Below are 45,612 nucleotides of genomic sequence, written 5' to 3'. Positions count from 1 at the left end.
GTGCGGGTGCCGGCGCCGATGGCGATGTCCACGCCGGTGCCGATGCCGACGCCGAAGGTGGCCGGGGCGAGCGGTGGCGAACCTCGCACGCCGACGAGCGGGGCACCCCCGCTCGCCCCGCCGCAGCCGCCCCCGCGACGGCCGGCGTCACCAACTCCCGTACACCACAACGCCGTTCCGGAGTCGACCCCGTCAAGGTCCTGATGCACCGGCACCGCGAACTGTGCGAGCGCGCGGTCGACCCGCTGGAGATCGCCGCCGGCCTCGAGGCCCACGGAGTGACCGACCGGACCGCCGCCCGCTTCCGCCACAAGGACGTGTTCTCGCTCGCCGAGGAGATGTACGCCCGCGTGCCCCGGGACGGCGACCCCGGCCGGGAGCCCACCGCGCCACCGGCGGAGACCACGGGCGTGCGCGGCGCCTGGGCCGGACTCGCCCTGCTCCCGGGCGCCGTCTGCACCCTCGCCCTGCTCGCGCTGAACGCCACGACGGGCGCCACCCGCCTGGCCGTCGGCATCGGCGGAGCCCTCGCCGTCGCCGCCGCCCTGCGCACGACCCTGCGGCACGGACCGCTGCGCGCCGGTGAGGGCCCGCCCGCCCCCGCGACCCGCCTCTGGGTCTGGTGGCTGCTGGTCTACGCCCTGCTGGGCGATGGCCTGCTGAACACCGCGCTGGCCGGCGGCCCCGACGCGGGACTGCCCCTCGCCACCGCTCCGCTCGTCGCGCTCGCCGTCGCCGTGGCGCCCGCCACCTGGTGCGCCCGGCTCTTCGTCGCCGGGGCCCGCCGACGCCTCACCACCAGCCGTGGCCTCGCCGAATTCGCCTCCTCCGTCCGGCCGCTCCTCCTCGGCTCCGTCGTCCTGTTCGCCCTCGCCCTGGCCGTGCTGCTCGGTCTGTCCGGGGCCGTGCTCGACCAGGACGTGGACTTCGCGGGCGCGGGTGCCCTGGGCGTCCTGCTGCTGCTCGCCCGGCTCCTGACCGCGCACGGCCGGACACACGCGCCCGCCGTGGTGCTCGGTACGGCCGCCGCCGCCGAGGCCCTGGCCGTCGCCACGGTCTTCGCCGCGCGGCTGCCCGGCTGCGCCTTCCTGGGCACCCCCGTCGAGAGCGCCGTCGACGCCGCCGGCGTGGGCGTCGTGCCCGGGGCGACCTGCGCCGTCGCCGCCCTGGCGCTGCTGATCCACGCCATCCGGACGCTGATCCGCGCCTCCGCCCACGCCGTCGCCGACTGCCCGACGGGCGGCGCGCCATGACCGCGGAGAGCGCATCCGCCGGGCACTCCACGCCACCGCGCGCACCGCGCGCCGCATGACCAGCACCACCTCTCTCCCGCGGGGCCGACACCGCGGACCCACCTCACGATCCACGGCAACACCCCTAAGGAGAACGCCAGATGACCACCCCTCCTCCCGGAGGCACCGGATACGCCGGATACTCCGGGCCTCACGGGCAGTGTGGAACCCACGGGCAGCGCGGGACCCACGACCGGTGCGCCCGGCGCGCGGCGTGCGCAGTCCTCGGCGCGCGGACCCCCGGAGGCGTCCGATGAGGGTCCTGCTGATCGGAGCCAACGGGTACCTCGGCCGCTTCGTCGCCGACCGTCTCCTGGCCGACCCCGCCGTGCAGCTCACCGCGCTCGGCCGGGGCGACGACGCCGACGTCCGCTTCGACCTCGCCACCGGCAGCCCCGGCGCGCTCACCCGCTTCCTGGACGCCGTCCACCCCGGGGTCGTCATCAACTGTGCCGGTGCCACCCGCGGTGGCGCACGCGAACTCACCCGGCACAACACCGTCGCCGTCGCCACCGTCTGCGAGGCCCTGCGCCGCAGCGGCTGCGGCGCCCGCCTCGTGCAGATCGGCTGCGGTGCCGAGTACGGACCCTCGCAACCCGGGTCGTCCACCGCCGAGGACGCGGTCCCCAGGCCCGGCGGCCCGTACGGCGTCAGCAAGCTCGCCGCCACCGAGCTCGTCCTGGGCTCCGGCCTCGACGCCGTCGTCCTGCGCGTCTTCTCGCCCGCGGGGCCCGGCACCCCGGCCGGCTCGCCGCTCGGCCGGCTCGCCGAAGCCATGCGCCGGGCGATGCAGGCGGGCGACGGCGAACTGAAGCTCGGCGGTCTCGGCGCGCAGCGCGACTTCATCGACGTACGGGACGTGGCCCGTGCCGTGCACGCCGCGTCGCTGTCCGCCGCACAGGGCGTCATCAACATCGGCTCCGGCCGTGCCGTGCGGCTGCGCGACGCCGCCGCCGTGCTCGCCCGGGTCGCCGGATTCGGCGGCGCCCTCCACGAACTCGACGGGCCGCCCGTCGCCCTGCGGCAATCCGTCGCCCACCCGCGCACCGAATCCGACCACGGGATGCACAGCCCGCCGGCCGCGTACCCGTACCCCGACGGCTGCGGCAGCTGGCAGCAGGCCGACGTGCGCACGGCCCGCGACCGGCTCGGCTGGCGTCCCCGGATCAACCTCGAAGAGTCCCTCGCCGACATCTGGATGGAGGCGGCATGCCGTATCTGACCCCGACCGCGACCGGCCTGTCGAGCACCGACGTACGCCTCGGCGTAGGCATCCCGGGCTTCGCCCACCCCCTCGTCGCCCCCACCGAGTGGGCCGAACTCACCCGCCCGGCCACCCCTCTGCACTGGGTCGTCCTGAACATCGCCAACGGTCCGGGCGCCCGCCCCGACCCGCACTGTCTGGAAGCGGCGGGCCGGCTGCGGAACGCGGGCGTGCGTGTCCTTGGTCACCTGGACATGACCTACGGAGCCCGCTCCTTCGGCGAACTCGTCTCCGACGCCCACCGGTTCCTCGACTGGTACCAGGTCGACGGCTTCTCCCTCGACCGCTGTGCCACCGAGCGAGCCGCACTGCCCGAGGTGCGGCGCACGGTCACCACGCTGCGCGCCCTCGTCGACGACGCGTACATCGTGCTCGGCCACGGCACCCACCCGTACCCCGGATTCGCCGAGACCGCCGACCAGTTGGTGACCTTCTCCGGGCCCTGGAGCGACTACCGCTGGTCCCAGGTCGCGGAGTGGACCGCCGAGTACTCGCCCGAGAAGTTCTGCCACTTCGTCCACGGGATGCCGCGCGGCCACCTGGAGGAGGCGCTGCGCATCGCGCGCTGGCAGGGCGCGGGCACGATCTACTTCACCGACCGCACGGACCGGGGCGGCGCGAGCGCCCCCTGGGAGGCGATGCCCGGGTACTGGGACGAAATCGTCTCGCGTATCGGAACAGGTGTCTCGGAATGAAGGAGGGCGTGGCAGTGTTACAGACGGAACAACCGTACGTAGATACCGACCAGCTGCATTAATGAGGTCTCCGTGTCGCTGCCACCCCTGGTCGAGCCAGCTGCTGAGCTCACCGTCGACGAGGTCCGCAGGTACTCCCGCCACCTGATCATCCCGGATGTCGGGATGGACGGGCAGAAGCGGCTGAAGAACGCCAAGGTGCTCTGTGTGGGCGCCGGTGGCCTCGGGTCGCCGGCCCTGATGTACCTGGCCGCCGCGGGCGTGGGCACGCTCGGCATCGTGGAGTTCGACGAGGTCGACGAGTCGAACCTGCAGCGCCAGATCATCCACAGCCAGGCCGACATCGGCCGCTCGAAGGCCGAGTCCGCGAAGGACTCCGTCCTCGGCATCAACCCGTACGTGAACGTGATCCTCCACGAAGAGCGGCTTGAGGCCGAGAACGTGATGGACATCTTCAGCCAGTACGACCTGATCGTCGACGGCACCGACAACTTCGCGACGCGCTACCTCGTCAACGACGCGTGTGTGCTGCTCAACAAGCCGTACGTGTGGGGTTCCATCTACCGCTTCGACGGCCAGGCCTCGGTCTTCTGGTCCGAGCACGGGCCGTGCTACCGCTGCCTGTACCCGGAGCCCCCGCCGCCGGGCATGGTCCCGTCCTGCGCCGAGGGCGGCGTCCTCGGTGTGCTCTGCGCGTCGATCGGCTCCATCCAGGTCACCGAGGCGATCAAGGTCCTGGCCGGTGTCGGCGACCCGCTGGTCGGCCGCCTGATGATCTACGACGCCCTGGAGATGCAGTACCGCCAGGTCAAGGTCCGCAAGGACCCCAACTGCGCGGTCTGCGGCGAGAACCCGACCGTCACCGAGCTCATCGACTACGAGGCCTTCTGCGGCGTCGTGTCCGAGGAGGCCCAGGAGGCGGCCGCCGGCTCGACGATCACTCCCAAGCAGCTCAAGGAGTGGATCGACGACGGCGAGAACATCGAGATCATCGATGTCCGCGAGCAGAACGAGTACGAGATCGTCTCGATCCCGGGCGCCAAGCTGATCCCCAAGAACGAGTTCCTCATGGGCACCGCCCTGGAGGCGCTGCCGCAGGACAAGAAGATCGTCTTGCACTGCAAGACGGGTGTCCGCAGTGCGGAAGTCCTCGCCGTGCTCAAGTCCGCGGGCTTCGCGGACGCCGTGCACGTCGGCGGCGGCGTCATCGGCTGGGTCAACCAGATCGAGCCGGAGAAGCCGGTCTACTGAGCCCCGGCTCGGAACCGACCTTTCCCGACGGGCCCCGCGCACTGCGCGCGGGGCCCGTCCGGCATGTCGGCGGCCTGAGGATCGCCGGGATCGCCCCTGGTCAGGAGCACACCTTGCCGTCGCGCGGTATTCGGCCCTCCAGCAGATACGCGTTCACCGTGGAGTCCACGCAGGAGCTGCCCGAGCCGTACGCCCCGTGCCCCTCGCCCTTCCACGTCAGCTCGACACCGACGCCCTTGCCGAGCTCGTCGGCCATCCGGCGCGCGCCCTCGTAGGGAGTCGCCGGGTCGCCGGTGTTGCCCACGACGAGGACCGGCGCCGCGCTCGGCGCGCTCACGTCGGGGTCGTCCCACTGCCCCGGCACCGGCCAGTCGTGGCACCAGCCCGCCGTGTCCCAGCCCATGTACTGCCCGAAGACCGGCGAGATCTCGCGGAACTTCGCCAGCCGCGCCTTCGTCTGCGCCACCGTCGGCCGCACCTTGTCGTCCAGGCAGGAGATCGCGCGCTGTGAGTGGCTCGCGGTGCCGTAGTGCCCGCTCGGGTCACGGTCGTTGTACGAGTCGGCGAGCGCGAGGAGCGCCGTGCCGTCGCCCTTCTCGGCGCCCTGCAGGCCCCGGGTGAGGGCGGGCCAGCTGTTCTGGCTGTACAGGGTGACCGCGATGCCGGTGGTCGCGAGCGACTCGTTCAGCTCCCGGCCGCCCGAGGTCGGCAGCGGCTTCTCGTCGAGCTTCTTCAGGAGCGCCGCGATCTCCTTCGACCCTTCCGCCGGGTCCTTGCCGCGGGACTTCAGATAGTTGTCGAGCGCCCGCTGGAAGCCGCGTGCCTGGTTCTCGGCCTGCCCCACGCGCCCGGCCGTCGGGTCGACGACCGCGTCCAGGACGAGCCGGCCGACCTTGCCGGGGAACAAGTGGGCGTAGATCCCGCCGAGTTCCGTCCCGTACGAGACGCCCATGTAGTGCAGCTCGTCGTCGCCCAGGACCTCGCGCATCAGGTCCATGTCGCGCGCGGCCTCCACGGTCGACACGTGTCCGAGCAGGTCACCGGCCTTCCGGCAGCCCTTGCCGAAGTCGGTCGCGTCCTTCAGGTACGCCTTCTCCTCCGCCGCCGTGTCCGGCGTGAGGTCGACGGACTCGGCGGCCTGCGTCTCCTTGTCGCTGCGGCAGCGCATCCCGTGGCTGGCCGCGACCCCGCGCGGATCGAAGCCCACCAGGTCGTAGCGCTCGCGCAGCTTCGCGTACTGCGGAGCGAAGGCCGGCAGCAGGTCGACGCCGGAGCCGCCCGGCCCGCCGAAGTTGAAGAGGAGGGAGCCGATGCGCTCCGTTCCGCCGCCTCTGGACTTCGTGCGGATGAGGGCGAGCCCGATCGTCGGGCCGCCCGGCTTCGCGTAGTCCAGCGGTGCCTTGAGCGTCGCGCACTGCCAGTCGGAGCCGGGCGCGGGCGTGCTCGCGGACCCTTTGCAGCGGCCCCAGTCCAGGCGCTGACCGGTGAGCGAGGAGGGCAGTGGCGGCAGCGCGGCGTCCCGCGGTGTCGCGGTGGCGGACCGCGTCGCGCCGCCGCTCGACGACGGCGGCTTCGGATCGTCCCGGCCTTCGCCGCCGCTCGACCCGCTGCAGCCGGTGACCAGGCCGGCCGTCAGCACGGCCGCCGCCGTCAGAGCGAGCGCGCGGATGCCTTGTCCTGTGCGTGTGCGCTGCTCTGCGCGGGCACGCGGTTCCTGCGGCGCCATGGGCACCTCCCCCCTCAACTGCCCCCGTTCGAAAGACAGTCAGGCCATCGTAGGAGGTCACGCCGACCTGCGCTCCGGCCTGTGGACAACTCCGGGATCACGAGCAGACCGTTCCCTCTTTCGGGACGGTCCCGTCGAGGAGATAGCCGTTCACGGCGCCCAGGACGCACTTGTTGCCGCTGTCGTACGCGCCGTGCCCCTGCCCCTTGTACGTCAGCTCGACGCCCACCCCGTCGCCCAGCGCGTCGACCATCTTCCGCGCGCCCTCGTACGGGGTGGCCGGGTCGCCGGTGTTGCCGACGACGAGGATCGGGGCGGAGCCCGCCGCGCTCACGTCCGGGTGGTCGGCCGCGCCGTCGACGGCCCAGTCGGTGCAGCCGAGCATGCCCCAGGCCAGGTAGTCGCCGAACAGTGGAGAGGCCGAGCGGAACTCCGGCAGCTTCGCCTCGACGTCCTGCGTCGTGTAACGCGGTTTGTCGTCCGCGCAGTTGATGGCGACGTTGGCGGCCTGGATGTTGCTGTACTTGCCGTCCTCGTTCCGCCCGTTCATCGAGTCGGACAGCAGCATGAGGACCTTGCCGTCACCGTCGTACGCCTGCTGGAGGCCTTCGGTGAGGTACTCCCAGAAGTCCTTCGAGTACAGGGACTGCGCGATGCCGTTCGTCGCGGCGGTCTGGGTCAGATCGCGCGGGAAGATCCCCGGGATCGGCTTCTCCTCCAGCTCGTCGAGCAGCTTGGCGATCTTCTCCTTCACCTCGTCCGGGGTGTCGCCGACGGGGCAGTCCTCGACCTGTGACGTGCAGTCCTTCGCGTAGTTGTCGAGGGCGCGCTGGAAGCCCTTGGCCTGTCCGAGAGAGCCCTCCTCGGGGCTCTGCGTGGGGTCGACGACGCCGTCGAACACGGCGCGGCCCACGTTCTTGGGGAACAAGTGGGCGTAGACACCGCCCAGTTCGGTGCCGTAGGAGATGCCGAAGTAGTGCAGCTTGTCGTCGCCGAGCACCTGGCGCATCAGGTCCATGTCGCGGGCCGCGTCGGTGGTCCTGACGTGCGGGAGGACCTTGCCGGAGTTCTTGTCGCAGGCGTTGTTGAAGCCCGTGATGTTGCTGACGAGCTTCTTCTGCTCCGCCGCGTCGTCCGGCGTCGAGTCCTGCTGGAAGTACTCGTCGAGCTGCTCGTCGTCCTCGCACGCGATGCCGGCGCTGCGGCCCACTCCGCGCGGGTCGAAGCTCACCAGGTCGTAGCGGGTCCGCAGCTTCGCGTAGTCCGTGCCGAAGGCCGGCAGGGTGGTGATGCCGGAGCCGCCGGGGCCGCCGAAGTTGAAGACCAGCGAGCCGATGCGCCGGTCCTCGTCGCCGCTGGACCGCGCACGGATCAGTGCGATGCCGATGGTGTCGCCCTCGGGGGCCGCCCAGTCGAGCGGCGCCTTCATGGTGGCGCACTGCCACTCGGCGCCACCGGGCAGCGGGGAGGGCGCGTCGCCGCCGCCCTCGGACTCCGACGGTGCGGGGCAGTCCTTCCAGCTCAGCTTCTGGGACGGCAGGTCCACGTCGTCCTGCGAGTCGTTGCTGCACGCCGCGAGGGACGCTGACAGCAGGGCGGCGGTGACGGCCAGGGCTGCGGCACGGGGCCGGGACGGATTGGGCATGCGTCCATCCTGCGGCGGCCGGGTGCGGGGCGCTCGGGCTGCGGGCTGTGCGGGTGAGGCCCTTCAAGTGCCCTGTCGCGTGCGCTCCACCGAAGGCGGGGCGCCGGTCAGAGCGCGCCCTTCCGCGTCAGGTGGTTGAAGAACAACCAGCCGGGAAGGACGGGCAGCCACAGTGTGAGCAGTCGGTACAGGAGCACCGCGGGAGCGGCCACCTCCTTGGGCAGACCGACCGCGATCAGACCCACCGTCAGCGTCGCCTCGACCGCGCCCACACCACCGGGGGTCGGTGCCGCGGAGCCGAGCGCGTTGCCGGCGAGGAAGACGACCGCGACGCTGGCCAGGCTCAGGCTCGTCGTGTTGTCCCCGAAGGCGCGGATCGAGGCGTCGAGGCACATCACGAAACAGGCGGTCAGCAGCAGCATGCCGCCGATGCCGGTGAGCAGCTTCCGGGGCCGCTGGAGGACGTCGAGCATGCGCGGCACGACACCCGCGAAGAGCGAGCGCACGCGCGTGACGACGAACTTCCTCAGGAAGGGGATGGACGTCACCACGAGGACGAGCACGGCGACCGTCAGCAGACCCGCGATGACCGTCCGGGACGGCGACAAGGAGGGCGTCTTCTCGGTGCCCGTCAGGTAGCCGAAGGTCAGCAGCAGCAGGATGTGGCTGCACATGCCGAACAGCTGGGAGGCGCCCACACTGGCGACCGCGAGCCCGGGGCGCACCCCCGCACGCTGCAGGAACCGGGTGTTGAGCGCGACACCGCCGACCGCGGCGGGAGCCACGATCTTCACGAACGACCCGGCGACCTGGGCGGCGACGGTCCGCATGAAGGGCACCCGTTCGGGCACGAAGCCGAGCAGGCTCATCGCCGCGGCCACGTAGCTGAGCGCGGAGAACACCACCGCGAGGCCGACCCAGCCCCATTCGGCCTCGCCGACGATCGTGCCGAAGTCGATGTGTGTGAGCTGCGACAGCAGGAAGTACGCGCCGATCGCACCGGCGATGAAACTGATCAGCGTGCGCGGCCTGATGCGCTCCAGGCGGGCCGGTTCGACGGGGGCCTGCGGCCGGATGCGCAGCACCTGGTGGCGGATCTGGGTGAGCAGGTCCTCCTCGCGGGCCTCGTCGAGCGCCTCGTCGAGGGCGCGCTTCTCGGCCTGCCGCTCGGCCTTCTCGGACTTCTTCTCGGCCCGTACGGACTTCTTGTCGTCCTTCTTGTCGTCGGCGCCGGCCGGGGCCTCGGCGTCCTCCAGGCGGGCCTGCTTGGCCTTGCTGGACGCCTCCAGGACGGCCTCGCGCTCCCGTTGGGCGCGCTCCCGTCCGAGCTTGCGCAGCGTCGCCCTGGTGGTGCGGGTGAGCGCGATCGGCTGCAGCAGCGGCAGACAGTCGGCGACGGCGTCGGGGCCGAGCACGCCGACCGCCGACGCGACGGCCCGCTCGGCCCCCACCCGCAGGCCCATCGTCGTGACCAACTGCGCGATGTCCATGCGCAGCACCAGGTCGCCCGCCGCGATCTCACCGCCGCGCAGATCCGTGAGGATCACCGTGCCGGAACGATCCACCAGAATCGCGTCGCCCGCGAGCCGCCGATGCGCGATCCGCCGCGACTGGAGCGCCTGCACCTGGTGCCAGGTGTCGCGCAGCAGCTGGTCGGTGATCTCCTCGTCAGGCATCGCGTCCAGGGACCTGCCGCCGATGTGCTCGTACACGAGCATCACGGCGTCGGGGCCCAGCTCGGACGTGGCGATCAGCTTCGGCGCGTTCGCCCCCGCCGCGATCGCCGCGTAGGCGAGGAGCGCCTCCTGCTCCAGGGCCTGGCGCAGCGACTGGAGGCTGCGGCCCGTGGTGATGCCGCGCAGCGTCAGCCGCCGCCACACCCGGTAGAAGAAGCCCTGCGCCTGCTGTTCCCGGTCGACGACCGTGACGTCGAGCGGCGGGCCGTCCTCCAGGGTGACGAAGTAGCGCCGCCCCCGGTCGCCGTTCTCCGTGGCGCCCTCGTGGGCCTCCTCGCGGGACGCCTTCACGGGGTGGAAGCCGACGTGCCGCAGTCCGGCCAGCAGCGTCTGTCCCGTAGGACGCACATTGGGGGAGCCGACCGCGTACAGCGTCCCGTAGGCGACGGTCCAGCCGATGAGGATCGTCAGGATGATCGAGAACGGTGTCGTGTATCCGGTGACCAGCATGGCGAACGCGTCGAGCAGCAGCACCACCCACAGCACCACGCGCCATCGTGGTCGCCGGGACATCCCGACGGCCGTCATATAGGCGATGACGGGCGCCAAGTAGCCGTGCACCGGATCGGTCAGCGCATGGATGTCGCCGGGCGACACCTTCGTGAGCGCGTCCTGGATGGACTGCGGGGCGGCCTTGGCGACCCAGAGGTCGGTCGCGAGCGTCACGCCGTGCGCGAGGACCGCCGCGAGCACCCCGTCGGCGATCCGCAGCCCGTCGCGCTTGATGAGCCGCTCGATGGCGAAGGCGACCGGTACGAGGAGGATGGCGATGCTCGACGCGAGACCCGCGAACTTGGTCAGCAGGTCCGGCGCCTGGCCGGTGCCCTTGTTGATGTCCTGGGCGAAGCCCGAGGTCGTGGCGTGCGCGAACGCGGCGATGGCGAGCAGCACGGCGATCGCGAGCAGGCCCACGAGGAGACGCATCAGGTCGGAAGGGCGGTGCACGCGCGCGGGGAGCAGCGGTTCGTCGCCGTCGACCTGCTCCGCGTGCGCGTCGGCGTCGACGCAGTCCGGGTCGTGCAGCGGCTGTTCCTGCTTCGTCCCGGCGGCCTCCTCGGCCGTGTCCTCAGGGCGCGCCGGTGTCACAGAGGTGCCCTCCGCCTTGTCGGGGTGCACGCTCTGCTGCTCCGTCGTCTCTTCTTGATCTCGTATCACCAGTCACCGCCCGCACGATGGTGGCATGTCCCATCGCGATAGGGGGGTATCAGGGTGCATTCGAGGAGCTTGACGTCGTCGGCAAGCGCCTTCTTGTGCGTCTCTCCAGACGGCTGCCCCGATGTCCCTCCGTGTTGTCGGTGCCGTGCGGCAGGATGGGCCGGATGAGCGAGGAGAGCGAGTCGGCGGGAGAACTTCCCGAGTACGCGGAGCGGGTCCTGGAGGTCGCCGAGCTGATCCCGCCCGGGCGGGTCATGACGTACGGGGACGTCGCCGAGTGGCTGGAGGAGGGCGGCCCGCGCCAGGTGGGCCGGGTGATGTCCCTCTACGGAGGCGCGGTTCCGTGGTGGCGTGTCGTGCGCGCGGACGGGGCGATGCTCCCGGGGCACGAACTGGGCGCGCTCGACCACTACAGGGAAGAGAACACGCCGCTGCGTGAGGCATCCAGGGCCGCCGGGAGCCACCTGCCGCGCCTGGACATGAAGCGCGCGCGATGGGACGGCAGGACGCCTGCGGAAGCTCACGATTGACAGCTTCGGCCATCCCGCGCGCGGGCGTGGTGCCTGTGGTCCGTACGGGGGAAACGCGGCGCGCGGGGCACTCCGCCGCAGCCCCGTCCGTTCGTGAGACAGGGCACACCTGGGCCGAAAGGGACGCGAGGGACGCGCCGGAAGCCCGGCTTCCGCCACACTCGACGGCGTAGCGTCGACGGCACCGTCGATGGCAGACACCTCCCTCACCCCGCGGCCACCGCCCTGCACGGACGGCGCTTCGACCACCAGCACACCCACCAGGACCAGCGATCCACGTGAGCTCCTCTTCGTCCACCCGGCACCTGTCGCACCACCAGGTTCGACAGGGGATCCCCGGCGCGTACCGACTGGTGCGTACCCCGCCGGCTCCGGTGGACCCCCCTCGTCTGGACGCACATCAGCGTGCGGTGGTTGACCACGCCCACGGGCCCCTCCTCGTCCTGGCCGGTCCCGGCACGGGAAAGACGACGACCCTCGTGGAGGCGGTCGCCGCGCGCATCGCGCAGGGGACCGAACCCTCGCGCATCCTCGTGCTCACGTTCAGCCGCAAGGCCGCCGTCGAACTGCGCGACCGGATGGCACTGCGCATAGGAGCGGCGCGCGCCCCGCAGGCGACGACGTTCCACTCCTTCTGTTACGCCCTCGTCCGCGCCCACCAGGACGCGGACCTCTTCGTGGAGCCGCTGCGCCTGCTGTCCGGTCCCGAGCAGGACGTCGCCGTACGTGAGCTGCTCGCCGGCCAGATCGACCTGGAGCGGGCCGGGCTCGCGCACGTGCGCTGGCCGGACGAACTGCGCGCCTGCCTCACCACGCGCGGCTTCGCGGACGAAGTGCGCGCGGTTCTCGCGCGCAGCCGTGAGCTGGGCCTGGGGCCCGCCGCCCTGGACGCCTTCGCGCGCCGCATCGGCCGGCCCGACTGGCGCGCGGCCGCCACGTTCCTGGCCGAGTACCTGGACGTCCTCGACATGCAGGGGGTGCTCGACTACTCCGAGCTGGTGCACCGCGCCGTCCTGCTGGCCCGCCGCCAGGAGGTCGCCGACCAGATCGGCGTGCGGTACGACGCGGTGTTCGTCGACGAGTACCAGGACACCGACCCGGCCCAGGTGCGGCTCCTGCACGCGCTCGCGGGCGGCGGCCGCACACTCGTCGCGTTCGGCGACCCGGACCAGTCGATCTACGCGTTCCGGGGCGCCGACGTGAACGGCATCCTGGACTTCCCCGACGACTTCCCGCGCGCGGACGGCACCCCCGCCCCCGTCGAGGTCCTCACCACGTCCCGGCGTTCCGGCGCCCGCCTCCTGGAAGCGACCCGCCGCCTCACCCGACGGATGCCGCTGACCCGGCTCCCCGCGGACAAGGTGCGCGCCCACCGCGAGCTCGCGCCCGTGCGCGACGGCGGCGGAGCCGAGGTCTACACGTACCCGACGTCCGGCACGGAGCTGGACAACGTCGCGGACATCCTGCGCCGTGCCCACCTGGAGGACGGCATCGCGTGGAGCGACATGGCCGTCCTCGTGCGCGCGGGCGCCCGCAGCATCCCCGCCGTGCGGCGCGCGCTCACGGTGGCGGGCGTGCCCCTGGACATCGACGGCGACGACCTGCCGCTGCGCCACGAACCGGCGGTCACGCCGCTGCTGACGGCGCTGAAGGCGGTGGCACACCCGTCTCACGACCCCTCCGCGGCGGACGACGACGCCCCGGACGAACCGGGCGAACCGGACGACGACGCCCCGGGAGCCGTCTGCTGGCTCGACACCGAGACGGCGCTCACCCTCCTGGCCTCGCCCCTGGCCGGCATGGACGCCGCCGACCTGCGCCGCCTCGGGCGCGCCCTGCGCGAGGAGGAGCGCGCCGCCGGCAACCACCTGCCGCCGCCCTCGGACGACCTGCTCGCCCGCGCCCTCGCGGAACCCGAGCGACTCGCCCTGCACGACCCCGCCTACGCGCGCGGTGCACAGCGCCTCGGTGACCTGCTCGCCCGCGCCCGCCAGAAGCTGACCGACGGCGGTACCGCCGAAGAGGCCCTCTGGGAGCTGTGGAACGGAACGCCCTGGCCCCACCGCCTGGAGCGGGCCGCACGCCGCGGAGGCGCGGCGGGCCGCAACGCCGACCGTGATCTGGACGCCGTGTGCGCCCTGTTCGCCGTCGCCTCGCGCGCGGAGGAGCGCACCGGCGGCCGCGGCGCCCGCAACTTCCTGGAGGAGCTGGAGGCCCAGGACATCGCCGCCGACACCCTCGCAGGGCGGGCCGTGCGGCCGGACGCCGTACGCCTCATGACCGCTCACCGCTCCAAGGGACTGGAGTGGCGCCTCGTGGTCGTCGCGGGTGTCCAGGAGGGACTGTGGCCCGATCTGCGCCGCCGCGGCTCCCTCCTGGAGGCCGACCGCATCGGCCGTGACGGTCTCGCCGAACCCCTCACCCCCGGGGCTCTGCTGGCCGAGGAGCGGCGCCTGTTCTACGTGGCCGCCACGCGCGCGCGGGAGCGCCTCGTCGTCACCGCGGTGAAGGCGCCCGCCGACGACGGCGACCAGCCCTCCCGGTTCCTGACCGAACTCGGCATCGAGCCCAAGGACGTCACGGGCCGTCCGCGCCGCCCGCTGTCCGTGTCCGCCCTCGTCGCCGACCTGCGCGCCACGACCGTGGACCCGCGCGTCTCGGAGGCGCTGCGGGAGGCCGCGGCCCGCCGGCTCGCCCGCCTCGCCGCGCTCAGCGACGACGACGGCAGACCCCTCGTGCCGTCCGCCCACCCGTACCGCTGGTGGGGCATGTACGAACCGACCGAGAGCAAGGTGCCGCTGCGGGACCGCGACAAGCCCGTGGTGCTCTCCGGAAGCGCCCTCGACCAGCTCGCCAACACCTGCGCCCTGCAATGGTTCCTGGGCCGTGAGGTCAAGGCCGACGCCCCCGCCACCGCCGCCCAGGGCTTCGGCAACGTCGTGCACGTCCTGGCCGACGAGGTCGCTTCCGGGCGCACCCCCGCCGACCTCGCCGTCCTCATGGAGCGCCTCGACTCCGTGTGGGACGCGCTCGCCTTCGACGCGCCCTGGAAGTCGGCGCAGGAGAAGGAGCACGCGCGCGTGGCGCTCGAACGCTTCCTCCAGTGGCACGTCATGGATCGCGGCGGCCGTACCCCCGTCGCCAGTGAGCACGACTTCGACGTCACGCTGGAGGCCGGCTCCTACGAGGTCCGTATCCGCGGCTCCATGGACCGCGTCGAGCGCGACGCCGACGGCCGCGCCTACGTGGTCGACTTCAAGACCGGCAAGCAGGCGCCCAGCGCCGCCGACGTCGAGCACCACCCGCAGCTCGCCGTGTACCAGCTCGCCGTGCGCGAGGGAGCCGTCGACGAACCCTTCGACGGCGCGCGCCCGCACCCCGGGGGCGCCGAACTGGTGCAGCTGCGCCAGGGCGCGGCGAAGAAGGACGGCGGCGAGACCCTGCCGAAGGTCCAGGGACAGGAGCCCCTGGAAGGGGAATGGGTCGGCGATCTCCTCGCCACCGCGGCCGGCAAGGTGCTCGACGAGCGCTTCGCGCCCACCACCGGACAGCAGTGCACGCACTGCGCCTTCCGGGCCTCGTGCAGCGCGCGGCCCGAGGGGAAGCACGTCGTGGAGTGACGTGCGCCTCCGCCGGGCCGGAACGGACCGGCGCTGTCAGTGGGGCCGGTTAGCCTCGATGAGGTGACCACACGCCTCACCGACCCCGAGCAGCTCAAGGAGCTGCTGGGCATCCCCTTCACCCCGGAGCAGACGGCCTGCATCACGGCGCCGCCCGCCCCGCAGGTGATCGTGGCCGGAGCGGGCTCCGGCAAGACGACGGTGATGGCCGCCCGCGTGGTCTGGCTGGTCGGCACCGGACAGGTCGCGCCCGAGCAGGTCCTGGGCCTCACGTTCACGAACAAGGCGGCCGGCGAGCTCGCCGAGCGCGTCCGCAAGGCCCTCGTCAAGGCGGGCGTCACCGACCCCGACGCCATCGACCCGGACAACCCCCCGGGCGAGCCCGTGATCTCCACGTACCACGCCTTCGCCGGCCGGCTCCTGACCGACCACGGCCTGCGCATCGGACTCGAACCCACCACCCGGCTGCTCGCCGACGCCACCCGCTTCCAGCTCGCCGCGCGCGTGCTGCGCGAGGCGCCCGGCCCCTACCCCGCACTGACCCGCTCCTTCGCCGACCTGGTGAGCGACCTGCTCGCCCTCGACGCCGAGCTCGCCGAGCACCTCGTGGAGCCGGGCCGCCTGCGCGCGTACGACCAGGAGCTGCTGCGCACGCTCGAAGGCGCCAAGCTCAGCAACGCGGACCTGCGGAAGGTGCCCGAGGCGGCCGCCGCACGGCTGGAGCTGTCCGAGCTGGTGGGGCACTACCGGGCGGCCAAGCGCACCCGGGACGTGCTGGACTTCGGCGACCAGATCGCCCTGTCCGCCACGCTCGCGAGCACCCGGCCCGAGGTCGGCGAGATCCTGCGGGACGAGTTCCGCGTCGTCCTGCTCGACGAGTACCAGGACACCTCCGTGGCCCAGCGGATCCTCCTCGCGGGCCTGTTCGGCGGCGGCACCGGGCACGCGGTGACCGCGGTCGGCGACCCCTGCCAGGCGATCTACGGATGGCGCGGCGCCTCCGTGGCCAACCTCGACGACTTCCCGGACCACTTCGCCCACGGGGACGGCCGCCCCGCCACCCGCTTCGCGCTCAGCGAGAACCGCCGCAGCGGCGGCCGCCTCCTCGACCTCGCCAACGGACTGGCCGAGCCGCTGCGCGCCCTGCACGCGGGCGTGGAGGCGCTGCGGCCCGCCCCCGGAGCCGAGCGCGACGGCGTCGTGCGCTGCGCCCTGCTGCGGACCCACGGGGAGGAGATCGACTGGCTCGCCGACTCCATCGCCCATCTCGTCGGCACCGGCACGGCACCCGGGGAGATCGCCGTCCTGTGCCGCACCGCGACCGACTTCGCCGAGATCCAGGGCGCGCTCGTCGCCCGCGACATCCCCGTCGAAGTGGTCGGTCTCTCGGGCCTGTTGCACCTTCCGGAGGTCGCCGACCTGGTCGCCGTGTGCGAGGTCCTCCAGGATCCGGGGGCGAACGCGGCACTGGTCCGCCTGCTGACCGGCCCGCGCTGGCGCATCGGCGCGCGTGACCTCGCCCTGCTCGGCCGCCGCGCCCGCCTGCTGGTCTCCCACGCGCGCGGGGGCGACGAGGACGACCCGGACCGGCGGCTGGTCGAGGCCGTCGAGGGCGTCGACCCGTCCGAGGTGATATCGCTCGCGGACGCGCTCGACACGTTCCTGGAGACCTCCGCCGAGGCCGACGGGGACGACGACGGGCTGCCGTTCTCGCCGGACGCGCGCGTGCGCTTCGCGCGCCTCGCCACCGACCTGCGTGACCTGCGCCGCTCGTTGTCCGACCCGCTGATGGACGTCCTGCACCGCGTCCTGGCCGTCACCGGTCTCGAGGTCGAACTCTCCGCGTCCCCGCACGCGCTGGCGGCCCGGCGGCGCGAGACGCTGTCCAACTTCCTCGACGTCGCCGCGTCCTTCGCCGCCCACGACGGCTCCGCCACCCTGCTCGCCTTCCTCGGCTTCCTGCGCACCGCCGCCCAGTACGAGAAGGGCCTCGACAACGCGCTGCCGGGCGGCGAGAACACCGTGAAGGTGCTCACCGCCCACAAGTCCAAGGGCCTCGAATGGGACGTCGTCGCCGTCCCCGGCCTGGTCACCGGGACGTTCCCGAGCACCCAGGGCCGCGAGAAGTGGACGGCCCAGGGCAAGGTCGTCCCGCACGAACTGCGCGGCGACGCCGCGACCCTGCCCGACATCGAGGCGTGGGACTCCAGGTCGATGAAGGCGTTCCACGCCGACATGAAGGACCACCAGCACACCGAGGAACTGCGCCTGGGCTACGTCACGTTCACGCGACCCCGTTCCCTGCTCCTCGGCTCGGGCCACTGGTGGGGACCGTCCCAGAAGAAGAAGCGCGGCCCGTCCGACTTCCTCCAGGCGCTGTACGATCACTGCGCCGCCGGGTACGGCGAGATCGAGTCGTGGGCGGACGAACCGCCGGAGGACGAGGAGAACCCGGCCCTCCAGGAGGCGTCCGCCGAGCACGCCTGGCCGCTGCCGCTGGACGCTGCGTCCCTGGCCCGCCGCCGCGCGGCCGCCGACACCGTGCTCGCCCACCTGGAGCGAGCGGTGACGGCTCCGCAGGCCCGCGCGCACTCGGAGATCCACCCCGCCGCCCTGGACGAGCCGCCCTTCGAGGACCCCGACTGGCCGCCCCCGCCGGAGGACGAGGAGTTTCCGGCCGACAACCCCGAAGGCCCCGAGGACCCCATCGACCCCGACGACTGGGAGCAGCTGACCGCCGAGCGCCCCACGGTCCCGCACCCCTCGCCGCGGCCCGGCACACCGCCGCACGCGCGCGTGGCCGGGCTTCCGGAGGCGACACCTGCCGTTCCGCACCCCGCGCTGCCCCCGGAGTCCGAGCTCACCCCGGAGGAGGTCCGCACCATCTCCTCCTGGGACCGCGACCTCGACGCCCTCACCGGCGAACTGCTGCGTGCCCGTGCCGCCGTGCGCGAGGTGCCCGTCCCGCACTCGCTCACCGCCTCCCAGGTGCTGCGCCTGGCCGCCGACCCCGACGGCCTCGCCCAGGAGCTGGCCCGTCCCATGCCCCGCCCACCGCAGCCGGCCGCCCGCCAGGGCACCCGCTTCCACGCCTGGGTGGAATCCCGCTTCGAAGAGCTGCGCCTGCCCCTGCACGACCCGGAGGACCTGCCCGGCAGCGACGCCGAGATCGCCGACGAGCGCGACCTGGAGGCGCTCAAGGAAGCCTTCGAGCGCACCCCGTACGCGCACCGCACCCCGTACCGGGTCGAGCTGCCCTTCCAGCTGGCCGTCGCGGGCCGGGTCGTCCGCGGCCGCATCGACGCCGTCTACAAGACGGGCGACGGCGACGACGTGACGTACGAGATCGTCGACTGGAAGACGGGCCACCAGCAGACCGCCGACCCGCTCCAGCTCGCCGTCTACCGGCTCGCCTGGGCCGAGCAGCAGGGCGTCCCCCTGGAGTCGGTCGGCGCCGCCTTCCTGTACGTACGCAGCGGAGAGACGGTCCGGCCACAGCGGCTGCCCGGGCGTGCGGAGCTGGAGCGCCTCCTCACCCGGGACCCGCAGGCAGCCGTCACACAGGAGGCGCAGGCCGTCGAGGAGCCGCCGGACGAGCACGCTCCGGCGGGCGGATAGGCTCGGGACCATGAGCAAGCCCGTTGACAGCGCCGTCAGCACCGTCCGTGCGTACATCGAGAACCACCGCGAGGCGTTCCTCGACGACCTCGCCGCCTGGCTGCGGATCCCCTCCGTGTCCGCCCAGCCCGACCACGCACCGGACGTGCGGCGCAGCGCCGACTGGCTCGCCGGGAAACTGGCGGAGACCGGCTTCCCGACCACCGAGGTGTGGGAGACGCCGGGCGCCCCCGCCGTGTTCGCCGAGTGGCCCTCGGGCGACCCCCGGGCCCCCACGGTCCTCGTCTACGGACACCACGACGTCCAGCCCGCCGCCCGCGAGGACGGCTGGGACACCGATCCCTTCGAGCCGGTCGTCGTCGGCAACCGCCTCCACGCGCGTGGGGCCGCCGACGACAAGGGGCAGGTGTTCTTCCACACACTCGGGGTACGCGCGCACCTCGCCGCGACCGGGCGCACGGCCCCCGCGGTCAACCTCAAGCTGCTGATCGAGGGCGAGGAGGAGTCGGGCTCCCCGCACTTCCGTGCCCTGGTGGAAGCGCACAGGGAGCGCCTCGCCGCCGACGCCGTGATCGTCTCCGACACCGGCATGTGGTCCGAGGACACCCCCACGGTCTGCACCGGCATGCGCGGTCTCGCCGACTGCGAGATCGAGCTGCGCGGACCCGACCAGGACATCCACTCAGGCTCCTTCGGCGGCGCCGTCCCGAACCCGGCGACCGCCGCCGCCCGCCTCGTGGCCGCCCTGCACGACGACCACGCGCGCGTGGCGGTCCCCGGCTTCTACGACGGCATCGTGGAACTCACCGAGCGGGAGCGCGAGCTCTTCGCCGAGCTGCCCTTCGACGAGGCGCAGTGGCTGCGCACGGCCAAGTCGCACGCCACGTACGGAGAGGCCGGGCTCACCACCCTGGAGCGCATCTGGGCCCGCCCGACCGCTGAGGTCAACGGGATCGGGGGCGGCTACCAGGGCCCCGGCGGCAAGACGATCGTCCCGTCGTCGGCGATGCTGAAGCTCTCGTTCCGGCTGGTCGCCGGGCAGGACCCGGACCACGTGGAGAAGGCCGTCACCGCCTGGGTCGCCGAGCAGCTGCCCGCGGGAATCAGCCACACGATCACCTTCGGCGCCGCCACCAGGCCCTGCCTGACCCCGCTCGACCACCCCGCCCTGCAATCGGTCGTCCGCGCCATGGGACGGGCCTTCGAGCAGAAGATCCGTTTCACGCGCGAGGGCGGTTCGGGCCCCGCCGCCGATCTCCAGGACGTGCTCGACGCCCCGGTCCTGTTCCTGGGCATCTCGGTCCCCTCCGACGGCTGGCACGCGCCGAACGAGAAGGTCGAGCTCGATCTCCTCATGAAGGGCGTCGAGACCGCCGCCCACCTGTGGGGCGATCTCGCGGAGAGCTGGACGGATGCACACTGAACGAGGCGCCCCGCACACGTCCCGCCGTACGTCCTGCTGAACCGCCCGCCGAACCACCCATTTCATCACCGGGGGAGTTGGAAGCACCTGTGACCACCTGGACCGACCGCACCGCTGACCTGGCCGGAGGCCGACCGCTCTCGCTGTCCGCGCCGAGCGGTATCGACCGTGCCGCGCACCACCGCATCGACGAGCCGTGGCTCGCCGCGGCGTGGAGCCACCCCACCACCCGGGTGTTCGTGGTCTCCGGCGGTCAGGTGCTCATCGACGAGACGCCGGACGGCACGACGGAACTGGTCATGACGCCGTCCTTCGAGGCCCCTCTCACCGAGGCCCACCGCTACTTCCTGGGCACGGACGAGGACGGCGTGAGCTACTTCGCGCTGCAGAAGGACACGCTTCCGGGGCGCATGGACCAGTCCGCGCGCCCGGCCGGACTGCGCGAGGCCGGGCTGCTGCTCTCGCCGCGCGACGCCGGCCTCATGGTGCACGCCGTCGCCCTGGAGAACTGGCAGCGACTGCACCGCTTCTGCTCCCGCTGCGGCGAGCGCACCGTCATCGCCGCCGCGGGCCACATCCGCCGCTGCCAGGCCTGCGGGGCCGAGCACTACCCGCGCACCGACCCGGCCGTGATCATGGCCGTCACGGACGATCAGGACCGCATCCTGCTCGGCCGCCAGGTGCACTGGCCCGAGGGCCGCTTCTCGACGCTCGCCGGATTCGTGGAGCCCGGCGAGTCCATCGAGCAGTCGGTGCGCCGCGAGGTCTTCGAGGAAGCGGGCGTCCTCGTCGGGGACGTCGAGTACGTCGCCAGCCAGCCCTGGCCGTTCCCCTCCAGCCTGATGCTCGGCTTCATGGCGCACGCCACGTCCTTCGAGATCAACGTGGACGGTGACGAGATCCACGAGGCCCGCTGGTTCTCCCGCGAAGACCTGCGGGCCGCCTTCGAGACCGGGGAGGTCATGCCTCCCTACGGGATCTCGATTGCGGCCCGCCTGATCGAGCTCTGGTACGGCAAGCCCCTGCCGAAGCCCAGCGACGCGCTGTGAGCGAACCGCTCACGCGCGCCCGGCGCGTCAGGCGCCGATCTTCTGCTTGACCTGCGCCAGCGAGGGGTTCGTGAGCGTCGAGCCGTCGTCGAAGAGGACGGTGGGGACCGTCTGGTTCCCGCCGTTCGCCTTCTCCACGAACGCCGCCGATTCCGGGTCGTGCTCGATGTTGATCTCGGAGTACGCGATGCCCTCGCGGTCCATCTGCTTCTTCAACCGCTGGCAGTAGCCGCACCAGGTGGTGCTGTACATCGTCACAGTGCCCGGCATGTCCTCGCGCTCCTTCGTGGCTGGGGTGCGTGTTCGCAATACGTCGAACGTACGCGACGCGACGACCATTCCCGCACGTCGGTCGCGTTAGTACGACAATCACCGGCCGCCTGTGGACAGCGCGACGCACCCGCCCCCGCAGACCTGGCAGCATGGCGGGGTGACAGCAGCAACGCACTCCACCCTGTTCCCGCAGGTCCCGGAATCGGCCGACGCGGTGCTCGACGGGCTCGACCCCGAGCAGCGCGCCGTGGCGACGGCCCTGCACGGTCCGGTGTGTGTGCTCGCGGGCGCGGGGACGGGCAAGACGCGCGCGATCACGCACCGCATCGCGTACGGCGTCCGCGCCGGGATCCTCCAGCCGAACACCGTGCTCGCCGTCACCTTCACCAACCGCGCCGCGGGGGAGATGCGCGGCCGGCTGCGGCAGCTCGGCGCCGGGGGAGTGCAGGCCCGCACGTTCCACTCGGCGGCGCTGCGCCAGCTCCAGTTCTTCTGGCCCAAGGCCGTCGGCGGGGAGCTGCCCCGGATCGTCGACCGCAAGCTCCAGATCGTCGCCGACGCCGCTGCCGCCTGCCGCGTCCGCCTCGACCGCGGCGAGCTGCGTGACGTGACAGCCGAGATCGAGTGGTGCAAGGTCACCCAGACCGTCCCCACGGACTACGCCGCGGCGGCGCACAAGGCGGGCCGTGAGTCCCCCCGCAACCCCGCCGAGATCGCCCAGATCTACGCGAACTACGAGACGCTGAAGCGGGACCGCTCGGTCATCGACTTCGAGGACGTCCTGCTGCTCACCGTCGGCATCCTCCAGGACCGGCAGGACATCGCCGAGCAGGTCCGCGCCCAGTACCAGCACTTCGTCGTCGACGAGTACCAGGACGTCAGCCCGCTCCAGCAGCGCCTGCTCGACCTGTGGCTCGGCGAGCGCGACAGCCTCTGCGTCGTCGGCGACGCCAGCCAGACGATCTACTCCTTCACCGGCGCCACCCCCGACCACCTGCTCAACTTCCGCACCCGCCACCCGAGCGCGACCGTCGTCAAACTGGTCCGCGACTACCGCTCCTCCCCCCAGGTCGTGCACCTCGCAAACGGAATCCTGTCGCGGGCCACCGGCCGGGCCGCCGAGCACCGTCTGGAGCTGATCTCCCAGCGCGAGGCGGGACCCGAGCCGGTCTATGTGGAATACGCGGACGAGCCCGCGGAGGCGGAGGGCGCGGCCCGCCGCATCCGGGAGCTCATCGCCGCCGGCGTCTCCGCGGGCGAGATCGCGATCCTGTTCCGGACGAACGGGCAGTCGGAGATCTACGAGCAGGCGCTCGCCGACGCCGGAGTGCCCTACCAGCTGCGCGGCGCGGAGCGCTTTTTCGAGCGGGCCGAGGTCCGCAAGGCCGGCCACGCGCTGCGCGCGGCAGCCCGCTTCGGGGGCAACGACGCGGGGCTCGACGAGGCCGTCGACCTGCCGTCCCAGGTCCGTGCGGTCCTCTCCGGCGAGGGCTGGACGAGCGAACCGCCCGCGGGCTCCGGCGCCGTCCGCGACCGATGGGAGTCCCTCGCCGCCCTGGTCCGCCTCGCGGAGGACTTCGCGCAGGCCCGCCCGGAAGTGACCCTGGCCGACTTCGTGGCGGAGCTCGACGAGCGGGCCAATGCCCAGCACGCGCCGACCGTCGAAGGCGTCACCCTGGCCTCGCTGCACGCGGCGAAGGGCCTGGAGTGGGACGCCGTGTTCCTGGTCGGCGTCGCCGAGGGCATGATGCCGATCACGTACGCCAAGACCGACGAGCAGATCGAGGAGGAGCGGCGCCTCCTGTACGTCGGGGTCACCCGGGCCCGGCGCCACCTCGGTGTCTCCTGGGCGCTGTCCCGCTCGCCGGGCGGTCGGCCCGGCCGCCGGGCGAGCCGCTTCCTGGACGGACTGCGGCCGGGCTCCACCGGCTCCGTGGGCCGGGGTGCGGGCGTCGGCCGGGGCGGGGTCGAGCTGGGGACGCGACCGGACGCCAAGGGGCCGCTCGCCGGGGCCCGGCGCAGGGCCAACAGGAAGGTGGCGCGCTGCAGGGTCTGCGGCCGCACGCTCACCGAAGCCGGTGAGATGAAGCTGATGCGCTGCGAGGACTGTCCCTCGGACATGGACGAAGGGGTCTACGAGCGGCTCGTCGAGTGGCGGGCCCGCACCGCGGCCGGCCTCGGCCAGCCCGCGTTCTGTGTCTTCACCGACAAGACCTTGATCGCCATCGCCGAGGCGGCGCCGGACGACGAGGCCGAGCTGTCCCGCATCCCGGGCGTCGGCATGCGGAAGTTTCGGACGTACGGATCCGATGTGCTCGCCATTTGTGCAGGTCAGACCGTGAGCGATGAGTCTGAAGGTGCCGACGGGGGCGACTGATTCAAACTCGTCGAAAAAATAGTTTGCGCATGCCCCAGCAATCCCCATAGGTTCTAAAGCACGAAAGCAGCGGCCTTCTCGAAGGCCCTGGTTCCGTGATGTACTTGAAAGCCGTCGGACCGGTTCGCGCCGGTCCCCTAGACGCCGAGAGGAGGCGAATCCAGTGATCAGCATCAAGGCCAGCTCCATCAGCACCGTCAAAATGACCGATCGCTCGGTCGTCGCTTCCTGCCTGCTCGGCTTCTCGAACCTGGGCACCGGTCTGTCTGGCCTCAGCGCCATGCGTCCGGAGTCCGGCCTGTCTCTCGCGGGTCTTCCCATTCGCGAGGGCAATGAGCGACCGACCAAGGCACCGGAAGCAGTAGCGACGGCACAGGCTCAGGCCTATGCCTTTGCCGCGGCCGGTGCCGGATTCCGGAAGCAGACGACGCAGCACCACACGATGTGGGCCTTCCGTGGGCCTGAACCCTGGAGTGATCCAGCCTGATCGACGATCAGGCCGGCGCCTTCAGGGCCGCGGAACCCCACCCGGGATCCGCGGCCCTTCTGTTTTCCCGGAAGACCCAGCGATCTTCCGAGGAGCCAGAACGAAGGGGCCTCGGGACAAGAAAAGAACCCGGTACCACCGCCACCCGGCCCACCGGCCGGAATGACCAGACGAGGAAGAAGACACCGTGCAACTCGAAGCGCACGCCCCGTCCGTACCGCCTTCAGACCCTCTTTCCCCGCCCGTGTCCACGGAGGACTCCACCTTGAACCCGCTGACTGCGCTCACCGCGCTCGACGACGCCATCGAGAACCTCGGCGTGCCCGTCCCCTGCCGTGCCTACGACCCGGAGGTCTTCTTCGCGGAGTCGCCGGCGGACGTCGAGTACGCCAAGTCCCTCTGCCGTACCTGCCCGCTGGTCGAGGCCTGCCTCGCCGGTGCCAAGGAGCGGCGTGAGCCCTGGGGCGTCTGGGGTGGCGAGCTGTTCGTCCAGGGAGTTGTCGTGGCCCGCAAGCGGCCGCGTGGCCGCCCGCGCAAGAACCCGGTCGCGGCATGAACACCCGAGGAACGATCGACCGCCCCCTGACGCACGACCCGAAGAAGCAGGACCCGATGAAGCCGTCCACGAGCGAGCCCACAGGCTCCGCGATCCCAGACTTCACCACCTCCGGCGCGACCGACTCGCGTCAGAACAGGACCCGTCAGATGCAACTCATCCCAGAAGCCCTGGCTCGTGCGCATATGCACGAGCAACTGAGGGACGCGCACACGGAGCGCCAGGCCATGCGCCTGGTGGTCGCGCGCCGGATGCAGCGGCGCGCCGAGCGCGCGTCGCTGCGGGCCAGGCGCGCGCTCGCCATGGCCGTGATGCAGTAAGCGAAAGCGCGTCGCGCAAAAAACAGCAAGAGACAGCAAGAGACAGAACGAGCGGGGGCCGGTCCGGCAGGGACCGGCCCCGCGGTGCGTGGCACCCGGCGATCATCGGTCCATGGAGTTATCGTCACGGAGTGACGTCTCTTCCTGGCGGGGACTCCGCGCAGCAACCGGACCACCAGGCCCTCGTGTGCGCCCGGTGCGGCACCACCGCGCACGGGGCCCAGCCCACCTGGACGTATTCCGTGGAGGGCGGCGTTCGCCGCTACTTCTGTGACGCCTGTGCCCGGGAGAACATCAGAGCCATCGAAGGGCGGCTCGACTCCGACTGGTGGTGATCACGCCTCGACGGCCGGCTCGTGCGCCACGTCCTCGTCGGCCACGAACCCCGGCATCCACGCCTCCAGTTCGTCCCGCAGGCGTACCGTCGCGCCGAGCTGACACAGCACGCCGATCGTGCTGAGCGTCACCCGGTGGATCAACAGGTACGACGGCGGCAGGTTCAGCTGCTTGCCCAACTGGTGGGCGGGCGAGCGGATGTCGGCGATCCGGGCCGCCTGGGTGCGCATCCAGGATCGGGTGAACGTGAACGCCTCGACCTGGGCCGGTTCGATGATCGGCAGCAAGTAGTCGAGCACCGCGTCCGGTTCGAGCTCGATGGACTCCTTGACGAAGCCCTCCTCCCGCAGCAGCTCGTAGACCGCGGTCGCGTCGCCTTCGATCGTCAGCCGCAGCGACGTGCCGATGGGATCGGGCAGACCTCCGGGAAGACGGTCCACCGTGCCGAAGTCCAGGACGCCGAGGCGCCAGCCGTCCTTCCCGTCCGGCAGCAGCCGGAAGTTGCCCGGGTGCGGATCCGCGTGCAGCAGTCCCGTGCGCGCGGGACCCGAGAACAGGAAGCGGGCCAGCAACTGGCCCGCACGGTCGCGCTGTTCCTGGCTGCCGGAGCCGATGACCTCCGCCAGCGGCGTGCCGTCGATCCACTCCGTCACCAGCACCTGCTCGCTCTGGTGGACCACCTGGGGCACCACGACGTCGGGGTCGTCGGCGAACTCCTCCGCGTGGGCCTGCTGGGCCTGCGCCTCCAGGGCGTAGTCCAACTCCTCCGAGACCCGGTCGCGCAGCTCGGCGATCAGCGGCTTGATGTCTATCCCCGGGATGAGCGGACCCAACAGCCGTGCGAAACGCCCCAGTTGGTTGAGGTCCGACAGCAACGCCTCGCCCGCACCCGGGTACTGGACCTTCACGGCCACCTGGCGCCCGTCGTGCCAGACGGCCCGATGCACCTGCCCGATCGACGCGGCGGCCGACGGCTTGTCGTCGAACTCCCGGAACAGCTCGCGCCATTGCCCGCCGAGCCGCTCCTCCAGGACCGTGTGCACCGTGCGGGTCGGCATCGGCGGCGCGGCTTCCTGGAGCTTGGTCAGCGCGGCCCGGTACGGACCGGCGACCTCCTCCGGGAGCGCGGACTCGAAGACGGACAGCGCCTGCCCGAACTTCATGGCTCCGCCCTTGAGTTCGCCGAGCACCTTGAACAGCTGATCCGCCGTGCGCTGCTGCAGCTCCCGTCCCACGATCTCGGCGGACTTGCCGCCGATCCGCTTGCCGATGCCCCAGGTGGCACGGCCGGCGAAGCCGATTGGCAGCGCGGCCAGCTTGGCGGTACGGGTAACCGCCTTGCGGGGAAGATCAGACATACACCCCTCCAAGTACCGGACAGCAGTGCCGCGCATGCCCAGGCGTCATGACGCCGTCAGCCGATTGCCTACCCCGCCATTGTGTCGTGCGGCCCTTCCTCCACGGAGGTCTCCTGCCCGTTACCTCTCTCACCCGCACCGCACGCGCACTCCCGATGCGGCCGCACCGGCCTCGCGTGCCAGTCGAGTCCCGGTGCGGACGCCTCCCAGCGCGCCCCGGTGCTCGACGGCAGCTCCCCGTCCAGGAACGCCAGCGCATGAGCGGCCGCCAGGCCCGCGACGGCGGTGGCCAGACCCAGGTCGCAGGCCTGGACCTGACGCGCGGCCCGGCCCGACCGCCACTGGGCGAGCAGCCGCGGCCAGGTCGGATCGCGGTCCGTGCGGGCGAGCAGCAGACAGTGCGCACAGCCCGTCCCGCCGGGCAGCACCAGAGGTCCGACGACTCCGGTGGCCTCGGCCACGCCCGCGTACAGATGGGGAATGCCCGCCGCCATCAGGTCCTCGACGTGGACCGGATCGGGGGAGTGGACCGCGAGTCCGTCCCGTGGGGCGACGACCACCAGGGACAGCGGCGGCTCGCCGCCCTCCGGCCACGCGGGGTGCGGCTCCGCCCTGCGCCGGTCGGGACGGGGCGGCCGCGCCGGGGCCACCGCCCGCACCACGCGCCGCGCCGACGCGTCCCGGCGCTCGCCGACCGCCTCCACCGGCTGCCCGCCCGGCGCCACGTCCCACGGCTCGACGCAGCCGCCGTCCCGCACGTCGACGTGTCCGACGCCCGCCGCGCCGAGCACCGATGCCACGACCGCGCCCACCCGGCCGGCCCCGCGCACCTGCACGCGCATGCTGTGCCGGGCCGCCAACTTCCTCACCGCCTCGGCCGGTTCGGACGTGGCCACCGACAGTGCGGCGTGGTCGGGGCGGAGCCGGTCCATCACCTGCGACCGCCGGCGCAGCGCCTCGGCGGGCGGGCCGCCACCCGTCGCGTCGTCCAGCAGACCCGCGTGGGTCAGCCGGTCCAGGAGCGCGTCCACGTGTCCGTCGGGCAGGCCCATGCGGCGGGCCTCGTCGCGCAGGAGCGGTACTCCGCGCGTCCCGTCGAGCAGGGTCATGAAGGTGCCGGTGGCCGTGTCGACCGGGTTGAGCACCACCGCGTGGGCGGGCGTCATCCCGAACTGCACCGTGTTCAGGTCGTGCCAGCCGCGCCGCAGCGCCGGCTTCAGGATCGGATGCATGGCTGTTCCCCCGTGCTCTGCCGTGACGTCGATCGACAGCCAGCATGACGGTGTCGGCGCGAGCGTGCGGAAAGTTGTCCACAGGCTGGGGGCGATAGTCGTACGAATCAAACGGGGGCGGCGCGGGAGCGCACCGAAGAGTTCCGGAGGCGGGACTTCCGCCCTGCCCAACGGGTAACGTCGGGGCGTGCCCGCCGACCCACTGCACCGTGCCACGAACACGCAGCGCAGCACGACCAAACCGCCGCCAGGCGGCCCCGGGGCGAGCGCGGTCGAGGTCCGCAGAAGCGCCCGGCGTCGTAGAACGGTCTCCGCGTACCGCGAGGGCGATCGCACGGTGGTCCTCATCCCGGCCCGCATGTCGGAGGCCGAGGAGCAGCGCTGGGTCACCGTCATGCTCGACAAGCTCGCGGCACAGGAGAGCAAGCGGGTCCTGGGCGACGCCGAACTTGCCGAGCGCGCGCAGCGGCTCTCCGAGCAGTACCTCGACGGGAAGGCCCGCCCCGCGTCCGTTCGCTGGGTCACGAACCAGAACACCCGGTGGGGCTCCTGCACCCCCGCCGAGGGAAGCATCCGCCTCTCGCACCGACTGCAGGGCATGCCCGAGTACGTCGTCGACTATGTGCTCGTCCATGAACTCGCCCATCTGCTGGTCCCCGGCCACGGTCCGCGTTTCTGGCGCCTTCTGGAGGCGTATCCGCGAACCGAGCGGGCGCGCGGCTACCTCGAAGGGGTGGTCGCGGCCGACCGCCTGCCGCACCTGCCGACCGCACGCGGCGAGTGATCGTCCCCCCGGGGCCTCCGGGACGGTTGTGTACCAGGGCTGTACCGACTTCCTCCGCTGTCGGTGTTTGCAGTTAGCCTGGCGCGACGCAATCACCATCGGGATGGGGGACGGTCGTTACGCATGGCCAGGGAATTCCAACGCGGCCACAAGGCCAAGATCAGTGACCTCACCGCGGGCACCGATCTGTACGTCGGCGTACAGATCACCGGCCCCGGGCTGACCTTCGACATCAGCTGTTTCGGCCTCGACGCCGATGAGCGGCTGTCCGACGACCGGTACTTCGTCTTCTTCAACCAGCCGAAGACACCCGAGGAATCCGTCCAGCTGCTCGGTGCGCAGGCCGGTGACAGCGAGTCGTTCCGCGTCACGCTCGACAAGATCCCCGCGCACATCCACAAGCTGTCGTTCACCGCGACCCTCGACGGCGCCGGCCAGATGTCGCAGGTGGCGCCCGGGTACATCCGGATCGTCGCCGGCGGCGAGGAGGTCGCCCGGTACTCCTTCAGCGGTGCCGAGTTCTCGACCGAGCGTGCGGTGATGCTGGGCGACTTCTACCTGAAGGACGTCTGGCGGTTCGCCGCCGTGGGCCAGGGCTTCGACGGCGGCCTGGACGCGCTCCTGAAGAACTTCGGCGGTGAGGTCGCCGAGGAGGAGCCCGCCGCCGCGCAGCCGCAGGCCGCCCCCGGGTTCGCGCCGCCCGCGCAGGCCTCCGCGCCGCCCGCCTTCGGTGCCCCGGCAGCCCCGGCTCCGGCCCCCGCACCCGCCCCGCAGGGCTTCGCGCCGCCGCAGAGCCCGACGCCTCCGCCGGCGCCCACCCCGGCCGCACCTCCGGTCCACGCGGCACCCACCATCGCCGCGCCCCTGGCCACGCCGCCCGGCACCGTGCCGCCGCCCGCGCCCAGCCCGTTCGGACAGCAGCCGCCCCAGCAGCCGCAGTTCGGACAGGTCCCCGGCCAGGGCGGCGCCTCCCTGCCGCCCGGTTACGGCCAGCAGCACCAGACGCCGGCCGCCCCTCCCGGTTACGGCCAGCAGCACCAGACGCCGGCCGCCCCTCCCGGCTACGGCCAGCAGCCCGCGGCACCCTCCCCGTACGGCGCCCCGCAGGGTGTTCCGCAGCAAGCCCCCGCGCCCGGCGTGGCCGCGGCCCTGCAGAAGTACCGCGAGGCGCCCACCGGGCAGCGCTGGACGCCGCAGAACAAGAAGCTGATCCGGGTCGACCTCGGCGCGGGCGGCGAGCAGGCCGTGCTCGCCCGTCAGGGCAGCATGGTGCTCTACCAGGGCAAGGTCGAGTTCAGCTACAAGGGAGCCGGGTTCGCCGGCCGCATCGTGGGCAACGCCACCGGCCAGGAGATGCAGCTGATGCGCTGCACCGGCCGCGGCCAGGTCTTCCTCGCCGAGGAAGCCACCTACCTGCACCCGATCGAGCTGCAGGGCGACGCGATCTGCGTCTCCGCGGAGAACGTCCTGGCGTTCGACGAGTCCCTCCAGCACGAGGTCCGCAGGATCGAAGGACACGGCATCCCCGGAGGTGCCCTGTTCGTCATGCAGTTCCAGGGCACCGGCACCGTCGTCGTGAAGACGCACGGCACACCCGTCGTGCTGCCGGTGACGCCGACGACGTTCGCCGACTCCAATGCCGTCGTGGCCTGGTCCGCGGCCGCGCAGGCGATCGTCTCCAGCCAGGTCCGGATGCGGCGCAACGCGTACCCCGGCCACAGCGGCGAGGGCGTGAACCTGCAGTTCCGGGGCGCACCCGGCAACTTCATCGTCGTCCAGCCGTACGAGGTCTGAGGGAGTCCGTCATGAACCAGCCACTCGCGGGCTTCGCCCCGACACCCGTAGCCGCCCGCATGGAGAACCACGGCAGCAACATGCTGAAGGTCGCCATGCAGACCGGGAACGACCTCTTCGCGCGCGTGGGCTCGATGGCCGCCTACGAAGGCTTCGTCCAGTACGAGCCCAACCCGCCCGCCGTCCGCCAGGTCGCCCGTGACTGGATCACGGGTGAGGGCGCGCCGCTGATGAAGTGCTCCGGCGACGGTCTGCTCTACCTCGCCGACTACGGCGCGGACGTCGTCGTGATCAACCTCGGCGGCGACTCCATCTCCGTCAACGGCACGAACCTGCTCGCCTTCGACGCGCACCTCCAGTGGGGCGTCGAGCGCGTGAAGGGCCTCGCCAAGTTCGCGGGGCAGGGCCTGTGGAACATCACGATCAGCGGCCAGGGGTTCGTCGCCCTGACCTCGCGCGGCACCCCCATCGTGGTCGACTGCGGCCGCGGCGAGGACGAGACGTACGTCGACCCGGACGCGCTCATCGCCTGGTCGCCCAAGCTGAAGGTGAAGGGCAAGCGCAGCTTCCGCGCCGGCTCGCTCATCGGGCGCGGCAGCGGCGAGGCCTACCAGATGGGCTTCTCCGGCGAAGGCATCGTCGTCGTACAGCCCAGTGAGGACAGCACCGACCGCCTCCGAGTCCGGGGCTGAGGGGGAGCGAACAACCATGCAGAGCCCGCTTTTCGCATACGCCGAGCAGCAGTCCCAGGAGCGCTACACGGTGCAGAACCCGCAGATGCTGCGGGTGGTCCTGGAGGGCCACGACGACCTCGTCGCCCGTAAGGGATCGATGGTCGCCTACCAGGGGCTCGTCGAGTTCGACGCCGAGTACCAGACGTCCGGGCAGCGGCGCGCCCGCGCCACCACGGGCGAGGGACTCAGCCTGATGCGCTGCCACGGGCAGGGCGTCGTGTATCTCGCGAACCTCGCCCAGTACATCCACGTCGTGGACGTGGAGCAGGACGGTCTGACCGTCGACAGCAGCTACGTGCTCGCGATGGACTCGTCGCTGCACCACGAAGTCATCGCCGTGGACAGCCAGTTCGGCATCTCGGGGTCCGGCAAGTACCAGCTCAACATCACCGGGCGCGGCAAGGTCGCCCTGATGACGTCGGGCCAGCCGCTGATGCTCCAGGTCACGCCCGACAAGTACGTCAACGCCGACGCGGACGCCATCGTCGCCTGGTCGACCGGGCTCCGGGTGCAGATGCAGGCGCAGACGCACTCCTCGGGCGTCTGGCGGCGCCGCGGCAACACCGGCGAGGGCTGGGAGCTCAGCTTCATGGGCAGCGGTTACGCGCTCGTCCAGCCCAGCGAGCTGCTGCCGCCGCAGAACGCGCAGATCGGCGGCGGCGTCGCCGCGCAGTTCGGGATGGGCCAGCAGGGCGCCCGGGGGCAGAACCAGGGCAACGTCTGGAGCTGACGCCGTACGCAGCGATGTGGGTAAGGGGCGGGCGCCATGGCGCCCGCCCCTTACCCGTACTCGTGCACAGCCCTGAAACAGCCCTGAAAAGGCCCTAAAGGCGAGCCCGCGTGGCCTCGACCAGGCGCACGACCGACGCGTCCGCCACCGCCGGGACCTCGTCGTACGGGAACCAGCGCAGGTCCAGCGACTCGTCGCTGATCGCCTCCGTGGCACCGGCCGGCGCGAGCGCCGCGTACTGCGTGTCCAGGTGCTGCGAGCACGGGCCGGGAATCGGGTGCCGGTCCAGCCGGACCGGGCCGCCGGGCAGCAGCGTCAGACCAGGGATGCCGGACTCCTCCGTCGCCTCGCGCAGGGCCGCGGCCGCCAGCGTCGCGTCGCCGGGCTCGCAGTGACCGCCCATCTGGAGCCACATCTGCAGCTTCTTGTGGAGGGTCAGGAGCACCCGGCCGCGCTCGGGGTCGATGACCAGGGCGCTCGCGGTGAGATGCCCCGCCGTGCAGGGCTTCCACATCGCGGCCTCACCGTGGGCGGCGAGGTGGTCCAGGTAGGCCTGGCGCAGCTCCGGCTGGTCCTCGTAGCTCTTGAGCACGAGGACCGCGTCGTCGTACAGGCTCACTTGTCGCTGTCGTCCTCACCCTGGTCGGAACCCCGGTCGGAGCCGTGGTCGGAACCCTCGTCCTTGGACAGGTTCGGCTTCTCGCCCGTGGCGCCGCCCGCGGCCTCGCCGAGCATCTTGTCGAGCTCCGAGAAGTCGAGCTGCTCGCGGTGCACGAAGCCGTCCGGGTCGTCCAGGTCGGACGCCGTCGGCAGCATGTCCGGGTGCGCCCACAGGCCGTCCCGGCCGTCGACACCGCGCGCGTCCGTGAGCGACGCCCACAGGCGCGAGGCGTCACGGAGACGGCGCGGACGCAGCTCCAGGCCGATCAGCGTCGCGAACGTCTGCTCCGCGGGACCGCCGGTCGCACGGCGGCGGCGCAGCGTCTCGCGCAGCGCGTCCGCGGACGACAGGCGCGGCTTCGCGGCCGCGTGGACCACCGCGTCGACCCAGCCCTCCACGAGCGCGAGGGCCGTCTCCAGGCGGGCCAGAGCGGCCTTCTGCTCCGGAGTGTCCTCCGGCTGGAACATGCCCTGCTGGAGAGCTTCCTGGATCTGCTCCGGGTTCTGCGGGTCGAACTGACCGACCACGTCCTCCAGCTTCGTGGTGTCGACCTTGATCCCGCGCGCGTACCCGTCGACCGCGCCGAACAGGTGCGAGCGCAGCCACGGCACGTGCGAGAACAGCCGCTGGTGGGCGGCCTCGCGCAGCGCCAGGTAGAGGCGGACCTCCTCCTTCGGGATGCCGAGGTCCTTGCCGAACGCCTCGATGTTCAGCGGGAGCAGCGCCGCCTTGCCGGCCGGGGCCAGCGGCAGGCCGATGTCGGTGGAGCCGACGACCTCGCCCGCGAGCACCCCGATGGCCTGGCCGATCTGCTGGCCGAACATGGCGCCGCCCATGGAGCGCATCATGCCGATCAGCGGCCCTGCCATGGCCTGCATCTCCTCGGGCAGCACGTCGCCCATGGCCATGCCGACGCGCTCGGCGACCGGGTCGACGAGCTCCTTCCACACCGGGAGCGTCGCCTCGACCCACTCGGCGCGGCTCCACGCCACGGCCGAGCCGGCGCCCGAGGGCAGCGACGTCGCGTCGTCCAGCCACAGGTCGGCCAGGCGCACGGCCTCCTCGACCGCGGTCCGGTCGGCGGGGCCGATGCTCGCGTCCTTCACGCCGTCCTGCGTGCCCTGGGACACGGTCTGGCGGGCGATGTCCTTGGCCATGTCCCAGTTCACCGGGCCGCCCTCGTAGGAGAGCATCTGGCCGAGCTGCTGGAAGGCCGCCCCCAGATCGTTCGGATTCATCGAGCCGAACATCGCCGCGAACGGGTTGTCCCCGCCCTCGCCGCCCGGACCGCCCGCGCCGGGCAGGCCCGGGAACCCGAATCCGAAGGGGTTGGCCGGTCCCTGACCGCCACCGCCCTGCTGGTCCTTCTTCTTGCCCTCGTCGCCGTCGTCCGGCTCCTCCGGCGGAAGGCCGAAACCGAATGGGGTGTCACTCACGGGATTCCTCGGCTGGTAAGGCCACCGGTTCTGCCCCGGTGGCGACTGCCCGACTACACACCCAGCGTAGACACCATGGCGGGATTGGGCCTCGGTGCTTCGCCGACTCATGGCCTGCGGCAGGATGGATGCCTCCTGGTACGTACGCGTCATACAGGTACGTACTGAAGACAACCGCTGGAGACGCCCGGTGAGTTCCCCAGATCCGCAGGTTCGCGCAGCGCGAAACCCCTCAACCAGTCCCGCCGTGCGCGGACCCGTCGTCGCGGTCACCGGTGCCGCCTCCGGCGTCGGGGCCCTGCTCACGGAGCGGCTCGCGGCCTCGGACGCGATCAAGCAGGTCCTCGCCATCGACGAGCGGCGCGGCGAGTGCACGTCCGCGACCTGGCACATCCTGGACGTACGGGATCCGGCCATCGCCGAGAAGCTGCGCGGCGCGGACGTCGTCGTGCACCTGGCGCTCGACCTCGATCTGGAGTCCGACGCCGCCGCCCGCACCGCGTACAACGTGCGCGGCACCCAGACGGTGCTGACGGCCGCGGCCGCCGCCGGCGTGCACCGCGTCGTCCTGTGCACCTCGACGATGGTCTACGGGGCGCTCGCCGACAACGAACTTCCCCTCTCCGAGGACGCTGAACTGCGCGCCACGGCGGAGGCGACCGGCGTGGGCGACCTCCTGGAGGTCGAGCGGCTGGCCCGCCGCGCCCCGCGCGCCCATCCCGGCCTGAACGTCACCGTGGTGCGTCCCGCGGTGCTCGTCGGCGGCACGGACACGGCCCTGACCAGGTACTTCGAGTCTCCGCGGCTCCTCGTGGTGGCCGGTTCGCGGCCCGCCTGGCAGTTCTGCCACGTCGAGGACCTGTGCAGCGCTCTGGAGTACGCCGTTCTGGAGAAGGTCGACGGGGAGCTCGCGGTCGGCTGCGACGGCTGGCTGGAGCAGGAGGAGGTCGAGGAGCTCAGCGGGATCCGCCGCATGGAGCTGCCGTCCGCCGTCGCGCTGGGCGCCGCGGCCCGCCTCCACCGCATCGGGCTCACCCCGTCGCCCGCGGGCGACCTGGCCTACACGATGTATCCGTGGGTCGTCAGCGGCAGCCGGCTGCACGACGCGGGCTGGCGCCCCCAGTGGACGAACGAGGAGGTCCTCGCCGAGCTCCTGGAGGAGGTCGCGGGCCGCCGCACGGTGGCGGGCCGACGGCTGGGCCGCAAGGACGCGACGGCGGCGGGCGCCGCGGGCGCGACGGTGGCTCTCCTCGGCACGGCTGCCGTCGTGCGCCGGGTCCGCAAGGCGAGGCGCCGCATCTGAAGGTGGCTGGGGTGGCTGAAGGCGGCACGGCGCATACGGACGACGCATTTGGACGAGCCTCCAATCCGGTACGCGCGCGTGCCGGTCGAAAACGCTATTCACGGTTGTCTGCGGCGTGCGGCACGATGTGGGCATGGCACCCACCCAGCACGACCATCCCGGTGAGCAGGCGGCGCAGGACCCGATCAAGCTGCTCGCCATCCGTGAGACCCCGCTCTCCCTCGACGAGGTTTTCCGGGCCGCAGGTGACGACGCGGCGGGCGGCACCGCGCTCTTCGTGGGGACGGTGCGCAATCACGACGGCGGGGCCGACGTCGACAGGCTCGGCTACTCCTGCCACCCGACAGCCGAGGCGGAGATGCGGCGCATCGCGGAGAAGGTCGTCGCCGAGTACCCCGTGCGCGCCCTCGCGGCCGTCCACCGGATCGGTGATCTGGCGGTGGGTGACCTCGCGGTCGTCGTCGCCGTCTCGTGCCCGCACCGCGGCGAGGCCTTCGAGGCGTGCCGCAGACTCATCGACGACCTCAAGCACGAAGTGCCCATCTGGAAGCACCAGACGTTCTCCGACGGCACGGAGGAGTGGGTGGGTGCCTGCTGAGGTTCCGGTTGCGTAACCGCACCCCTGCGGCGAGCGTTGACACTGCGGATGGTTAATCTGCTGATCAGTCAGTTGTGGTTGCTCATGGGGTCGGGAGGTCGGCATGACAGCTCTCATGTGGCTGCTCATTCCGGTTGTCGCTGCGGTCGGCGCCGGACTGTGGGGCACGTGGGCCGGTCGCCATCGCCACAAGACGGGCGACGTGACCGAACTCAGCGGCTACGCGCGCTTCCGCGAGGCCATGGAGAAGTCGCACTCGGGCACCTGACCTCGTACGGCCCGGCCCCACAGGTGCACTGACAGGCCCGTCCCGTACTGTCGTTCCATGCCACGCCGCACCGCGACGATGCTCGCCTCGACCCTGATCCTGATCGCGCTGCTCTGCGCCGGGGTGCTCATCAAGGTGCCCTACGCGGAGATGTCCCCGGGACCGACGGTGAACACCCTCGCGGACCACGACGGCGAACCCGTGATCCAGATCTCCGGCCACAAGACGTACGAGACGTCGGGCCACCTGAACATGACGACGGTCCGCGTCACCAGCGCCGACTTCAACATGAACCTGGTGTCGGCCGTCTACGGATGGCTCGCCCACGACAGCATCGTGGTGCCGCACGACACGCTCTACCCGGACGGCCAGACCGAGGAGCAGTCCTCGCAGGAGAACGCCGAGGAGTTCAGCCAGTCCCAGGAGAGCGCCAAGGTCGCCGCCCTGAACGAGCTGGACATCCCCGTGAAGTCCTGGGTGATCGTCTCCACCGTCGTCAAGGACAGCCCCGCCGAGGGCGCGCTGCACGCCGGTGACGTCATCAAGGCCGTCGACGGCACGAAGATCACCAAGCCCGCCGACGTCGCGAAGCTCGTCACCAAGCACGAGCCCGGCGAGAACGTCGTCTTCACCGTCGTCCCCGTCAAGGAGGCGGCCGCCGCCGAGAAGGAGGGCAAGGAGGCGACCCGCACGGAGAACGTGACGATCAAGACGGACAAGGCGGAGGACGGCCGGGCGATCGTCGGCATCCAGGCCGGGACCGACCACACCTTCCCGTTCCAGATCGACATCAAGCTCGCCGACGTGGGCGGCCCCAGCGCCGGCCTGATGTTCTCCCTCGGCATCGTCGACAAGCTCACGCCCACCGACCTGACCGGCGGCAAGTTCGTGGCCGGCACCGGCACCATCGACGACGACGGCAAGGTCGGCCCGATCGGCGGCATCCAGATGAAGACGGTCGGCGCGCGCGACAAGGGAGCCGAGTACTTCCTGACGCCCAAGGACAACTGCGCCACCGCGGCCGCGGACACCCCGGCCGGGCTCACGCTCGTCAAGGTGGACACCATCGACGACGCGATGGACGCGCTGGCGGACATCCGCAAGGGCGACACCGCGGACCTGCCCACGTGCACCACCAAGGGCTGAGACACGGCACTACGTAGAGGGGCGCCGCCGGAACATCCGGCGGCGCCCCTCTACGTAGGTGAGGAAGAACTCAGGAACCCGCGGGAACTCAGTCGGCGAACGTCGCCGCCAGTGCCTCGGCGAGACCGGGGACGAGCTCCGCCCCGGTGAGGACCTCGGTGGGCGAGTCCTTCTCGCGCAGCCGCAGCGCCGAGTCACGGGTGCCGTCGCGCAGCACCGCGACCGTCATCCGGACCTCCTGGCGGTCCGGGTGCTCGGCCACCCACTTGGCGAGCTTCTTGTCGCTGAGGCCCTCGGGGACGGACGCTTCCGCGGACGGCGGCAGCATGAGGCGCTCCACCGTCAGGGCGCAGCCCGCGACGGCGTCGGGCCACGCGATGGTGCCGAGGAACTCGTCCAGCGGCTTGTCGGCGGGAACCTCGTCCTGCTCGATCGGGGTGAGGCCGGGGGCCTCCTGCTCGCCCTCCAGGCCGAGCTGGGCGGCGAGAGCGGGTTCCTGAGCGCGCAGCGCGGCGGTGTCGACGAGGGCGAAGAGGCGCGCGGGCTGGTCCCAGCCGAGGCCGGAGGCGTACTCGTCGATCTCGAGGACGGCCCGGGTGAGGGGGCTCGCTGCCATAGGAGTGTTGGACATGGTCACAATCCTGCCTCGTTCCTCCCCCGAACCGGGAACTGAGTAAAGCGTGAGTAAGTTGCATAGGTGATGGGTCCGCGATCTCGGGGGCCTGACCGATCGATTACTGAACTTTCGAGGTGCGCACCTTGGCTTTCCAGATGCCGGACCGCGGCGGGGGCCCGACGGGGCCGCGGATCAGAGTGGGCCGACCGTCCCGACGTGCCCGGACGCTGCTGTTGACGCTTGGCGTCCTGGCCGTGCTGGGCATGGCGTTCGTGATGTTCGCCGGGTTCTGGACGGACTGGCTCTGGTACCGGTCGGTCAAGTTCTCGTCCGTCTTCACGACGATGCTGTGGACGAAGATCGGGCTGTTCTTCATCTTCGGTCTGCTCATGGCGCTCGCCGTCGGGGTGAACGTCTGGCTGGCGCACCGCCTGCGCCCGCCGCTGAGCGCCATGTCGATGGAGCAGCAGAGCCTCGACCGCTACCGGATGGGCATCGCGCCCTTCAAGAAGTGGCTGCTGCTCGGGATCACCGCCCTGGTGGGCCTGATCGCGGGCGCGTCCGCGGCGAGCCAGTGGCGCACGTGGCTGATGTTCGTGAACGGGGTGCCCTTCAACCAGAAGGACCCGCAGTTCCACATGGACGTGTCCTTCTACGCGTTCGACCTGCCCTGGTACCGCTTCCTGCTGGGCTTCGGCTTCGCGGCCGCCGTCATCGGCCTGGTCGCCGCCGCGCTCACGCACTACCTGTACGGCGGGCTGCGCATCACCAGCCCGGGCGCGCGTGCCACGGCGGCCGCGACGGGGCACCTGTCCGTCCTGCTGGGCGTGTTCGTGGCCCTGAAGGCGGTCGCGTACTGGCTTGACCGGTACGGGCTCGCGGTGAAGTCGAGCGACTTCAAGGCGACGGACAACTGGACGGGCCTGCGCTACGTCGACGCGAACGCGTACCTGCCGGCGAAGACGATCCTGTTCTGCATCGCCGTCATCTGCGCGATCCTCTTCTTCGCCACCCTGTGGCGGCGCACCTGGCAGCTGCCGGTCATCGGCTTCGGCCTGATGGTGCTCTCGGCGATCCTGATCGGCGGCCTGTACCCGGCCATCGTCCAGAAGTTTCAGGTCCAGCCGAACGAGCAGTCCAAGGAAGCCCCGTACATCGAGAAGAACATCGAGGCGACCCGCAAGGCGTACGGCATCGACAAGGCCACGCCCGTCGACTACAGCGGCAAGAGCGGCGACGACACCAAGGCGCAGCGCACGGACGCCGATTCGGCGGCCAGCTACCGGCTGAACGACCCGAACGTCGTGTCGCCCACCTTCCAGCAGCTGGAGCAGCAGCGGAAGTACTACCAGTTCCCGACGACCCTGGACGTGGACCGCTACAACGGCCAGGACACCGTGGTCGGCCTGCGCGAGCTGAACCTGAGCAAGCTCGACAAGCGCAACTGGATCAACGACCACTTCGTCTACACGCACGGCTACGGAGCCGTGACGGCGAAGGGCACGTCCACCTCGCAGGGCGCCCCGCAGTTCACCGAGTCGGGTCTGCCGACCACCGGTGACCTCGGCGACTACAACCAGCGCATCTACTACGGCGAGAAGACGACGCAGTACTCGATCGTCGGCGGGCCGCAGAAGGAGCTGGACTACGAGCAGGACGACGGCACGCAGAAGACCACCAGCTACACGGGCAACAGCGGCATCAACCTCTCCAACCCGATCAACCGCGCCGCGTACGCGGTCTCCTTCAGCGAGCCGCAGATCCTCTACTCCGGAGCCATCGGCGACGGGTCGCGGATCCTGTACAACCGCACGCCGAAGGAGCGCGTCGAGGCGGTCGCCCCGTGGCTGACCATCGACGGCGACGCCTATCCGACGGTCGTCGGCGGCAAGATCAAGTGGGTTGTCGACGCCTACACGACGTCGAACGGGTACCCGTACGCGTCCCGCACGACGCTCGGTGACACCACGGCCGACTCCCTCAACGAGGGCGACAACCAGCGCGCGGTGGTGGCCCAGCAGAACCAGGTCAACTACATCCGCAACTCGGTGAAGGCGACCGTCGACGCGTACACGGGCGAGGTCAAGCTCTACGCCTGGGACGAGGCCGACCCGGTCCTGAAGACGTGGCAGAAGGCGTTCCCCGACACGGTCGAGCCCAAGAGCGCCATCCCGGCCGACCTCAAGGAGCACCTGCGCTACCCGCAGGACATGTTCAAGGTCCAGCGCGAGCTGCTGACCCTGTACCACGTCACGGACTCCGACCAGTTCTACAACGCGTCCGACGCCTGGCAGGTCCCGAACGACCCGACCAAGAAGGACAACAGCGCGGTCCCGCCGTACTACCTGTCCATGAAGATGCCGGGCCAGACCAGCCAGCAGTTCTCGCTGACGACGACGTTCACGCCGAGCGGCAGGCCGAACCTACGGGCCTTCATGGCGGTGGACGCCGACGCGACCAGTAAGGACTACGGCGCCATAAGGCTGCTGAGAGTCACCGAGGACAAGGTCCAGGGACCTGAGCAGGTGCAGAACAAGCTCAACTCCTGGGATCCGGTGGCGAACTGGGTGCGCGACATGAAGGGCGCCGACTCGACGGTCCTGTACGGCAATCTGCTGACGGTGCCGCTCGACAAGGGCTTCCTCTACGTGGAGCCGATCTACGCACAGGGCCGCAACTCCGAGTACCCGCTGATGCGCAAGGTCGCGGTCTCGTACGGCGACAGGAACGGCTTCGCCAATTCGCTCTCGGAGGCGCTCAACCAGGCCTTCGAAGTGGACGGGGCCACCCCGGCCGAGCCGGAGAAGCCGGGCGGGAGCACGACGCCGCCGGCGAACTCCACCGTCAAGGAGGCGCTCGCGGACGCGGAGAAGGCGTTCGAGGACGGCCAGAAGGCCATGAAGGACGGCGACTGGTCCGCCTACGGGGACGCGCAGGACAAGCTGCAGGACGCCTTGGAGCGCGCCGAGAAGGCTCAGACGCAGGCCGACAAGGAGGCGAAGCAGAACGCCGACAAGAACGCCGACAAGAACGCGGACAACAGCGCGGACAAGAAGGCGGACGGCGGCAGCGCCAAGAACGGTGACGACAAGGAGGCTGCAGGCGGCTGAGTCAGCCGCCCCCTCGCGCCGTGGTACGGTTTGAACACAACGGCGCGGGGTGGAGCAGCTCGGTAGCTCGCTGGGCTCATAACCCAGAGGTCGCAGGTTCAAATCCTGTCCCCGCTACTGATGATCGAAGGCTCGGAAGCATCAGCTTCCGAGCCTTCGGTGCGTCAAGGGCCCGGGTGTCACGAGCCACTGGCATGTGCGAACTGTGTACCAAGTACGTGCGAACGCTGCTCCGCCCGGGGGTAGTTGGGAAAATTGTGTTTCACTTATCTCTCTGTGGGCATGTCGACAAAACGCTGAAGTGACCTCACGGGCTGCGGTATACCAGGTGTAACCGGGTTGCAGGTGGTGCGACGATGGACGTTATGGGGGACAAGGCAACTCTGTTGGAGACAGGGCGGTTTGTGCAGCCTTCCGGCCGGGACGAACCCGGCGAGGCGGCAGAAGAAGCACGCCAGCGGCTGGCCGCGGAGGCCGGCGACGTCGAGGCGATGAGTGTCCTCGGCGCCATGCTGCTGCGCCGCGGTGATCTCGACGGAGCCGAGCCCCTGCTGCGCGCCGCCACGGGCGAGGGCGACCGGGCCGCGGCCAACAATCTGGGTGTCCTGCTCCACCAGCGCGGCTACGCGGACGAGGCCGCGGGATGGTGGCGGGTCGCCGCCGTCGCCGGTTCGGCCGCCGCCGCGCACGCCCTCGGCCGGTACCACCGCGAGCGGGGTGACGAGCCCGCCGCCGAGTACTGGCTGCGCCAGTCCGCCGAGCAGGGCCACACGCTGGGCGCGTACGCCCTCGCCGACCTCCTGGAGCACCGCACCGACGTCGGCGCCGAGCGCTGGATGCGGGTCGCCGCCGAGCGCGGGCACCGCGAGGCCGCCTACCGCCTCGCCCGCGCGCTCGACCGCAAGGGCGGCGCCGACGTGCTCGTCGCCGGTGACGACAAGAATCCGGCGGAAGAGGCCGAGCAGTGGTACCGGCAGGCCGCCGCGCGCGGACACCGCAGGGCCGCGCTGCACCTCGGCGCGATCCTGGAGAAGCGCGGCGACCTCAAGGAGGCCGGGCGCTGGTACCTGACGTCCGCCAAGGACGGCGAGCCGCGCGCCGCGTGCGCCCTCGCCTTCCTGCTGCGGGACGCGGGTGACGAGGAGAGCGCCGCCGTGTGGTGGCTGCGCGCCGCCCAGGACGGCGACGGGAACGCGGCGAACGCGCTGGGCGCGCTGCACGCGCAGCGCGGCGAGACCCAGACCGCCGAGCGCTGGTACCGCGCGGCGATGGACGCGGGCGACAACAACGGCGCGTACAACCTGGGCCTGCTCTGCGCCGAGCAGAAGCGCACGGCGCAGGCCGAGGGCTGGTACCGGCGTGCCGCCTACGCGGGTCACCGCGAGGCGGCGAACGCGCTCGCCGTGCTGCTCCTGCAGAACGGGGACGCGGTCGGCGCCGAGCCCTGGTTCTCCAAGGCGGCCGAGGCGGGCAGCGTCGACGCGGCCTTCAACCTCGGCATCCTGTACGCGGGCCGCGAGGACGAGGCGGCCGCCCAGCAGGCGGTCCAGTGGTACGAGCGGGCCGCTGCCGGAGGACACACGGATGCCGCGCTCCAGGTCGGCATCGCGCGGCTGCGCGAGGGCGACGAGCAGAGCGCCGAGCGGCACCTGCGGTGCGCCGCGGGTGGCGGCAGCCCGGAGGCGGCGTACCGGCTGGCCTCCCTGCTCGACGTGCGCCGGCCGCCCGAGGTGCGGCACGAGCTGGGCGAGCCCGTCACCGTGAAGAGCGAGTGCGAGGAGTGGTACGAGCGGGCTGCCGAGCACGGGCACCGGCGGGCCCAGGTGCGGGTCGGGATGCTCGCGGCGGCGCGCGGCGACGTCGTCGAGGCGGCGCGCTGGTACCGCGAGGCGGCCGAGGCCGGGTCGCGCAACGGTGCGTTCAACCTGGGGCTGCTGCTGGCGCGGGAGGGCAGCGAGCCGGAGGCGGCGCTGTGGTGGACGCGGGCGGCCGACTCCGGGCACGGCCGGGCGGCGCTCAGGCTCGCTCTGCTGCGGGCGCGGCGCGGTGATCTGGTCGAGGGGCAGAAGTGGGCGTCCCGGGCCGTCGAGCTCGGGCCCGCGGAGGTCGCGGAGCGCGCCGGGCGGTTGCGGGACGCGCTGCGCGAGGAGCTGTCGGCGTAGGGCGCGGTCGGTGCAGGGCGCGGGGAAATGGATTTGCGCTGGTCGGGGGCGTGACATAGAGTTGGGTTCACCGACGCGGGGTGGAGCAGCTCGGTAGCTCGCTGGGCTCATAACCCAGAGGTCGCAGGTTCAAATCCTGTCCCCGCTACTGAAAGTCCGAGGCCCGGAGCCGTAAAGCTCCGGGCCTCGGCGCATGTCCGGGCCCGTGTCAGGACGTATGGCCCACGGCCTCCTCGTACAGCTTCCTGTCGACCGTCCTCGACTCCGGCAGCGGATCGCCCTTCGAGACGCCCGCCGCCTCGTACGCCTGCTGGAGCCGGTCCGTCGTGCCGGAGCGGATCTCCCAGTCCATGCGCAGGGACGGCGTCGACTCCAGGACCGCCTTGTCCGTCTTCAGCAGGGCGGCCAGCTCGGCGACGAAGGCGGGGTCCTTCTTGTAGTCGCCCGCGAAGTACGTGTTCACCGTGCGGATGTAGGCGCGCAGGAAGGCGACGCCGGCGTCCGGGTCCTCCTTGAGGAGCTTCGGGCCGAACAGCAGGCCGCCGAGCGGCTCGCCCTGGGGCTGGCCGCCGAGGAACGCGAAGCGCTTGTCGCCGTCGACCTTGCGCCAGACCGGGTCGAGCAGCCAGGCCGAGTCGACGCCGCCGTTCTGCAGCGCGGTGAGGACGTCGGCGGAGCCGAGCTGCTGGAACTGGATCTTGTCGAGGCCGCCGCCGTGCTTCTTGAGCGCCGTGTCCATGGGGTACGAGATGACCGACCCCTTGCCGATCATCGTGCCCATCCTCCGTCCCGCCATGGCGACGTGGGACGCGCTCTGGCCGTCCTTGAGGCGCACCCACAGGCCGCTCTTGGAGCCGGGACCCGGGGAGAAGTTGGCGGCGACCCACTTGATGTCGAAGCCGCCGAGGATGCCGTTCATGACGGCCGCCTCGGGCGCCGCCCACTGGGCGTCGATGTCGCCCTTGGCGAGGAGGGGGAGCGCGTCGGGCGTGGGCAGGACCTTCAGCGTGACGTCCAGGCCCTCCTTCTCGAACTCGCCCTTCTTGACGGCCATTTCGAGCGGGGCCACGTACTCGGCGGCCAGGGTGCCGGTGGCGATCGTCAGCTTGCGGGTCTTGGCGAGCTTGACCGGGGCGGGGGCGCCGGAGGTGCAGCGGGCCGGTTTCCGGTCGGGCGCGAGGTCGGACGGGTCGGTCCAGCTCCCCTTGCCGCAGCCCGCGACCGCCTTGATCGTACGGGGCTTCGCGGCGGTGCCGGACGGGGTGTCGTTCTTGGCGCAGCCGGTCGCGGCGGCGATGAGCGCGCCGGTCAGGAGCAGGGTCGTACCCATGTTTCTCGTGCGCATGGAGCCTCCGTACGGGACGTCGCGTGGAACGGGGGGAGAGGAGAGGGGGTGAGGGAGGGGATCAGGACTGGCCGCGGCCGCGGTCGCGCGGCGCCCAGGGGGTGAGCAGCCGGCCCGCGAGGCGCACCAGTTCGGAGAAGACGACGCCGAGGACGGCGACGCAGACGATGCCGACGAACATCACGTCGTTCTGGAAGAGCGCGCGGGCGTCGAAGATGAGGTGGCCGAGGCCGTTCGCCGCGGCGATCTGCTCCGAGGCGACGATGACGAGGACGGCGACGCCCGCCGCGATGCGCGCGCCGACCAGGACGGCCGGCAGGGAGGCGGGCAGCAGGACGTGGCGGAACATCTGCCAGGGCGAGGCGCCGAAGACCTGGCCGGCGTCGCGGTGGCCGGCCGGGACCGAGAGCACCGCGGCCATGGTGGAGATCCACACGAAGAAGAAGACGGTCGCCGCGACCAGGGCGATCTGGGGGCCTTCGCCGAGGCCGAACATGTTCAGGAAGACCGGGAGCAGGGCGAGCTTCGGGACGACGTAGAGGGCGTCGAGGAGGGGTTCGAGCGCGGCGCGGATCAGGGGGACCGAGCCCATGAGGAGGCCCAGGAGGTAGCCGGTGACGGTGCCGATCGCGTAGCCCGCGAGGACGCGCTTGAGGGTGGCCCACACGTCGGGCCACAGGTCGCCGTCGGCCGCCCGGTCCCAGCCGTCGGCGAGGATCGTGGACGGTGCCGGGTAGACGCGGTCGTCGATCCAGGACTCGGCGGCCGCGAGCTGCCACAGCAGGACCAGGACCAGGGGGACCGCCACCGCGAGGGAGAGTTCGAGGGTGCGGTGCCTGCGGCGGGTGCGGGTGGGGTGGAGTTCCTGGGGGCCGGGGGCGCGGACCAGTACGGCGTCGGTCCGCTCGGCGGGCGTCGTGGTCGTCATGCCGGGACCGCCTCCTGGTGCACCTCGCCGCGCAGCAGGTCCCACAGCTCGCCC

The 45,612-nt window shown here is 71.7% G+C and carries 35 protein-coding genes and 2 tRNA genes; 26 read left to right on the top strand and 11 right to left on the bottom strand.

Translation table 11 applies throughout. From position 1 onward, the window contains the following. The 4 genes from M4J07_RS18655 to moeZ all read left to right on the top strand — a co-directional run. A partial coding sequence (locus M4J07_RS18655; RefSeq protein ID WP_255973319.1) for a hypothetical protein occupies positions 1-1,253 on the top strand: 1,253 nt, incomplete at its 5' end. Between the two features lie 292 nt (positions 1,254-1,545). Beyond that, positions 1,546-2,514, top strand: a complete 969-nt coding sequence (locus M4J07_RS18650; protein WP_255973318.1) for an NAD-dependent epimerase/dehydratase family protein — start codon at positions 1,546-1,548, stop codon at positions 2,512-2,514. After that, on the top strand, positions 2,502-3,251 hold the full coding sequence (locus M4J07_RS18645; protein WP_255973316.1) for a spherulation-specific family 4 protein: 750 nt from the start codon (positions 2,502-2,504) through the stop codon (positions 3,249-3,251). The genes M4J07_RS18650 and M4J07_RS18645 overlap by 13 nt, the downstream gene beginning before the upstream one ends. Positions 3,252-3,323: 72 nt before the next feature. Further along, complete coding sequence (gene moeZ / locus M4J07_RS18640) at positions 3,324-4,502, top strand: adenylyltransferase/sulfurtransferase MoeZ (protein ID WP_255973314.1); 1,179 nt, start codon at positions 3,324-3,326, stop codon at positions 4,500-4,502. 100 nt (positions 4,503-4,602) lie between these two features. Here the strand turns inward: moeZ and M4J07_RS18635 are convergent, their stop codons facing one another. The 3 genes from M4J07_RS18635 to M4J07_RS18625 form a co-directional block, all read right to left on the bottom strand. Next, positions 4,603-6,228, bottom strand: coding sequence for an alpha/beta hydrolase (locus M4J07_RS18635; protein ID WP_255973312.1), 1,626 nt, complete (start codon positions 6,226-6,228; stop codon positions 4,603-4,605). A 97-nt stretch (positions 6,229-6,325) separates the two neighbouring features. After that, positions 6,326-7,873, bottom strand: a complete 1,548-nt coding sequence (locus tag M4J07_RS18630; protein WP_255973310.1) for an alpha/beta hydrolase — start codon at positions 7,871-7,873, stop codon at positions 6,326-6,328. 107 nt (positions 7,874-7,980) lie between these two features. After that, positions 7,981-10,764, bottom strand: coding sequence for a lysylphosphatidylglycerol synthase domain-containing protein (locus M4J07_RS18625; RefSeq protein ID WP_255973308.1), 2,784 nt, complete (start codon positions 10,762-10,764; stop codon positions 7,981-7,983). A gap of 164 nt (positions 10,765-10,928) precedes the next feature. Here M4J07_RS18625 and M4J07_RS18620 point away from each other — a divergent pair, with 164 nt between their 5' ends. From M4J07_RS18620 to nudC, 5 genes are all read left to right on the top strand, one after another. Then, positions 10,929-11,294: an MGMT family protein gene (locus M4J07_RS18620; protein WP_305127871.1), complete on the top strand. Its 366-nt coding sequence runs from the start codon at positions 10,929-10,931 to the stop codon at positions 11,292-11,294. 278 nt (positions 11,295-11,572) lie between these two features. After that, the gene (locus M4J07_RS18615; protein WP_255973304.1) at positions 11,573-14,914 is read left to right on the top strand and encodes an ATP-dependent helicase; all 3,342 of its coding nucleotides are present in this window, start codon (positions 11,573-11,575) and stop codon (positions 14,912-14,914) included. Between the two features lie 63 nt (positions 14,915-14,977). Then, entirely contained in the window at positions 14,978-18,532 is a 3,555-nt protein-coding gene (locus M4J07_RS18610; RefSeq protein ID WP_255973302.1) for a UvrD-helicase domain-containing protein, read from the top strand. A gap of 10 nt (positions 18,533-18,542) precedes the next feature. Then, positions 18,543-19,955 (top strand): dipeptidase, encoded by a 1,413-nt coding sequence (locus tag M4J07_RS18605; protein ID WP_255973300.1) that lies wholly within the window; start codon positions 18,543-18,545, stop codon positions 19,953-19,955. 89 nt (positions 19,956-20,044) lie between these two features. Continuing rightward, positions 20,045-21,004 carry an NAD(+) diphosphatase gene (nudC, locus tag M4J07_RS18600; RefSeq protein WP_255973299.1) on the top strand — a complete coding sequence of 320 codons (960 nt, stop codon included), beginning with the start codon at positions 20,045-20,047 and terminating at the stop codon, positions 21,002-21,004. Between the two features lie 27 nt (positions 21,005-21,031). Here nudC and M4J07_RS18595 read toward each other — a convergent pair whose 3' ends face one another. Next, positions 21,032-21,274, bottom strand: coding sequence for a mycoredoxin (locus tag M4J07_RS18595; protein ID WP_255973298.1), 243 nt, complete (start codon positions 21,272-21,274; stop codon positions 21,032-21,034). 160 nt (positions 21,275-21,434) lie between these two features. Here M4J07_RS18595 and M4J07_RS18590 point away from each other — a divergent pair, with 160 nt between their 5' ends. The 5 genes from M4J07_RS18590 to M4J07_RS18570 all read left to right on the top strand — a co-directional run bounded on the left by M4J07_RS18590 (position 21,435) and on the right by M4J07_RS18570 (position 25,352). Then, positions 21,435-23,654, top strand: a complete 2,220-nt coding sequence (locus tag M4J07_RS18590) for an ATP-dependent DNA helicase UvrD2 (protein ID WP_255973296.1) — start codon at positions 21,435-21,437, stop codon at positions 23,652-23,654. Positions 23,655-23,817: 163 nt separating this feature from the next. After that, positions 23,818-24,141 (top strand): hypothetical protein, encoded by a 324-nt coding sequence (locus M4J07_RS18585; RefSeq protein WP_255973294.1) that lies wholly within the window; start codon positions 23,818-23,820, stop codon positions 24,139-24,141. A 187-nt stretch (positions 24,142-24,328) separates the two neighbouring features. Continuing rightward, the gene (locus M4J07_RS18580) at positions 24,329-24,697 is read left to right on the top strand and encodes a WhiB family transcriptional regulator (RefSeq protein WP_255973292.1); all 369 of its coding nucleotides are present in this window, start codon (positions 24,329-24,331) and stop codon (positions 24,695-24,697) included. Beyond that, positions 24,694-25,017, top strand: a complete 324-nt coding sequence (locus tag M4J07_RS18575; protein WP_255973290.1) for a hypothetical protein — start codon at positions 24,694-24,696, stop codon at positions 25,015-25,017. The genes M4J07_RS18580 and M4J07_RS18575 overlap by 4 nt, the downstream gene beginning before the upstream one ends. 131 nt (positions 25,018-25,148) lie before the next feature. After that, positions 25,149-25,352 carry a hypothetical protein gene (locus M4J07_RS18570; protein WP_255973288.1) on the top strand — a complete coding sequence of 68 codons (204 nt, stop codon included), beginning with the start codon at positions 25,149-25,151 and terminating at the stop codon, positions 25,350-25,352. Here the strand turns inward: M4J07_RS18570 and M4J07_RS18565 are convergent, their stop codons facing one another. Together M4J07_RS18565 and M4J07_RS18560 are read right to left on the bottom strand one after the other, a co-directional pair. Then, positions 25,353-26,711 carry an ABC1 kinase family protein gene (locus M4J07_RS18565; protein ID WP_255973286.1) on the bottom strand — a complete coding sequence of 453 codons (1,359 nt, stop codon included), beginning with the start codon at positions 26,709-26,711 and terminating at the stop codon, positions 25,353-25,355. It lies immediately after the preceding gene. Positions 26,712-26,779: 68 nt separating this feature from the next. After that, the gene (locus M4J07_RS18560; protein WP_255973284.1) at positions 26,780-27,943 is read right to left on the bottom strand and encodes a ThiF family adenylyltransferase; all 1,164 of its coding nucleotides are present in this window, start codon (positions 27,941-27,943) and stop codon (positions 26,780-26,782) included. Positions 27,944-28,130: 187 nt separating this feature from the next. On the opposite strand from M4J07_RS18560, the gene M4J07_RS18555 reads away from it, so the two are divergent. The 4 genes from M4J07_RS18555 (at position 28,131) to M4J07_RS18540 (ending at position 31,985) form a co-directional block, all read left to right on the top strand. Then, positions 28,131-28,727, top strand: a complete 597-nt coding sequence (locus M4J07_RS18555; protein WP_255973282.1) for a M48 metallopeptidase family protein — start codon at positions 28,131-28,133, stop codon at positions 28,725-28,727. 123 nt (positions 28,728-28,850) lie between these two features. Further along, positions 28,851-30,521 (top strand): TerD family protein, encoded by a 1,671-nt coding sequence (locus tag M4J07_RS18550; RefSeq protein ID WP_255973280.1) that lies wholly within the window; start codon positions 28,851-28,853, stop codon positions 30,519-30,521. A gap of 11 nt (positions 30,522-30,532) precedes the next feature. Beyond that, on the top strand, positions 30,533-31,213 hold the full coding sequence (locus M4J07_RS18545; protein ID WP_255973278.1) for an AIM24 family protein: 681 nt from the start codon (positions 30,533-30,535) through the stop codon (positions 31,211-31,213). A 16-nt stretch (positions 31,214-31,229) separates the two neighbouring features. Then, positions 31,230-31,985 carry an AIM24 family protein gene (locus M4J07_RS18540; RefSeq protein WP_255973277.1) on the top strand — a complete coding sequence of 252 codons (756 nt, stop codon included), beginning with the start codon at positions 31,230-31,232 and terminating at the stop codon, positions 31,983-31,985. 94 nt (positions 31,986-32,079) lie between these two features. Here M4J07_RS18540 and M4J07_RS18535 read toward each other — a convergent pair whose 3' ends face one another. Both M4J07_RS18535 and M4J07_RS18530 read right to left on the bottom strand, forming a co-directional pair. After that, positions 32,080-32,604 carry an NUDIX hydrolase gene (locus M4J07_RS18535; protein WP_255973275.1) on the bottom strand — a complete coding sequence of 175 codons (525 nt, stop codon included), beginning with the start codon at positions 32,602-32,604 and terminating at the stop codon, positions 32,080-32,082. Continuing rightward, the gene (locus M4J07_RS18530) at positions 32,601-34,082 is read right to left on the bottom strand and encodes a zinc-dependent metalloprotease (RefSeq protein ID WP_255973273.1); all 1,482 of its coding nucleotides are present in this window, start codon (positions 34,080-34,082) and stop codon (positions 32,601-32,603) included. Before M4J07_RS18530 ends, M4J07_RS18535 begins: the two co-directional genes overlap by 4 nt. 190 nt (positions 34,083-34,272) lie before the next feature. Here M4J07_RS18530 and M4J07_RS18525 point away from each other — a divergent pair, with 190 nt between their 5' ends. From M4J07_RS18525 to M4J07_RS18510, 4 genes are all read left to right on the top strand, one after another. Further along, positions 34,273-35,385 (top strand): SDR family oxidoreductase, encoded by a 1,113-nt coding sequence (locus tag M4J07_RS18525; protein WP_255973272.1) that lies wholly within the window; start codon positions 34,273-34,275, stop codon positions 35,383-35,385. A 133-nt stretch (positions 35,386-35,518) separates the two neighbouring features. Next, positions 35,519-35,983 (top strand): molybdenum cofactor biosynthesis protein MoaE, encoded by a 465-nt coding sequence (locus M4J07_RS18520; RefSeq protein ID WP_255973270.1) that lies wholly within the window; start codon positions 35,519-35,521, stop codon positions 35,981-35,983. 103 nt (positions 35,984-36,086) lie between these two features. Continuing rightward, on the top strand, positions 36,087-36,251 hold the full coding sequence (locus M4J07_RS18515; RefSeq protein WP_255973268.1) for a hypothetical protein: 165 nt from the start codon (positions 36,087-36,089) through the stop codon (positions 36,249-36,251). A gap of 57 nt (positions 36,252-36,308) precedes the next feature. Further along, on the top strand, positions 36,309-37,397 hold the full coding sequence (locus tag M4J07_RS18510; protein WP_255973267.1) for a YlbL family protein: 1,089 nt from the start codon (positions 36,309-36,311) through the stop codon (positions 37,395-37,397). 88 nt (positions 37,398-37,485) lie between these two features. Here the strand turns inward: M4J07_RS18510 and M4J07_RS18505 are convergent, their stop codons facing one another. Next, complete coding sequence (locus M4J07_RS18505; protein WP_255973265.1) at positions 37,486-38,028, bottom strand: PPA1309 family protein; 543 nt, start codon at positions 38,026-38,028, stop codon at positions 37,486-37,488. Between the two features lie 140 nt (positions 38,029-38,168). Between M4J07_RS18505 and M4J07_RS18500 the strand changes: the two genes are divergently transcribed. From M4J07_RS18500 to M4J07_RS18485, 4 genes are all read left to right on the top strand, one after another. Beyond that, a complete protein-coding gene (locus M4J07_RS18500) occupies positions 38,169-41,123 on the top strand; it encodes a UPF0182 family membrane protein (protein WP_255973321.1) in 2,955 nt (984 codons plus the stop codon). A 43-nt stretch (positions 41,124-41,166) separates the two neighbouring features. Then, positions 41,167-41,240 (top strand) — tRNA-Met (locus tag M4J07_RS18495). Between the two features lie 239 nt (positions 41,241-41,479). Continuing rightward, positions 41,480-43,285, top strand: a complete 1,806-nt coding sequence (locus tag M4J07_RS18490; protein ID WP_255973263.1) for a tetratricopeptide repeat protein — start codon at positions 41,480-41,482, stop codon at positions 43,283-43,285. A gap of 74 nt (positions 43,286-43,359) precedes the next feature. Beyond that, positions 43,360-43,433: transfer RNA gene (locus M4J07_RS18485), tRNA-Met, on the top strand. Between the two features lie 60 nt (positions 43,434-43,493). Here M4J07_RS18485 and M4J07_RS18480 read toward each other — a convergent pair. Both M4J07_RS18480 and M4J07_RS18475 read right to left on the bottom strand, forming a co-directional pair. Next, on the bottom strand, positions 43,494-44,630 hold the full coding sequence (locus M4J07_RS18480; RefSeq protein ID WP_255973261.1) for an ABC transporter substrate-binding protein: 1,137 nt from the start codon (positions 44,628-44,630) through the stop codon (positions 43,494-43,496). A 61-nt stretch (positions 44,631-44,691) separates the two neighbouring features. Further along, a complete protein-coding gene (locus M4J07_RS18475) occupies positions 44,692-45,558 on the bottom strand; it encodes an ABC transporter permease (RefSeq protein WP_255973259.1) in 867 nt (288 codons plus the stop codon). Positions 45,559-45,612 lie beyond the last annotated feature (54 nt).

The sequence above is a fragment of the Streptomyces longispororuber genome, from assembly GCF_024448165.1.
Classification (GTDB): Bacteria; Actinomycetota; Actinomycetes; order Streptomycetales; family Streptomycetaceae; genus Streptomyces; species Streptomyces longispororuber_A.
The sequence above is the reverse complement of the archived record's forward strand: the minus strand, read 5'-3'. Positions and strand labels throughout refer to the sequence as shown.

What these genes read in the sequence shown, in the direction of transcription:
- M4J07_RS18650 (WP_255973318.1), top strand. Translation starts at nt 1,546, where the DNA reads ATGAGGGTCCTGCTGATCGGAGCCAACGGGTACCTCGGCCGCTTCGTC.
- M4J07_RS18645 (WP_255973316.1), top strand. Translation starts at nt 2,502, where the DNA reads ATGCCGTATCTGACCCCGACCGCGACCGGCCTGTCGAGCACCGACGTA.
- M4J07_RS18635 (WP_255973312.1), bottom strand. Translation starts at nt 6,228, where the DNA reads ATGGCGCCGCAGGAACCGCGTGCCCGCGCAGAGCAGCGCACACGCACA.
- M4J07_RS18630 (WP_255973310.1), bottom strand. Translation starts at nt 7,873, where the DNA reads ATGCCCAATCCGTCCCGGCCCCGTGCCGCAGCCCTGGCCGTCACCGCC.
- M4J07_RS18620 (WP_305127871.1), top strand. Translation starts at nt 10,929, where the DNA reads ATGAGCGAGGAGAGCGAGTCGGCGGGAGAACTTCCCGAGTACGCGGAG.
- M4J07_RS18605 (WP_255973300.1), top strand. Translation starts at nt 18,543, where the DNA reads ATGAGCAAGCCCGTTGACAGCGCCGTCAGCACCGTCCGTGCGTACATC.
- M4J07_RS18595 (WP_255973298.1), bottom strand. Translation starts at nt 21,274, where the DNA reads ATGCCGGGCACTGTGACGATGTACAGCACCACCTGGTGCGGCTACTGC.
- M4J07_RS18575 (WP_255973290.1), top strand. Translation starts at nt 24,694, where the DNA reads ATGAACACCCGAGGAACGATCGACCGCCCCCTGACGCACGACCCGAAG.
- M4J07_RS18565 (WP_255973286.1), bottom strand. Translation starts at nt 26,711, where the DNA reads ATGTCTGATCTTCCCCGCAAGGCGGTTACCCGTACCGCCAAGCTGGCC.
- M4J07_RS18560 (WP_255973284.1), bottom strand. Translation starts at nt 27,943, where the DNA reads ATGCATCCGATCCTGAAGCCGGCGCTGCGGCGCGGCTGGCACGACCTG.
- M4J07_RS18550 (WP_255973280.1), top strand. Translation starts at nt 28,851, where the DNA reads ATGGCCAGGGAATTCCAACGCGGCCACAAGGCCAAGATCAGTGACCTC.
- M4J07_RS18545 (WP_255973278.1), top strand. Translation starts at nt 30,533, where the DNA reads ATGAACCAGCCACTCGCGGGCTTCGCCCCGACACCCGTAGCCGCCCGC.
- M4J07_RS18540 (WP_255973277.1), top strand. Translation starts at nt 31,230, where the DNA reads ATGCAGAGCCCGCTTTTCGCATACGCCGAGCAGCAGTCCCAGGAGCGC.
- M4J07_RS18520 (WP_255973270.1), top strand. Translation starts at nt 35,519, where the DNA reads ATGGCACCCACCCAGCACGACCATCCCGGTGAGCAGGCGGCGCAGGAC.
- M4J07_RS18515 (WP_255973268.1), top strand. Translation starts at nt 36,087, where the DNA reads ATGACAGCTCTCATGTGGCTGCTCATTCCGGTTGTCGCTGCGGTCGGC.
- M4J07_RS18510 (WP_255973267.1), top strand. Translation starts at nt 36,309, where the DNA reads ATGCCACGCCGCACCGCGACGATGCTCGCCTCGACCCTGATCCTGATC.
- M4J07_RS18505 (WP_255973265.1), bottom strand. Translation starts at nt 38,028, where the DNA reads ATGTCCAACACTCCTATGGCAGCGAGCCCCCTCACCCGGGCCGTCCTC.
- M4J07_RS18500 (WP_255973321.1), top strand. Translation starts at nt 38,169, where the DNA reads ATGCCGGACCGCGGCGGGGGCCCGACGGGGCCGCGGATCAGAGTGGGC.
- M4J07_RS18490 (WP_255973263.1), top strand. Translation starts at nt 41,480, where the DNA reads ATGGACGTTATGGGGGACAAGGCAACTCTGTTGGAGACAGGGCGGTTT.
- M4J07_RS18480 (WP_255973261.1), bottom strand. Translation starts at nt 44,630, where the DNA reads ATGCGCACGAGAAACATGGGTACGACCCTGCTCCTGACCGGCGCGCTC.
- M4J07_RS18475 (WP_255973259.1), bottom strand. Translation starts at nt 45,558, where the DNA reads ATGACGACCACGACGCCCGCCGAGCGGACCGACGCCGTACTGGTCCGC.